This window comes from Kribbella sp. NPDC051587, assembly GCF_044453945.1.
Classification (GTDB): Bacteria; Actinomycetota; Actinomycetes; order Propionibacteriales; family Kribbellaceae; genus Kribbella.
This window is the reverse complement of record NZ_JBITDE010000018.1, coordinates 55,183-110,938: the sequence shown is the minus strand read 5'-3', so window position 1 is coordinate 110,938 and position 55,756 is coordinate 55,183. Positions and strand designations below refer to the sequence as shown.

At 66.7% G+C, this 55,756-nt stretch carries 60 protein-coding genes (2 of these 60 running past the window's edge); 34 read left to right on the top strand and 26 right to left on the bottom strand.

Translation table 11 applies throughout. The features are described 5' to 3' along the window. From ACIA49_RS39090 to ACIA49_RS39065, 6 genes are all read right to left on the bottom strand, one after another. Positions 1-361: the 5' portion of a ParA family protein gene (locus ACIA49_RS39090; protein ID WP_396383350.1), read on the bottom strand. The gene continues 539 nt to the left of window position 1, outside the view; 361 of the gene's 900 nt are visible here — the first part of the coding sequence; it begins with the start codon at positions 359-361; the stop codon falls past the left edge of the window. 136 nt (positions 362-497) lie between these two features. Beyond that, a complete protein-coding gene (locus ACIA49_RS39085) occupies positions 498-2,063 on the bottom strand; it encodes a ParB/RepB/Spo0J family partition protein (protein WP_396383349.1) in 1,566 nt (521 codons plus the stop codon). A gap of 156 nt (positions 2,064-2,219) precedes the next feature. Then, positions 2,220-4,139, bottom strand: a complete 1,920-nt coding sequence (locus ACIA49_RS39080) for a hypothetical protein (RefSeq protein ID WP_396383348.1) — start codon at positions 4,137-4,139, stop codon at positions 2,220-2,222. Between the two features lie 282 nt (positions 4,140-4,421). Next, positions 4,422-4,619 carry a hypothetical protein gene (locus ACIA49_RS39075; protein WP_396383347.1) on the bottom strand — a complete coding sequence of 66 codons (198 nt, stop codon included), beginning with the start codon at positions 4,617-4,619 and terminating at the stop codon, positions 4,422-4,424. Positions 4,620-4,758: 139 nt separating this feature from the next. Next, positions 4,759-5,454, bottom strand: coding sequence for a hypothetical protein (locus ACIA49_RS39070; protein WP_396383346.1), 696 nt, complete (start codon positions 5,452-5,454; stop codon positions 4,759-4,761). Beyond that, positions 5,451-6,845: a peptidoglycan DD-metalloendopeptidase family protein gene (locus ACIA49_RS39065; RefSeq protein ID WP_396383345.1), complete on the bottom strand. Its 1,395-nt coding sequence runs from the start codon at positions 6,843-6,845 to the stop codon at positions 5,451-5,453. Before ACIA49_RS39065 ends, ACIA49_RS39070 begins: the two co-directional genes overlap by 4 nt. Before the next feature lie 266 nt (positions 6,846-7,111). On the opposite strand from ACIA49_RS39065, the gene ACIA49_RS39060 reads away from it, so the two are divergent. After that, entirely contained in the window at positions 7,112-7,351 is a 240-nt protein-coding gene (locus tag ACIA49_RS39060) for a hypothetical protein (RefSeq protein WP_396383344.1), read from the top strand. 175 nt (positions 7,352-7,526) lie between these two features. Beyond that, positions 7,527-8,003 (top strand): hypothetical protein, encoded by a 477-nt coding sequence (locus ACIA49_RS39055; protein ID WP_396383343.1) that lies wholly within the window; start codon positions 7,527-7,529, stop codon positions 8,001-8,003. Between the two features lie 217 nt (positions 8,004-8,220). Here ACIA49_RS39055 and ACIA49_RS39050 read toward each other — a convergent pair whose 3' ends face one another. Then, the gene (locus tag ACIA49_RS39050) at positions 8,221-8,400 is read right to left on the bottom strand and encodes a hypothetical protein (protein WP_396383342.1); all 180 of its coding nucleotides are present in this window, start codon (positions 8,398-8,400) and stop codon (positions 8,221-8,223) included. Positions 8,401-8,755: 355 nt separating this feature from the next. Here ACIA49_RS39050 and ACIA49_RS39045 point away from each other — a divergent pair, with 355 nt between their 5' ends. The 11 genes from ACIA49_RS39045 to ACIA49_RS38995 all read left to right on the top strand — a co-directional run bounded on the left by ACIA49_RS39045 (position 8,756) and on the right by ACIA49_RS38995 (position 19,318). Further along, on the top strand, positions 8,756-9,604 hold the full coding sequence (locus ACIA49_RS39045) for a division plane positioning ATPase MipZ (protein ID WP_396383341.1): 849 nt from the start codon (positions 8,756-8,758) through the stop codon (positions 9,602-9,604). Continuing rightward, positions 9,601-9,945 carry a hypothetical protein gene (locus ACIA49_RS39040; RefSeq protein WP_396383340.1) on the top strand — a complete coding sequence of 115 codons (345 nt, stop codon included), beginning with the start codon at positions 9,601-9,603 and terminating at the stop codon, positions 9,943-9,945. Before ACIA49_RS39045 ends, ACIA49_RS39040 begins: the two co-directional genes overlap by 4 nt. 2 nt (positions 9,946-9,947) lie before the next feature. After that, a complete protein-coding gene (locus ACIA49_RS39035; protein WP_396383339.1) occupies positions 9,948-10,691 on the top strand; it encodes a hypothetical protein in 744 nt (247 codons plus the stop codon). Continuing rightward, positions 10,678-12,396 carry a hypothetical protein gene (locus tag ACIA49_RS39030; RefSeq protein ID WP_396383338.1) on the top strand — a complete coding sequence of 573 codons (1,719 nt, stop codon included), beginning with the start codon at positions 10,678-10,680 and terminating at the stop codon, positions 12,394-12,396. The genes ACIA49_RS39035 and ACIA49_RS39030 overlap by 14 nt, the downstream gene beginning before the upstream one ends. Then, complete coding sequence (locus tag ACIA49_RS39025; protein WP_396383337.1) at positions 12,393-13,967, top strand: SCO6880 family protein; 1,575 nt, start codon at positions 12,393-12,395, stop codon at positions 13,965-13,967. The genes ACIA49_RS39030 and ACIA49_RS39025 overlap by 4 nt, the downstream gene beginning before the upstream one ends. A gap of 57 nt (positions 13,968-14,024) precedes the next feature. Further along, a complete protein-coding gene (locus tag ACIA49_RS39020) occupies positions 14,025-15,458 on the top strand; it encodes a hypothetical protein (protein WP_396383336.1) in 1,434 nt (477 codons plus the stop codon). Between the two features lie 35 nt (positions 15,459-15,493). Next, a complete protein-coding gene (locus tag ACIA49_RS39015; RefSeq protein WP_396383334.1) occupies positions 15,494-16,987 on the top strand; it encodes a type IV secretory system conjugative DNA transfer family protein in 1,494 nt (497 codons plus the stop codon). After that, on the top strand, positions 16,984-17,478 hold the full coding sequence (locus ACIA49_RS39010; protein ID WP_396383333.1) for a hypothetical protein: 495 nt from the start codon (positions 16,984-16,986) through the stop codon (positions 17,476-17,478). Before ACIA49_RS39015 ends, ACIA49_RS39010 begins: the two co-directional genes overlap by 4 nt. Further along, positions 17,475-18,077, top strand: coding sequence for a hypothetical protein (locus ACIA49_RS39005; RefSeq protein WP_396383332.1), 603 nt, complete (start codon positions 17,475-17,477; stop codon positions 18,075-18,077). The genes ACIA49_RS39010 and ACIA49_RS39005 overlap by 4 nt, the downstream gene beginning before the upstream one ends. Then, on the top strand, positions 18,077-18,376 hold the full coding sequence (locus tag ACIA49_RS39000) for a hypothetical protein (protein ID WP_396383330.1): 300 nt from the start codon (positions 18,077-18,079) through the stop codon (positions 18,374-18,376). Before ACIA49_RS39005 ends, ACIA49_RS39000 begins: the two co-directional genes overlap by 1 nt. Positions 18,377-18,550: 174 nt before the next feature. Continuing rightward, complete coding sequence (locus tag ACIA49_RS38995) at positions 18,551-19,318, top strand: hypothetical protein (RefSeq protein WP_396383329.1); 768 nt, start codon at positions 18,551-18,553, stop codon at positions 19,316-19,318. A gap of 24 nt (positions 19,319-19,342) precedes the next feature. On the opposite strand, the gene ACIA49_RS38990 is transcribed toward ACIA49_RS38995, so the two are convergent. From ACIA49_RS38990 to ACIA49_RS38960, 7 genes are all read right to left on the bottom strand, one after another. Next, complete coding sequence (locus ACIA49_RS38990) at positions 19,343-19,681, bottom strand: hypothetical protein (RefSeq protein ID WP_396383328.1); 339 nt, start codon at positions 19,679-19,681, stop codon at positions 19,343-19,345. 91 nt (positions 19,682-19,772) lie between these two features. Next, on the bottom strand, positions 19,773-20,567 hold the full coding sequence (locus ACIA49_RS38985) for a Fic/DOC family protein (RefSeq protein WP_396383327.1): 795 nt from the start codon (positions 20,565-20,567) through the stop codon (positions 19,773-19,775). Between the two features lie 67 nt (positions 20,568-20,634). After that, positions 20,635-20,838 carry an antitoxin VbhA family protein gene (locus ACIA49_RS38980; RefSeq protein WP_396383325.1) on the bottom strand — a complete coding sequence of 68 codons (204 nt, stop codon included), beginning with the start codon at positions 20,836-20,838 and terminating at the stop codon, positions 20,635-20,637. Positions 20,839-20,999: 161 nt separating this feature from the next. Continuing rightward, on the bottom strand, positions 21,000-21,212 hold the full coding sequence (locus ACIA49_RS38975) for a hypothetical protein (RefSeq protein WP_396383324.1): 213 nt from the start codon (positions 21,210-21,212) through the stop codon (positions 21,000-21,002). 4 nt (positions 21,213-21,216) lie between these two features. Further along, complete coding sequence (locus ACIA49_RS38970; protein WP_396383322.1) at positions 21,217-21,603, bottom strand: hypothetical protein; 387 nt, start codon at positions 21,601-21,603, stop codon at positions 21,217-21,219. A gap of 247 nt (positions 21,604-21,850) precedes the next feature. Then, complete coding sequence (locus ACIA49_RS38965; RefSeq protein WP_396383321.1) at positions 21,851-22,699, bottom strand: SAM-dependent methyltransferase; 849 nt, start codon at positions 22,697-22,699, stop codon at positions 21,851-21,853. Between the two features lie 56 nt (positions 22,700-22,755). Continuing rightward, a complete protein-coding gene (locus tag ACIA49_RS38960) occupies positions 22,756-23,631 on the bottom strand; it encodes an SAM-dependent methyltransferase (RefSeq protein ID WP_396383320.1) in 876 nt (291 codons plus the stop codon). A 591-nt stretch (positions 23,632-24,222) separates the two neighbouring features. On the opposite strand from ACIA49_RS38960, the gene ACIA49_RS38955 reads away from it, so the two are divergent. Together ACIA49_RS38955 and ACIA49_RS38950 are read left to right on the top strand one after the other, a co-directional pair. After that, positions 24,223-25,527: a multiprotein-bridging factor 1 family protein gene (locus tag ACIA49_RS38955; protein WP_396383319.1), complete on the top strand. Its 1,305-nt coding sequence runs from the start codon at positions 24,223-24,225 to the stop codon at positions 25,525-25,527. Then, positions 25,524-26,402: a phosphotransferase family protein gene (locus ACIA49_RS38950; RefSeq protein WP_396383318.1), complete on the top strand. Its 879-nt coding sequence runs from the start codon at positions 25,524-25,526 to the stop codon at positions 26,400-26,402. The genes ACIA49_RS38955 and ACIA49_RS38950 overlap by 4 nt, the downstream gene beginning before the upstream one ends. Positions 26,403-26,481: 79 nt before the next feature. On the opposite strand, the gene ACIA49_RS38945 is transcribed toward ACIA49_RS38950, so the two are convergent. Together ACIA49_RS38945 and ACIA49_RS38940 are read right to left on the bottom strand one after the other, a co-directional pair. Beyond that, the gene (locus tag ACIA49_RS38945; protein ID WP_396383317.1) at positions 26,482-27,381 is read right to left on the bottom strand and encodes a phosphotransferase enzyme family protein; all 900 of its coding nucleotides are present in this window, start codon (positions 27,379-27,381) and stop codon (positions 26,482-26,484) included. Further along, complete coding sequence (locus ACIA49_RS38940; RefSeq protein ID WP_396383316.1) at positions 27,381-28,898, bottom strand: hypothetical protein; 1,518 nt, start codon at positions 28,896-28,898, stop codon at positions 27,381-27,383. The genes ACIA49_RS38945 and ACIA49_RS38940 overlap by 1 nt, the downstream gene beginning before the upstream one ends. Before the next feature lie 435 nt (positions 28,899-29,333). Between ACIA49_RS38940 and ACIA49_RS38935 the strand changes: the two genes are divergently transcribed. The 8 genes from ACIA49_RS38935 (at position 29,334) to ACIA49_RS38900 (ending at position 36,304) form a co-directional block, all read left to right on the top strand. Beyond that, the gene (locus ACIA49_RS38935) at positions 29,334-29,540 is read left to right on the top strand and encodes a hypothetical protein (RefSeq protein ID WP_396383315.1); all 207 of its coding nucleotides are present in this window, start codon (positions 29,334-29,336) and stop codon (positions 29,538-29,540) included. Position 29,541: 1 nt separating this feature from the next. Then, positions 29,542-29,850, top strand: coding sequence for a hypothetical protein (locus ACIA49_RS38930; RefSeq protein WP_396383314.1), 309 nt, complete (start codon positions 29,542-29,544; stop codon positions 29,848-29,850). 641 nt (positions 29,851-30,491) lie between these two features. Then, positions 30,492-31,793 carry a UDP-N-acetylglucosamine 1-carboxyvinyltransferase gene (locus tag ACIA49_RS38925; RefSeq protein ID WP_396383313.1) on the top strand — a complete coding sequence of 434 codons (1,302 nt, stop codon included), beginning with the start codon at positions 30,492-30,494 and terminating at the stop codon, positions 31,791-31,793. Beyond that, on the top strand, positions 31,790-33,013 hold the full coding sequence (locus ACIA49_RS38920) for a metallophosphoesterase (RefSeq protein ID WP_396383312.1): 1,224 nt from the start codon (positions 31,790-31,792) through the stop codon (positions 33,011-33,013). The genes ACIA49_RS38925 and ACIA49_RS38920 overlap by 4 nt, the downstream gene beginning before the upstream one ends. Beyond that, the gene (dcd, locus tag ACIA49_RS38915) at positions 33,010-33,543 is read left to right on the top strand and encodes a dCTP deaminase (RefSeq protein ID WP_396383311.1); all 534 of its coding nucleotides are present in this window, start codon (positions 33,010-33,012) and stop codon (positions 33,541-33,543) included. Before ACIA49_RS38920 ends, dcd begins: the two co-directional genes overlap by 4 nt. Next, the gene (locus tag ACIA49_RS38910) at positions 33,540-34,076 is read left to right on the top strand and encodes a dCTP deaminase domain-containing protein (RefSeq protein WP_396383310.1); all 537 of its coding nucleotides are present in this window, start codon (positions 33,540-33,542) and stop codon (positions 34,074-34,076) included. The genes dcd and ACIA49_RS38910 overlap by 4 nt, the downstream gene beginning before the upstream one ends. Beyond that, a complete protein-coding gene (locus tag ACIA49_RS38905) occupies positions 34,073-35,230 on the top strand; it encodes a glycosyltransferase family 4 protein (protein ID WP_396383309.1) in 1,158 nt (385 codons plus the stop codon). The genes ACIA49_RS38910 and ACIA49_RS38905 overlap by 4 nt, the downstream gene beginning before the upstream one ends. 36 nt (positions 35,231-35,266) lie before the next feature. Then, positions 35,267-36,304 (top strand): serine hydrolase domain-containing protein, encoded by a 1,038-nt coding sequence (locus tag ACIA49_RS38900; RefSeq protein ID WP_396383308.1) that lies wholly within the window; start codon positions 35,267-35,269, stop codon positions 36,302-36,304. Positions 36,305-36,352: 48 nt separating this feature from the next. Here the strand turns inward: ACIA49_RS38900 and ACIA49_RS38895 are convergent, their stop codons facing one another. Further along, positions 36,353-37,345, bottom strand: a complete 993-nt coding sequence (locus tag ACIA49_RS38895; protein WP_396383307.1) for an ATP-dependent DNA ligase — start codon at positions 37,343-37,345, stop codon at positions 36,353-36,355. Positions 37,346-37,597: 252 nt separating this feature from the next. Between ACIA49_RS38895 and ACIA49_RS38890 the strand changes: the two genes are divergently transcribed. From ACIA49_RS38890 to ACIA49_RS38875, 4 genes are all read left to right on the top strand, one after another. Then, on the top strand, positions 37,598-39,019 hold the full coding sequence (locus ACIA49_RS38890; protein WP_396383306.1) for an alpha/beta fold hydrolase: 1,422 nt from the start codon (positions 37,598-37,600) through the stop codon (positions 39,017-39,019). A 218-nt stretch (positions 39,020-39,237) separates the two neighbouring features. Further along, the gene (locus ACIA49_RS38885; RefSeq protein WP_396383305.1) at positions 39,238-40,497 is read left to right on the top strand and encodes an MFS transporter; all 1,260 of its coding nucleotides are present in this window, start codon (positions 39,238-39,240) and stop codon (positions 40,495-40,497) included. Between the two features lie 229 nt (positions 40,498-40,726). Next, a complete protein-coding gene (locus ACIA49_RS38880; RefSeq protein ID WP_396383304.1) occupies positions 40,727-42,013 on the top strand; it encodes a diguanylate cyclase in 1,287 nt (428 codons plus the stop codon). 154 nt (positions 42,014-42,167) lie between these two features. Further along, positions 42,168-42,983 carry a hypothetical protein gene (locus ACIA49_RS38875; protein ID WP_396383303.1) on the top strand — a complete coding sequence of 272 codons (816 nt, stop codon included), beginning with the start codon at positions 42,168-42,170 and terminating at the stop codon, positions 42,981-42,983. Positions 42,984-43,005: 22 nt separating this feature from the next. On the opposite strand, the gene ACIA49_RS38870 is transcribed toward ACIA49_RS38875, so the two are convergent. Then, positions 43,006-43,713: a hypothetical protein gene (locus ACIA49_RS38870; RefSeq protein WP_396383302.1), complete on the bottom strand. Its 708-nt coding sequence runs from the start codon at positions 43,711-43,713 to the stop codon at positions 43,006-43,008. A 128-nt stretch (positions 43,714-43,841) separates the two neighbouring features. Next, positions 43,842-44,189, bottom strand: a complete 348-nt coding sequence (locus ACIA49_RS38865; RefSeq protein ID WP_396383301.1) for a hypothetical protein — start codon at positions 44,187-44,189, stop codon at positions 43,842-43,844. Between the two features lie 574 nt (positions 44,190-44,763). Between ACIA49_RS38865 and ACIA49_RS38860 the strand changes: the two genes are divergently transcribed. The 3 genes from ACIA49_RS38860 (at position 44,764) to ACIA49_RS38850 (ending at position 46,268) form a co-directional block, all read left to right on the top strand. Next, the gene (locus ACIA49_RS38860; protein WP_396383300.1) at positions 44,764-44,970 is read left to right on the top strand and encodes a hypothetical protein; all 207 of its coding nucleotides are present in this window, start codon (positions 44,764-44,766) and stop codon (positions 44,968-44,970) included. Positions 44,971-45,130: 160 nt separating this feature from the next. After that, the gene (locus ACIA49_RS38855; protein ID WP_396383299.1) at positions 45,131-45,763 is read left to right on the top strand and encodes a hypothetical protein; all 633 of its coding nucleotides are present in this window, start codon (positions 45,131-45,133) and stop codon (positions 45,761-45,763) included. A gap of 49 nt (positions 45,764-45,812) precedes the next feature. Further along, positions 45,813-46,268, top strand: coding sequence for a hypothetical protein (locus ACIA49_RS38850; RefSeq protein ID WP_396383298.1), 456 nt, complete (start codon positions 45,813-45,815; stop codon positions 46,266-46,268). A 7-nt stretch (positions 46,269-46,275) separates the two neighbouring features. Here the strand turns inward: ACIA49_RS38850 and ACIA49_RS38845 are convergent, their stop codons facing one another. Continuing rightward, positions 46,276-46,752 (bottom strand): hypothetical protein, encoded by a 477-nt coding sequence (locus tag ACIA49_RS38845; protein ID WP_396383297.1) that lies wholly within the window; start codon positions 46,750-46,752, stop codon positions 46,276-46,278. Then, a complete protein-coding gene (locus ACIA49_RS38840) occupies positions 46,749-47,222 on the bottom strand; it encodes a hypothetical protein (protein WP_396383296.1) in 474 nt (157 codons plus the stop codon). The genes ACIA49_RS38845 and ACIA49_RS38840 overlap by 4 nt, the downstream gene beginning before the upstream one ends. 172 nt (positions 47,223-47,394) lie before the next feature. Between ACIA49_RS38840 and ACIA49_RS38835 the strand changes: the two genes are divergently transcribed. The 4 genes from ACIA49_RS38835 (at position 47,395) to ACIA49_RS38820 (ending at position 52,111) form a co-directional block, all read left to right on the top strand. Next, entirely contained in the window at positions 47,395-49,197 is a 1,803-nt protein-coding gene (locus tag ACIA49_RS38835) for a helix-turn-helix transcriptional regulator (protein ID WP_396383295.1), read from the top strand. Continuing rightward, positions 49,194-49,445, top strand: a complete 252-nt coding sequence (locus ACIA49_RS38830; protein ID WP_396383294.1) for a hypothetical protein — start codon at positions 49,194-49,196, stop codon at positions 49,443-49,445. Before ACIA49_RS38835 ends, ACIA49_RS38830 begins: the two co-directional genes overlap by 4 nt. A gap of 309 nt (positions 49,446-49,754) precedes the next feature. Then, positions 49,755-51,473 (top strand): hypothetical protein, encoded by a 1,719-nt coding sequence (locus ACIA49_RS38825; RefSeq protein WP_396383293.1) that lies wholly within the window; start codon positions 49,755-49,757, stop codon positions 51,471-51,473. Between the two features lie 239 nt (positions 51,474-51,712). Further along, entirely contained in the window at positions 51,713-52,111 is a 399-nt protein-coding gene (locus ACIA49_RS38820; protein WP_396383292.1) for a hypothetical protein, read from the top strand. Between the two features lie 71 nt (positions 52,112-52,182). Here ACIA49_RS38820 and ACIA49_RS38815 read toward each other — a convergent pair whose 3' ends face one another. The 5 genes from ACIA49_RS38815 to ACIA49_RS38795 all read right to left on the bottom strand — a co-directional run. Further along, a complete protein-coding gene (locus ACIA49_RS38815) occupies positions 52,183-52,668 on the bottom strand; it encodes a hypothetical protein (protein ID WP_396383291.1) in 486 nt (161 codons plus the stop codon). Continuing rightward, positions 52,665-53,546 carry a hypothetical protein gene (locus ACIA49_RS38810; protein WP_396383290.1) on the bottom strand — a complete coding sequence of 294 codons (882 nt, stop codon included), beginning with the start codon at positions 53,544-53,546 and terminating at the stop codon, positions 52,665-52,667. Before ACIA49_RS38810 ends, ACIA49_RS38815 begins: the two co-directional genes overlap by 4 nt. Then, positions 53,533-54,402 (bottom strand): hypothetical protein, encoded by an 870-nt coding sequence (locus tag ACIA49_RS38805; RefSeq protein WP_396383289.1) that lies wholly within the window; start codon positions 54,400-54,402, stop codon positions 53,533-53,535. The genes ACIA49_RS38810 and ACIA49_RS38805 overlap by 14 nt, the downstream gene beginning before the upstream one ends. Continuing rightward, on the bottom strand, positions 54,380-55,471 hold the full coding sequence (locus ACIA49_RS38800; RefSeq protein ID WP_396383288.1) for a hypothetical protein: 1,092 nt from the start codon (positions 55,469-55,471) through the stop codon (positions 54,380-54,382). The genes ACIA49_RS38805 and ACIA49_RS38800 overlap by 23 nt, the downstream gene beginning before the upstream one ends. Positions 55,472-55,689: 218 nt before the next feature. Next, positions 55,690-55,756, bottom strand: the 3' end of a protein-coding gene (locus ACIA49_RS38795; RefSeq protein WP_396383287.1) for a hypothetical protein. 239 nt of this gene lie beyond the right edge of the window; the window shows 67 of its 306 coding nt (coding positions 240-306); the start codon falls outside the window, past its right edge — the gene reads right to left on this strand; its stop codon occupies positions 55,690-55,692.

Sequence of the window (55,756 nt, the reverse complement as noted above, 5' to 3'; positions counted from 1 at the left end):
GGAACACTCCCCCGGTGATTCCCGGCAACTCGACAACCAACTGGTCGAGCGTGCCTCGGTTCGCCGGGACGATGGACAAGTTCGGGATCGGCTCGTAGAGCTGCTCACCGCTGTCGGTTTCACCGGCTGGGTAGCGCGCGGGAAGCTCGACGTCGGCGATGGTGGCGTTCTGCCTGAGTACGTCGACGATGGTCTTGTCCCGGTGTGACGGGTATCCGAGCCAAGTGCTTGCATTGGCCTGAGCGTCCATGTCGTATACGCGTACCCGATGGCCTGCTTGCGCCAGGAGTACCGCGTACGTCGTTACGCTCGTGGTCTTGCCTGCGCTCCCCGACAGCGTCACTACTGCGTACCTGTCCACGATGGGTACTGCTCCTTCTTGCGAGAGAGGCGATTCGGCCGGCGAGCGGTCGGGTGGGGTGATGCAGGCTGCATCACCCCGCCGAGTCTCGGGTGATGCAGGCTGCATCACCGAAACCGCGAATCTGGGTTGTCGGTTACTCGGTTAATGCCGCCTGGGCAAGTTGCTTCTGCTCCCAGGCTGTGGGGGAGTAATCCCCTCGGGTACGGAGAAGGTTGCAGTAGCCGATTTCGGTCGGGCCCCACTCCGTACTACCAGCTGCGGAGATCTCGTAGCGAGCCAATGCCAGCAACCATGCCAGATGCTGCCTCGTAGCGGGTTTTGACTCGGCGCTCGCAGTTGTCCTCAGACGGTCGCTGGCCGTTGGGACCTGGAGGTCTGCCGCTTGCGCCCACTGGGCTGCCAGGCGCCAGACCTCGGCCGACTGTCCATCTTGACCCTCGAGCCGCTGAGCGACGAGAATCTCCAGCAACGCATCTTTGCCGGGGGGTGCCGACGCGAGGCGTGCACAAACGCTTCTACGCGCCGCGGTCGCCTCCTTTCGCTGCCGGAGCACGTCTTCCTCGGGATCATCTGCACCAGCTGGCGCGGCTTCGGAGTAGTACTCCAGCGTTCCCTGCTCAGGTGCAATCGCGGCCACAAGTCGGTCCTCGCGGCGTGCCGCCTCGACCGCTTCGTCGCTGTACAGCCTGTGAACGGCCTGCTGCTTGCCGAAGGTGCTTGTCGGATCGACGAGCCGCAATCCAGCAGCAGCAGCTTCTTCACGGCTCTTGCGCTCCGCGAGCACCCGTTCTGCGGCACGTGGGGGCGTGATGTTGGTTCGGGTGATGAGCTCGAGAGCTGCGATCTGGTCTGCCCTACGGGCCGCAGATGTCTGATCCGGGTCCGGGGCCTTCTGCCACTTCCGCGCCGGCCCGTAGGGGAGGGCTCCGGCGAGGGCTGCAGCGGCAGCACTTGGAATCTGCTTCAGTTCGATCGCCCCTTGTACCTCAGGGCAGAGCAGTAGAAGAGCTAGTCTCCGGGAGACAACGCTCTGATCTACCCCGAGTCGTTCTGCGATCGCACGCTGCCCCAGCCCTGCCTGCTCGGAGTATCGCGCGTACATGCGAGCTTCAGCGAGGTCTCCCAGATCTTCGCGGCCAAGGTTCTCCAGAGCCATGGCATCAAGGTCGCCGTCGTTTTCCATCGTCGTGTCGTCGACGACGGCCTTCATCGTCTCCCGCGTTGCTTCCCTTGCTGCCGCGAGACGCCGGTGTCCGTAGATGGCCACGTACTCCGCGTCGCCGATCTGCTCAGCCAGTTGCGGACGGCGGGCCAGGAAGGCGGTGCGGGTGACGAAGAGCCCGGGGATCTTCACGCCATTGGCGCGGACTCCATTAACCAGTTCCTCCCACTTCGCGTTGCCCGGCTGCGGCACTGACCTTTGGGGGTCATTGAAGGGGTGTGGAGCAACGTCGTCGACGCGGATGTCGACCACAGCGTGCCCATCGATTGTCTGGACTCGCTTGGGCTGACGCGAGGCAATTCCGGCAAGGATGCCGCCATCAGCAGGCGACTCATCCGGCTCTCCGTCGTACAGGTCATCCTCATCAGAGTTGCCTGCGAGTGCACCGAAGCGACTCTTCGTTTTTCGGCCACCAGCCTGTTTGCTGCTCGACTTCGTTCGTGTGGTGCTTCCTGCTGCGGTGACCTCTGCCGCCATCTCTCTCCCTCTTCACATGCATTACCGGCATTACCAGTGCGCTAGAGACGCTACCGGGCGGAGCAACGCGGGAGCCAGCCGACTCACCGACGATACGAACGCGGCTGCCCGTTCGAGGGTGATGCAGGCTGCATCACCCTCGAACCTCTCGGTGGATTACGCCCTGCTGGCATCCGTGACACGTAGAACCTCAGCCCCAAGCGTTTGCTCGAGCAGACGCAGAAGGGTCAGGTGAGGGTCTACATCTGGCACAGCTGACTGTTCCTGGGCGATCCAGAGCTCCGGAGGCGGGACCTGATCGAGAAGGCGTAACCGTCTGAGTCCTGGGTCTTCCGGCGGGGCCGGTGGCGTTGGCCGGTCCGCCCAGCCGTCGATCAGGTGTTCTGGGATCTCGATAGGTAAGTCGTGCTCGTTGGGTGGTGGTTGCTGGACCCGGCCGGCAGCGCCGATACGCCGTACGCCGAGCCACTTCCACCAGTCCTGTCGTTCTTGGCGGATCCTTTGTAACTGCAGGGTGATCTCGTCAGTGATTCCAAGGAGCTCGGCGACCATGTTCAGGTCGGCTCGCGGAGACAGGCGCCAGTGGCCGTCGACCTTCTCTGCCAGGTCCCAGGCCGCCAGCACGAGGAGCGCGGTGGCCACGGCGTCGGGGGAGCGGCGCATGGTCTTCGCAATGCCTCGCCCGGTTGTCGGTTCGGCCATGTTTTCAAGGGTTTCGTAGGTCAGAGCGGCCATGGTTCCGAGCTCTCTGAAGGCTGCTCGAATGCCGTAGATCTTGCCTTTGCGCCAGGGCCGGCCAGCGAAGGAGCGGGTGTCGTACCGCTCGGGCAGGCGGAGCCGGTAGCGGTCGGCGACCGTGCCTTGGTGTTCTTCAACGAGTTCGATGAACGGGTCGTCTTGTTCCCTTAACAGGACTAGGTGTTTCGCGAGAGCCTGGTGTGTTTGTTTGCCAGCGGCAACCGACAGGCTGCGCACTCCGAATTCGATGTCCAGGCTGCCCCTCTTCTGTGCGGCCTCAGCCAGCGTCCGCAGGACCATGTGCTGGTCAGGGGTGAGGTTGTCTGGCGCGAAGTCGTCGACGGCCGCAGTCCACAGGCGCAGCGCTTGGTAATCATTCAGCGCGCCCCCCTTCCTACCCCCCTGTGATACCTGCCCCCTAGTGTCGCTTTGACGGACAGTGCTCTCCTGGTCTGAGGGGCTGCGTCTCATTCCTCGCAGCAGAAGGTCGGCGTTCTTCCAGTCCCTGAGGAGGGCCTTCCTCCGGTCTTTGGCGTGATAGCGCTGGTAGAAGCTGTTCAGCCCGGCCCAGTGGCCGGACTCCATCCGGCGGGCGACGTCTTCGAGTCGCATACCGGCGGCCATTGCTGAGCAGAGGACGGCTTGCCGGGCGTCCGAGGGGGTCTTGTATCGGGCGGTGTCGTAGACGCCTTGTTCAGCGATGCAGCGAAAGGCCGCCGTGAGTGGGCGCGGACCGCCAGTCCTTGCGTGCCATGGCTGGTCGGCCAGGTCGTCGCTGAGCGTTCCGAGTCCCTCGAAGACCTGGCGGCGGGCCTGGATTTCGGAGGCGAGCTCAAGGCGGAGGTTGGTGATGGTGTCCGCTCCGGCTGGACGCTGCAGGATGTCGTAGGCGACAGCCAGCGGAGTGATGAGCTGCTGGTAGCCCTTACCCATCTTGTAGAGGCTCCCGGGCGGCCTGATGACCCCGAACTTGGCGTTGAGCATGGGCTGGGGGTCGAGGGAGGGCAGGCGTGCCTGCAGAGCACGGACGAGGGTTGTGGCTTCGCCGAGCGAGATGGCTTCGGCCAGCGGTAGGTAGAGGTGGCGTCCGCCGCTGGGAGACTGGTCGACGATCACGCGTCCGCCGGCAGCTTCGAGGACTCGCTGGGCGGTCGTTGCGTCGCGGAGCACTTGGAGCTCGTCGGTCTTCTTGACGTCAAGGTCGAGTGCGAGGAGACGGGTCATGCCCGTGCCGTCGTAGATCGGAATGGCGGCCGGCTGGTTGGGCAGCTTTTTTGTCATCGGCCGACGGCCCCAGCCGCCGAGGTAGGTCCTACCGCCGTCCTTGGAGACGAGCATCCAGGACTGCCCGCTGAGGAGAGGAACGAGCGCTTTCCAGGCCTCGGCGGCGGCTTTTGCTGCTTGATCAGGGACGACACGCCGATGCACAGAGGGGTGCGGACTGGCGCTGTCGCCGGAAACGGCTACAGTAGGCATAGCAAAAGAGCCCCCTTGAGGGGTGTGGTGATCCGGCCCTCGCGCGACGCCAGCCAAGCAGGCGCGAAGGTTCTGGGCTTACGGCCCGCCCCTTAGGGGGCGGGCCGCCGTACTTTATGAGGTTGTTCTCGAATACTTAGCTGGCTAGCCGGTCAACGGCAGCTCCTGCGGTGGCTCAGGCTGGCGGAGGTGGACGGGGAACCAGGTGGGGTAGCCGTCCTCATCGACTTCCGCTTGGGCATGCTCGAGCAGCAAGTCCACGTAGACACCGCGCGAGATTCCTGCACGGGTTGCGAACTTGTCCGCCTTCTCAACCTCGTCCGGATGGACCCAGGCACGCATGTTTGCGGTACGCCCTGGGCGCCCAATCCCGTGCCTTCTACCTGCAACTGCAGCCATGGGCTCGATCCTGGCGAACAAATGAGCACAAAGTGGCGCGACGCGCCGAGGATTGAGCACAAAGTCTCGGCGCGTTTTGGCACTACTGGACGTCGTACGACGCAATGAACCACTGTTTGTTGACCTTGCTGAGGGTCAGGTAGAGGACCTGGGTCGGGTTGTCGGCGCTCCAGTTGTTGTCGCCGGTGCTGCGGCATGTGGTTTGGATGGCGCGGCTGGCTTGGGTTGGGGTGTCGGTGGGTGCGCCTGCTTCGGTGGCGTCGGTTGCTGTGCATTGGGTGTAGCCGTTGTGGGATTTGAGTTCGCGCCAGGCTGCGCCGGGGTTGCCGCCAGGTGGGGGTTGGCGTAGTTCGGTGGCCAGGGCGGGGATGGCGAACGTGGCTGCGCGGCGGCCGGCGTCGGCTGGCTGGTTGTCGAGTCGGGTGTCGTAGCTGGTGAGGGTGAGGGAGAACGCGGCCGCAACGGCGTTGGGGTCGCTGCGGTCGGGGTTGGCCGCGGCTGGGCTTAGTCCGCGAGGCGTCCCGGTACGGCCCGGCGTGCCGGGACGGTCGGTCGGCCGACCGGTTGCCGGGGGCAAGGGGATTGAGGGGGTGATGTAGGGGGTCTGGCTCGGCGCTGGTGGGGTGACCGAGCCGTTGTAGTCGAGCGGGCTCGAGGTGGTGGGCGGTGGCTCGGTCGGTTCGCTGTCGGGGTTGCTGCGGCCGCAGGCCGCGGTGGTGGCGAGCAGTACGGCGGTCAACGTTGCAGCGATGGCGCGGCGGCGGGGGCTGTTGGTCATGGGGTCACTCGCCGGGTTTCGTGGGTGGTCTTCTTGTAGTAGCCGGTGTCGACGGGCACGATTTCGACCTTCTTGCGGGGGTTCGGGGCGTGGATCATTTGGCCGTTGCCGATGTAGATGCCGACGTGGTCCCAGCGGCCGCTGAGGCGGCCGGTCTTGAAGAAGATGAGGTCGCCGGGTTGTGGTGCGCCGGTGATGGGCTGGGTGGCGCCGTACTGGTCGTGGGCGACGCGGGGGAGTTTGGTCTTGCCGCCGGTGGCTGTGTACCAGGCGTAGCGGGTGAGGGAGCTGCAGTCGAAGCCGGACTTGCCGCCGCCTGGGGCGGGGGAGGGGCCGGTGAGGCTTCCGCCGCCGAAGACGTACGGGACGCCGAGCTGTCGCCGGGCTGCGGCGATGACGGCGGCCGCGCCGCCTTCGGGGTTGGTCGGTCCGGCGTGGTCCTTGAGCCAGGCAACGGGGTCGACGAAGGATCCCTTCACCTTGATCTCGAAGTGGAGGTGTGGGCCGGTGGTGTTGCCGGTGTTGCCGGAACGACCGAGTCGCTGTCCGGTGTGGACCTGGTCCCCGGTGTGGACACCGAGCTGGGACAGGTGGCTGTAGGTGCTCAGGACGCCGGCGCCGTGGTCGACGACGATGTGCCAGCCGTAGGCGCCACCCCAGCCTGCGGATTTGACGGTGCCGTTGTAGGTGGCCAGCACGTCTGTGCCGGTCGGTACGACGTAGTCGTAACCGGTGTGCCAGCCGAGTGACCACAGAGGTCCGGCTTGGTGGAAGACCGCGCCGACGCCGTACTTGCGGGCAACGGGCTTGATCCATCCGCCGCTGGCCGCGTCGACATCCTCGGTCGGCGTGAACTTGGCCATGGCCGCGCGGATCTTCGGGACATAGAACTCGGTCTGGCCGTTGCGGGGAATGCACTTGCAGCCGAGGATCCGGCCTTCGCCCGCGTTGTAGGAGGCGAGGGCGAAGTCGACAGTGTTGCCGCCGAGCGGGCGGACGATCTCGATGAGACGGCACATGTAGCGGGCTTGGGCGGCCGTCGCATCCCAGGGGTCGTACACGTCTTTCTTGCCGTCGTCGTTCGCGTCGACGCCATACATGGCCCATGTGCCGGGGACGAACTGTGACGGGCCTTCGGCGGGCGGGTCGGAGTCGGAGACGGAGTTGACCTTGAAGCTGGATTCGGCCTCGATCTGGGCGGCCAGGAGGGGAGCGGTGATCTCGGGGCAGGTCCGGGCCGCGGCGAGGATGGGTCCGACGAACTCAGCAGGTACCGAGCCTTCTCGCAGGCCTTCGCCGTAGCTGGCCTGGGCAGGCTCGTCGTCGTGGACGCCGAGGATGATGGCGGCGAAAGCGACGATGAGGGCGAAGATCGCGGCGATCTTTTTCAACTCGAGTCCCCGTTCTCGTGAGTCGACAGCTTAGACACGGCCGGTGTCGGTTCGGCGAACCAATTCGATTGGGTTGCACGAAGTTGCAATGCCTTGGGCAACTAACTTCCCTCGGATGGGTGCTTGGGATCAGGGCGACCGCCGAGCGTGCTGTCTTCGACCGAAGCAGCCGGGCGGTCACCTCCAGACGACTTGAGTATACAGGTCTAAAACTGTATCCTTGTAGCGCCAGGGAGGACTGCGCACTGTTGAGAGATGAGGTTCGGATGCCGAGGATTGCCGCGGGACAGCTCCGGTCACGCCATCTGGTCCGGCTGGGAGCAGGCCCCAACTACGTACTGGTCTCGGAGGCACATCTGCGCGACGGCAAGGTCGCGGTCACGCTCTACAACGGCGACCAGCCGGGCAGCAAGCCGCACCTGTTCTTCGCGCCGACCGACCCCGTGCACCTGAGCCTGTGTCCCGATTCGGCCGACGGCAGGTGGCCGGTCGGCCGGGAGCGGTGAGTCACGGCGCTTGCCAGCAGGCACACCAGATCAGACCGACATCTCGCACGGGTCTGCAGGCAATGCCGACCGGCACGGTCCCGCGGCACCCCTCGGACAAGAGCTTCGCCACGACGTGGTCCACGTGGCTGGTCAGCACGACATCACGGGCCCACTGCCTGCAGAGGAGACGAGCATGACCTTGATTGCGACGCGTCGCTATGTCCAGCAGAACGCCCAGAGCTGCATGGAGCGGGCGCGGGTTGTGCGAACCGTCCGGCGGCCTGTGCTCAAGCCTGGGCGGCGATCGCGCCGGCCCCGAGCATTCCTGATCACTGTCATGGGGAAGCAGGAGCCCACGACCAGTCCCACGCCATCGGCGGCCGCGCCGGGCGCGTCTTCTGAGAGCACAACAGCGGCCGAGTTCCCGGAAGGACCGGCGACCAATCCGGCTGACGGCAACCAAGGCCCGAGCTGGAAACCGGCGCCGGTCCGGCCGCTGGCCGAGGCCCAGGCGCAGGCCTACTCCTCCACTCGCCTCTTCCGTATCTGCCGAACGTGCGGACGCGTCGCGCCGCGCGAACTCCTGGTGGGGGCCGACGGTCCGCAACCGCGCCACCCGGCCTGCACCCCAACCGCACCCATGTCAGGAGCTGAGGACGTAGATGCCTGAGGCAACCGTTGCCGTCCGCCCGCAATTGCACGTTGCTGCAATCTCGTTGGAAAACCTCGACTCTGGCGGTGACTCTGGCTACCGTCGCAAGCTGGTGAACGTCTGCGAGCAGCCGACCGACCCGTCAAGTGAACATCACGCAACGAGCCGAGGTGCATCCGCAATTTCTGACGCAGTGCGGGTTACGGTGACCCGATCGAGCTGCGAAGATCACCACTCATCGGTGGCGCAGCTGCTCCAAACCGAGTTCGGTGATGTACCAGCGGAAGCCGACGCGGTCCCCGTCGAGCTCTTTGTTGCGCAGCAGCTGGCGGATCGTCTGCACATCCCAGCCGGTCAGCTGGGCCGCCTGGGCGGGTGTGTAGCGGCGCGCGGCGTTGTTCAGGGGATCTGCCATCCCGCGATCATCTCAAACTATCAATACTTACAACGCAAAGTCGTTGTAAGTATTGATAGTTTTATGGAAGACTGAGGCTATGTCTGGATGGGTGCCGTCTGAGCCGGGGGAGCGGCCCGTGAGGCCGATCGAGGACGCAGGAATCGAGATCGTGGGGGTTGAACACCAAGAAGCCGAAGCACCACCTGCTCCAGAGACGCCTCCGGCGCCGATTCGTGACGCGCCAGCACCAGCGGCGGGTCAGCCGCCCGCAGGAGATACCAGGTGGGCTGGCTACAACTCAGCGGAACTGCTCAACTCACTCCCGGCGCCACGAGAAGCGCCAGCGCAGCATGGCGTCCGCCGAGCACTCGGCTTGGCCCCGAGCGAGAGTGAGCGGGCGGAACGCCACGCCCGGGCTCTGGCGGCTACGCCGTTCCCGCGGCCGGTGACCATCGTCGTCGCGAACCCCAAGGGCGGCGCGGGCAAGACACCTACCACCTTGCTGCTGGCTGGCGCGCTCGGCCAGGCGCGAGGAGGTGGCGTCGTTGCCTGGGACAACAACGAACTGCGCGGCAACCTGCACCTGCGGACGAACCACCTGGGCAACACCAACACGGTCGTCGACCTGTTGCGAGCGATGCCGCAGCTCACGCTGCCTGACGCACGAGTCGGCGACGTCGCCAGTTACCTGCGGCCGCAGCTATCGGGTCAGTACGACGCCCTGGTATCCGCGACGACCACCTACACCCCGATCGAGGCCGCACACTTCGCGCAGGTCCACCAGCTGCTGTACCGCTTCTACCGGGTCGTGGTCATCGACACCGGGAACAACGAGGCCTCGAGTAACTGGCGAGAAGCCATGCGGGCGGCCGACGTTCTGGTCGTCCCGATCAAGTGGAAGGCCTCGGCCTGCAACGCCGCTGTGCAGATGTTCGAAGATCTCCAGAACCAGGGCCCAGCCGCGCGCGACCTCGTACGGCGGACCGTGATCGCGGCCAGCAACGGGCCAGGTGACATCGACAAGGAGTTCGAGGACAAGCTGCGGCCCTACTTCACCGACCGCGCCGGCGCGGTCGTCGACATCCCCACCGACATGCACATCGCCGAGGAAGGTCCGCTCGACCACGCGGCGCTGCAACCCTCGACCCGGCGCGCAGCGCTCGAACTCGCGGCCAAGGTCGCCGAACAGATCAGCAACTCACTGAAAGGACAATACGCGTGAACCCCATGCTCCTCCCTCTGGCGGCGGCGGCCGACAAATGTGACAAGGACAGCTCCGTCTGGAATCCCCTGTGCGGAATCACGCCGAACCTCGGGGCATGGGGTGGTGACCTCTCCTCAAAGGTCAACGTATTCCTCAGCGGCTTTTGGGCGCTTGTACTCGTGGCCTGCGCGGTTTCCGTGCTGGGCTCCTTGGCCCAGTGGGCATGGGCCAAGAACGTCTCCCACAACGAGTCCGACATGGCCGCCGGCACCAAGCACCTGAAACGTTCCGGTGCGGCACTGGGCGCCGCTGTGTTCGCCAGCGGCATCATCACCGCCATCATCAACATCGCTCAGTAGCCATGAACCGGATCGCCGCTGCGGCCATCGCAGTCGCCGTCGTGGCCGGTGCCGTCGCCGCAGGAGCGGCTATCGGTATCGGCCGCAACGACAACAAGTCGTCGCCACCGCCCACCCCCTCCCCGACAACGACACCGACCACCGGCGGCCTCGTCGCCGGCAGCGGCGGATCCGGCAAAGCCGCCGACGGCAAGACCCCCATTCGCTTCCCCTCGACCTGTGACGGCGCAGCCCAGGCAGCAGCTGCCTACAGCATCAGCCTGACCGACGAAACCGGGTACGCAAAGCCCGGCGTCGCCGGCACCAAGCGGCCAGGTCTCAAAGCCACACTCGACTACATCTTCAACACCGGCGGACAGCTCGACCCCACAGCAGCCGAACACAAGGAGACCGCCCTCATCCCCAACCAGACACTGCCCGGACTCACCGCCCACCCCGAATGGGGTGGCTACAAGGTCGTCAACTGCGTCACCAAGTTCTCGTCGACCATCAACTTGTTCTCGTGTCTCACGGGCTATCCGGACTCCGACGGGGGTGCACTCTGTACCTCCACCGTGTGGGAGCTGGTCTGGAACGGCGATGACTGGCATGTCGCCCGCATCCCTGCAACAGCGGTTGCGCCGGATCCCGCAGCGTCGCTCCCCGACGCGCTGAAAGCACCGAATCCGTTGCCGGCAGCAGTCCGCCGTCAAGCCCTTGCGGCAGGCGGCGCGGGATGGACGGAGTGGGCCAATGCACCGAAGTAGCTTCCCAAAGCGCCTCGTGATCGGCCTGTCGGCCACACTGCTGTTCGTCTTGGCCGGTACCACCGTGGCGGCAGCCGACCAGCCGGATCCGGCCAAGCAGAAGGCAGCTACGGCGGTCGCCAACAAGATCTGCGCCGGGAAACTGGCAGCAATCCTGAAGCCCGTTCACCTCGACGACGACTGCATCAAGAAGATCGAGACGATCTACGCCGACGGGACGGACGGCATCACGGCCAAGCGCGTCTGCGAGAGCGTCCTGCCGGGGAAGATCCTTGCCATTCCCCGCGCGCAGTGCCAGCTCTCGCTGGGACCAGTCATTCCCTTGATGGTTCAGCAGTGGAAGACCGCGTACGACGCAGCCAAGGCCGTGAAGACGGGAATCGAGATCGCGAAGTTCGTCGCGAACCCGTCGGACGGCATCGACGACCTGGCCAACCAGACCAAGCAGGCTGGGGTGTCACTGGCACAGGTGATGGCCACTGACCTGGTGCAGTCGACGCCGTCGTTCGACGCCACGCAAGGCTGGTGGGGTGCAAAGTATCGGCAAGCCCTCGTGCTTGGCTTCGCGCTGCTGGCGGGCATGACGCTGCTGGCGATCCGGGACGCGGCGAAACGTCAGGGCGACGAGGAGCTGGTGTCCACGATCTTCCTTCGGCTACCCGTTGCTGTGCTGGCGATGTGTTTCGCGCCGGCCATTGGGCTGGCGATCACGAAGGCCTCGAACGGGATCGCGCTGGCCGCTGTACCGACCTTCAATGGTGATCTGGACAAGTTCCTGACCCGGATCACCGACATGAGCGCCACCTCGTCGGCAGCTGGTTCCCCGCTCCTCGGCATCTTACTGTTCGGATTGCTATTCTGCGGCGTCGCGTTGACCATCTGCGCTCTGTTGCTGCACACGCTGGCGCTGTACTTGACGGGTGTGGCGATGGCCATCGTGTGGGGCATGTATGTGAACCCGCGCTGGAGGCCGCAGGTGAATCGCACAGTCGCGTTCTGGATCTCGACCGCTTTCGCGAAACCCTTGCTGGTCTTCATGCTCGGTGTCGCGTTCGCGGTCGCCGGTAACCTTCAGGCCGGAGTCGGAAGCCTGCAGGAGATCTTGAACATCGCGCTCGTGGGGTTGACGATCCTGCTCGTCGGGCTGACGCCGATGGCGTTGCTGAAGTTCATTCCGATGCTGCCCGCGTCGACGGAGTCGATGCGCCCGGCCACGGGCGGCAGCATTCTCGGGGCCGGTACGTCGGCCGCGGCGTCGGTCGCGATGTCTCGTGGCAGTTGGGGTGCGCAGCGCGAAAAGTCGATGAGTACGTCGAAGCAGACCTCGACGCAGACAACCTCGAACTCCAGTACGTCAGGTGGCCAGAGCGGGCCCGGGCAGATGGGTGGCCGCGGCGCGGCCGGCCAGAACCGACCAGATGGGCAAACGCCGCAGCAGGGCAGCACGGGTCCGAACACGTCAGGCACCGGCGGACCGAATCCGCCTACCGATCCCGGCCAGGCCACCAAGCCTGCAACCCAGGCGGGCGGAAAAATCGCCAGCGGAGGCGCGGTCGCCGCCGGTACCGCCGTGGGCGGCCCGGTGGGTGCTGCTGCTGCGGCGGCGCTGGCCGCAGCGGCCAAGGCCACCGGTGAGAAGGCTCGCCAGACCGCAGCCGGTGCCGCACCGGACATCCACCGTCAGGACGGAGGCGAAAGATCATGACCACGACCGAGCCGACGTATCAGCGCGAAGCAGTACAGCTCGGCGGTCACTCGCGCCGCCGGGGTCTGCTTGCCGGGCGCAACATGTTCGAGATCGCCGGCTGCGTGGCCGGGGTCTTGGTGGCGTTCATCGCGGTGGTGGGCACCGGCGGGCTCAGCGGTCTGCTCACAGCCGTTGTCGTCCTGCTGATCTCGTGGCTCATGTTCACTCCGTCGCGGCTCCTGCGGGGAAGCTCTCCGGCGGCACGCATCGCGCACGAGATGCGGTGGCGCCGGCGGGTTCGCCGGGGCCTGACGACCTTTGTGCCTGGGCAGCCCGCGGTGCGGCCGAAGACCGCACCGGGCAAGCCGGTCAAGCCGACCTCGACCCAGCGCGATGTCCCCGACGCAGTAGGGACTTTCTACGCCTCGACAACCAGGGTGCTATCCAGCGGCGATGAGGTCCTCGTGCTGCGTCACGAGAACCCCGGTCAGCTGACGTTCTCCACGGTGGTCATTGAGGTGACGCCCGCGACGCACGGCCTGGTTTCTGCGATGACCGAGGACATGGCTTACGTGAACTGGGGCCGGTTCAAGGCCGCGCTGGCCGACGACACCTCCTACGTGCGGGGACTGCAGCAGATCGCCCGTGTGCAGCCGGTCTCGCTGACTGCACATGAGGAGTGGCTCAAGGAACGCGTACCGGTGGACACTCCTGAGATCTTGATCGAGTCCTACCGGGGACTGCTGAACGAGATGAACTTCCGGTCGGAGTCGCACCGCACCGCGGTGGTGCTGCGGATCCCGCACACCACCCGGTGGGACCTGTTCGTGCGCGAGCAGTACCCCGAGGAAGGCAGCAACGGCCACGCGCTCGCGGCGGTCGCGGAAGCACAGCGGGTTCTTCAGCAGGCAGAGGCCTCCGGTCTCGGCCGCTGCCGGCTGATGGGTGAGCAGGACGTCGCCAAGGCGATCCGCTCCTGCCTTGATGCGCACTACTCGTGGGACGACCCGCGCCCCGCGATCTTGCAGAACTGCTGGGCCGCCTGGGAGACAAGCCGCCGTCACCTGACCGTGCACGGCCTCAGAAACGACTGGTATCTGCGGACCGCGACGCTGCGTGGTGCCGATCTGCCGAACCACTCGGTCGCGATCACCTGGCTGCGGCCGTTGCTGGCCGGGGTCTGGCCTGCGGTGATCCGAACCATCTCGATCACCGAGGAGATCACCCCTGCTGGCTCGGCTCGGTCAGCAGCCCGAGCCGCGGCCACTGAGGATGCGTCAGCGGCCCGGAACCAGCAGTCCGTCAACGACGGTTCCGCCCTGGTCCAGGCGTCGGCCTCGCAGCAGCTCCTGGCCGACCTGCGGCCTGGGTCCGGTCACCACCGTGACGGCTGGGCGCTGCATGTGACGGTCGCGGCCGAGAGCCCGCAGCAGCTGCGCACCGCGTGCCAGCAGTTGGATTCGGTGGCCTCGAACATGCTTGGCGCGAAGTGGACCTGGGCCGACGGAACCCACGACACCGCGATCGTGGCCACACTTCCCTTGGGTCGTGGGTTGCGGACCCGGGCGCGGAAGATCGTCGGCCAGTGATGCCCACCGCCCCCATGAACTGTGTTGTGAGCTTCGACGAGAGGAGCGTGGCCACCGATGGCGCGTAGGTCGACCACCCCCAAGCCCGCCCCAGAGACGCCGGTACGGCGGATCGTCCAAGTCGCGGCCGCCACGCTGCGCCGGCGGCCGCTGCTCGACCGCGCGGGCTGGTACGAACCGCTGCCCGAACCCGTCGAATCGTCCACCCGCCAGGCAGCTGCTTTGCGGGTGGCCGTCGGCTCGAGCGGCGCCAACACGGCAGCACTCGCGATCGGCGAGGACCTGGAAACAGGTGAACCGTGTTTCTCCGATCCGTTCAGCGACTACCCGGCGATCAAGTCACCGACTCGCTGTGTGATCGGCGACGTCGGGTCCGGCAAGAGCGCCAACGAGAAGACCTGCGGCGTCATGCGGCCGCTGCTGCTTGGGCGCCGGGTCGCGGTCGTCGACAAGAAAGATCAGGGCGGCCAGGGCGAGTACACCCCGTTGGCCCACGCACTGAACATCGAACCGATCCGGTTCGCGCTCGACGGCACCGGCACCAAGATCAACATCCTCGACCCAGAGATCGGCACCACGAGCTCACAAGCCGCCGCGACACAGAACCAGCTGCTGCGCGCGGTAGCCGCGCAGGCGCTCGGCCGCGAACTCCGCCAGCGTGAAGGCAAGGCGCTCGAGGTCGCCCGCCGCCAAGCCGTCCATGAGGCGAAGATCGACAAGAAGGTCGCCGACATCCGCAGCCTGGTCCCGGCCATGCTGAACCCGACCAGGGAGTCGGCCGAGCAGGCAGTGACGTCGGTCGACCAGCTCCGCGAGTTTGGCCGCGATGTCGCCTACGCCCTCAACATCATGATCGACGATCACCTCACCGGACTTGTCGACGGACCCACCGATCCGCGGATCCAGCTCAACAACTCCCTGACCGTCTTCGACATATCGGCGCTTCCTGACTCCGGGCCGGCCGTGCCGATCGCCATGGCGATCATCAACACCTGGCTCAGCAACGTGCTCGCCGCGCAGGCTATGCCCGTGCCGACGCACTTCGTGGTCGAAGAGGGCTGGCACCTCGTCTCCGGCGCGTTCGCGGAAGTTGCCCGCAGCAACTCCAAGCTCGCCCGAGGCAAGGGCCTGGCACCCGAGTACGCGATCCACCACCTGTCCGACATCGACAAGGCCTCAGCGGCCATGGCCATGATCCGCGAGGCCGGGCACGTGCTGCTGTATCGCCAGTCGCGTGCCGACGACGCCGAGGCCTGTGTCGAGACGTTCAACCTGCCCCGCGAGTCAAAGCAGACCCTGATGACGCTCGCTGACGGCACCTTCATCTTCGTGCAGACAGGCCGGCCGCCGCGGCTGATCCAGCACCTGCGCTCGCAGATCGAACGCGAACTCACCAACACCGACGCCGTCATGACCTCGACAGCGACCATGTCCCTGACCACGCAAGAGCCGGTGCCAGTGACACCGCAGCTGGTAGGGGCTGTCCAGTGAGCTCACCGGCAATCAGTGTGGGAATCCTCAGCAGCGTGCCGCTGCTCGCGCTCGCGCTGGCCCTGGCCGTAGGTGCCATCTGGTTCGCGCGGTATCAGGAGAAGGCAAGCCAGACGGGCAAGGGCGGTTTGGCGACGTGGCGCGACCTCAAACCCGCACTGTCAGCCAAAAGCGCGGCCGAGGCGGCCCGTCAGCGGATCCCGCAACTGTCCGGCGTCACAGACATCAGTGTCTGCTGCGTGACGTTCGCCGACTACGGCAACGTCGCCCTGTACATCCAGCACGAGGACGGTGTGCTGGTCATCGGCCCGCCGCGATCGGGCAAGACCTTGTTCTTCGCCAACCCAATGACCGAGTCCGCGATCGGACCGGTCGTGGTCACCTCGACCAAGTCCGACGTCCTCAAGGCGACGGCACGATCACGGCTGCCGAAGGGCACGGTGTGGCTGTTCGACCTCGACGGCATCGCAGGCTCCGCCGCAGAAGGCACCCGTCCACTGCGCTGGAACCCGATCATCGGATGTGAAGACCCCGAGGTCGCATCCCGGCGCGGCGCAGCATGGGCTGCAGCGCAGCCGATGGGCAACGTGAAGAACGGCGACTGGTTCAACCGCAAAGCAGGAGGCGTGCTGAGCCGGCTGCTGTGTGCCGCGGCACTGGGCAATCGGCCCGTGACCGACCTGCTGATGTGGACCAACCAGCTGGGCAGCACCGAACCGGTCGCGATCCTGCAGCGTCACGGCCGCCACGAGTGGGCCACCGCGCTGAAGTCGGTCGGTACCTCCCGGGCGGGGGAGTCGGTGGACTCGATCAAACTGACCCTGGAAGATCTCCTCGAACCGCTGAACTCGCCACGGGTCGTCGAAGCAATGACGGCCACCGCGGAGGAAAGCTTCGACCCGGCCCAGTTCCTCGACACCGCGAACAGCCTGTACCTGATCGCAGCCGAGGGCGCGGAGGCGACCGCGGCACCGCTGTTCACGATGCTGGTCCAGGAAGTCATGGTCGCGGCCCGGATGCGGTCGCAGCAACCAGCTACCCACCCAGGTGGCAGCGGCGGCGGGTTCTTGTGGCCACCACTGCGGTGCGTCCTGGACGAGGTAGCGAACATCGCACCGCTCCCGAGCCTGCCGCAGCACATGGCCGACTCCGGCGGCCGCGGCATCCAGCTGGCCGTGATCACGCAGACCTTCTCGCAGCTCAAGCAGCGCTGGGGGCAAGAGGCGGCCGAGGCGATCCGGACCACGGCGACCACGCGGGTCTACCTGCCCGGGATCGACGAGCAAGAGATCTGGAACTACCTCGAGGCCCGCGCCGGCCGCAAGCAAGTCACCCAGACCTCCACCAGCCAATCCCAGCAGGGCACGTCGACGTCGACCTCGAAGACCTGGGAGCCGGTCCTTCCTGCCAGCGACGTGCCCCAGATTCCGGTCGGCACCGCCTGGATGCTGTACCGGAACCTGCCGGTGACCAAGGTCAAGCTCCGCCTTCACCATGACGATCAGATCGCGCAGGGGACTCGCCGATGAGCGACGAACGTACGACCGAGGCGCGCCTCGCTGACATCGAGGAAGCGCTCGACGTCCTGCTCGAACCCAACACGATGACGCAGAAGCCGTCGGCCTGGACTGCGCTGCATGAGGATCCTGATCAGCGCGCCAGCTACCTCGCCTACGTTGCCGACCGCTGGGACTGGATCCGCGCGACCTACGTGGGCCCGCTGGCTGATAGTGACTCAGGCGGCCAGGCACACACCTACATGACGGTCGCTGACGCCGTCTGCTGGAGACATCACCCGGCGGTTGTTGAAGAGATCTCAGCTCTGGTCGCTGCCTGGACCGAGGCCTACCATCGCAACAGCAAACCCACCAGCGACCCGATCAACTGGCATGACCGCTGGCTGCCGAACTGCATAGACCGCATTTCCAAGTACGGGATCGCAAAGTGCGTGATGGAACAGGTGTGTACGAAGACAGGGGCGGCGTACGTCGACCCCGAGGTCACGCAGGTCCCGGCATGATCGCCGGCCTGGATGCCGCGCCGATTGGGCGGGTGACGAGCGTGCAGTCCATCAACCGGTCGATCGCACGCATCCTCAGCCAGTGGCGCGACGACACTGCCACCGGGCCCCTGTGGTTCGGGCGCAACCGCCGACCCGAGGCAGTCATTTTCCCCGGTGACCTCGGCAAGGAGCTCGCCGACGCGGCCGTGGGAAGTATCGATCTCGATCTCGCGGCCGAGCTGCAGTTGCGGAACGCATCCCCGCGGCTCAAGAGAGCAGAACTGAGTACCCTCGAAGACGACCAGCTCCGCACGGCGCTTGCCCTGAAGATCTGCCGCGCAGGCGTCCACGATCTCATCCGGCTTCGCGACCACGCGCCGGAGCACCTGGAAGGGCTGCTCGAGCACCTTAAACGCGGTCCGGCCGACGCGGCCGCCACTCGCGTTCCGGAGGTTACCCGCCGGATCGCCCACCGCGACACGGCCACCTGGATCAGCTACTGGAGCAGCCGCGACGACGCCCTGCTGGCACTGATACCCGCTCCTCACTGGCTCTGCCGCCTTGTTGCCTCCGGCCCACAGGAGCCGGACGCCCAGGCCGGAGAGCAGGAGAACTGATGACCCAGTACGAGAGCTTCGAGCACGAGCCATTCGGGCCGCCGCAGACGGTACGCGACCTCGTCCGCGCCCTGGGCGTTCCCGACGAAGTCGCGCTGACGGTGCCTGACGACCGGCTGGTCGTGATCGCCACACAGGACAGGCCCGGCGGCAGCATGAACGGCGAGCAGATCGTGGCTGCCATCGACATCGCCGCCGACGTCCGCCTCCCCGCCGGTGACGACATCAGCGCCCTCTACCTGGAAGGCGACTTCCCCGCCGGGACCTACGAGCGCGTCGCCGATAGCGATCGATGGTGATACCGCTGACGGCGCGGGACACGACTCTGTCATCTCGCGACGACCTGTAGATCCACGCCAGATCCGAAAGATGCCGCCGGCGGAGTACTCGCGAACTTCGCAGCGAAGTCGGTGCCGCACGCAACCAACTGCGACTACAGCCGCCGAGGAACCCAGCACAGGACGGGAGGCCATATGATCGCCGAGGAATTCGAGCCGCAGGTCCAGCAGCGATACGACTGGCTCAACGAGCAGGCAGCAACAAGCGACGCCGACCGCGCCGCGATCTATCTGGCAGTTCGTGAACGCCTCGAAGGCGAGATCGAGCGCGCCAGAAACCCTCCCACGTGGGTCCTAAAGTCAGAGCGCGCCCTCAAGGAGTGGGGCATCACGTCGGCGAGCGACTTCAAAAGATGGTGCCTCAATGGTTCGCACCTTGCAGCCTCCTACGGGCTGCGGCTGCCGACCGAGTTCTTCCCTACCGCCGAACCGTCACCCTTTGGCGACTACGACTTTGACCATTTGGCCCCAGCCGACATGGTCAACGCCCACCGCGACATCAACCGGCGCAACCGGGCCATCGAAGACGACTATTTCAAGTCGGAACCACTGACAGAAGAGCAGCGCTGGTCGCACACTGCCCCCGGCGACATCTCTTTCGAAGAAGCAGGCGAGTTCGTCTTCTCCGGAGTCGTCTACAGCAGTGACGAATGGGCCATCGACCCCATCGACGGGGACCTGGTCCGCGTGACCGAGACCCAGCCAGGAGCCGACACCCCGAGCGACCGGGTACAGAACCTGTCTGCGCACCAGGACGAGCCTCCCGTCGGCGCGCAGCTAGATCCGGCGGCAATGTCTTTGCGCGATCGGGCCCAGGCCTACGTCGACGCCGAACACCCAGCCACCCAGGATCTCGGCGTCACACTTGCCCCCTCGCCGCCCAGCCGCGAACTGGGACTGTAGCTCGCGGCCGGGTGCGTCCACACGTCAAGCGGGTACGCGCCGGCGGCTCAAGTAGGTGCCGAGTCCAACGACCAGCGAGATGCCGGTGACCACCAGGGTGAGTCCAGGACGGGTCAGGGCGCCGACGGTGACGAGTCCAGCCGCTACCGCGGCCCAGACAGCGACCCCGATGCCGTGTGGCCGGCGCTGAACGGCGGCCGCCCGGATCAAAACGCCGAGCACGGCACCGACCAGGACAACCGCAGTGGCAATCACGGCCAGCTGGAAGATTGCGGCGTACCGGGTCGAGGTCAGGATGCCGCCGAAGGCCACAAAGACCATGGCAAGCAGGAACCCGCCCCGCACTACCCGGAAAGTGTCCATAGCACCATTGTGACTGCCAGCGCCGACATCCGCATCCACGGCAGCGCGGTCGTCACAAGCCGAGTCGCCGAAATCCCCTTACCTGGAAGGGCTACTGCTGGCGCTCGGGTCCACCCAAGGTCGCGGGCCGGTCGACGGCGGGCAGCCGCTTCGTGGCGGCGCTTCGTTCTTGCGCCGTCCGGTCCTGCTGGTCGACGTAGGCACGTGCGCGATCGGCGAGCCTGGCCTTCGGTGCAGCCGACTGGTCCTCGGGCTGCGGATCGTTCGTGGGGCTGGCCTGCCGGTTTCGCTCCAGCAACCGGTGCCGCTGCGCATTTCGCGCCGGGCGTTGCACTCGCGGCGCCGGTTGCACCACGGTTTCGAGCATGGCCTTCATGGGTTGGCGATCGCCGTGACCGGCCGCGCGGCAGACCGCGTCGTTCTGCTCGGCGGTCACGGCGTTCCAGTCGATCGCATAGCCGGAGCGGGCAGCGAGCTGGTTCAGGAAAATTCGCTGGGTGCGGCCGTTGCCCTCGCGGAACAGATGAAGGTGGTTGAGTTCGTCATAGGTGCGGGTCAGCTTGTTGACGAACTCGTCTTGCGGCATGTCTGGACGGAAGTTGCGCTCGGCGATCTGCCCAAAGACTGCCGGTACGCCGGTGTCGAACAGCTGGCGCGGGAAGAACGCCGCCGGATCGTCAGGCTTGCTGGTGTTGACCGTACGGGGCTCACCGGCCCATTCGTACACGTCCTGAAACAGGTACCGATGGATCGCGCGCAGATGGTCCTCGTCGAACGACGGCCGGATCGGCTTGGCAAGCAATTCGAGGGCACGGAACTCAGCGAAGTCGTGCTCGGCAGCATCAAGATCGTGCTGGGTGCGTGCCCCGAGCTTGTTGGCGAGCACGCCCCAGCGTTCGTCCAGATACGGGTCGTCGGCAGCTTGCAGCTGCCGCTGCAGTTCGTCGGCGGAATCAGGCAACGCCGTACAGCGCCTTGAGGCGTTCGCCGTACTGATCGAGGGTCAGCTCGCCGGCGGCCCAGGCATCCTGCAGAGCTCGGCCAGCGTCCGTGCTACGGCCGTGCTCAAGCTCGGTGCTGTGACGGACGGACTCGACCGCGGCGGCGCGCTGAGCGGTCTCGGCGTCGCTGATGCGGCCGTCGGTCTGGATCGCCATGCGGTCTACTCCTCTCGTCTGTGACCATTCTACCGTGTGAGCGGTCCGCTGCCCCGTGACGGTGCCGGCTTTACACCGTCGGGCTTGCGGCGGGACGAAGGCTGCCGAGGCAGGGCGGCCGCAGCCATTCCGGAAGGGATCCGGTCTGTACCGGTCGCGGGTCATTTGCCGAGCAAGTCGTGCGCGATCGCGAGGTTGATCACAAGACCCATGCACACCAGTGCGAGATGCCCAATCTTGCAGTCCACCTCATGTTCGGATCCCAGCCCCGTAAAGAGACGCCATGCTGCGTGCATCGTCCCGATCAACGCTACGAAGGCTGCGCAGCCGAAGACCGCCAGGTTGACCCAGACGAACCAGCGCATCGCCTCCACGGCTCTACTGGCCTTCCTCGTCGGCACACGGTTCGTCGCACAGGTCGTCCCACTCGATCCGCGTCCACACGTAGTCCAGCGGCGCAAGATCGAAGGTGCCGTCGGCTCCAGGACTGATCCAGATATCGGCGCCAGGGTCGCCTTCTCGACGCGCACACACCTGGTCGCCGACCCACACGAGTTGGTCGGATTCCGGCACCAGATGGTTACGGTGGTTTTCCCGCAGGGCGATCGTCTCCAGGACGTCTCGGGTCACGACCGGGGTTGCTCCAGAGCGTCCGGGCGGCCCAAAACGGACGGCACCGTACATGACGGCGTACTGCCCACGGCTGGCATCCCAGTCCCAATCGGCGGCGAAGTAGTGCGTCGCGAGCGGCTCAATCTCTGTCATTCGTGGCCCTCCTCTGTAGGACTCCGATCAGTATTAGTATACAGCTTTAGTGCTGTACATTAAAGGCTTGCGGGGGAGGTCGTGGCATCGGTGCGGGAGTGCTCAGCGGTCGGCCGACGGACGAAGCAGTCTCATCAGGTCGGCAGCCAGGTTGTCGGCCGGTCTCTCGATCGCGGGTTCTGCTGCCGGTTGTCTTTCCGGGTTGGCAAGGCCTGATCTCGCTGTTGCTCCTCGGCCGTACCGTTGCTCACGTGTGCCCACTGGGGTCGAGGACTCGGCCGACTCCGCCAGCGATGCCTATCCAGTCCTGCCCGGCGAGCAGCTCGTTGTAATCCGGGTTGCGCCATTGACGGCAGCGGACCACACCTGGGTCGAGAAGTTCCTGTTGAGGGAAGAGGCTGACGATCTCGGCGAGGGTGCGGAACCTGCAACGGCCGGTCGTACCCTGAAGGATCTGCTGCAGGGGCTCAACAATGTCCTTGGTGTGTTTGTCTTCGGTGTCGAGCAGGTGCGAGATGACCGTGAACGATCCACCCGGAAGCCAGTCAGCGTAGGTGGCCATGACTTCGGCGACCTCGGCGACAGCACCGGAGTGTTCGTGCAGAACTCCGGTGCAGATCAGCCCGATCGGCTTGTCCCGGTCGATGAACTGCTCGAGGTCGGCGTGATCCAGGACCTGTTTGGGCTCGAAGATGTCACCCTCGATCACCAGGACCTGCCCGGCGACGTCGCGTAGCGCGCGAGCGTGCGTGAGGACGAGCGGGTCGTGGTCGACGTAAACGACTCGTGCATCATCGTGGTCGCGAAGAACTGTCCCGTACAGGCTCTTGGGATGGGTGGGCAGCTCCTCACGAGCATTCGCGGGGATCCCCGGTCCCAGGTCGATGAACTGTTTGACTCCCTGGTCATGAAGTTCACTGACCGCCCGGAACACGAACGCCGCGTTCGCTGCAACAATCTGGCTGAACACCATGCCGGGACCAACCCGGTTGAGCTCGTCTCCCAGCATGCGCTCGGTCGGGAAGTTGTTCCTGCCCCAACCTGCGGCGTAGTTCCACAGCCAGGCACTATGCGGATATTGAAGGGTGTCTTCCATCCCGGGTGGCCACCCGTTGCGGTCTCTCGCTGGTTCGGTTTCTCGCTGGATTCTGGTCATCGGCGGCCGCTTCTCTTCCGGCCGATCCCGCCGCCGATATAGTCCTGGATCCAGCTGTCGGTGACAGCTGGCTTGAGCTCGGGCCACCACTCGTGGCACGGCTGGACTCCGGCGCCAACCAGTTCCTGATCTGGAAACATCGCCTCGAGGTCGGTCTTCGTGCGGAACCACCCGGCGCCGATGGCACTGGACGTCAGCACTTTCTCGACCTGCCGTACGGCGGCGTCGTACTGCGGATCTTCTTGGTCGAGGAAGTGCGTGATGACCGTGCAGGATCTGGCCGGGAGGGCGTCGAGGTAGGTCTGCATCGTTGCTGTGACGTCGGCCGCGGTGCCGGGGTGGTAGTGCAGGACGGCGGTGCAGAAGAGCGCGATGGGCTTGTCCCAGTCCAGGAATGCCGTCTGCTTGAGCTGGGGTAGCAGCTCGGCTGGCTCGAAGATGTCGCCATCAGCGACGAGGACCCGATCGTTCTCGGCCAGCAGCCCGCGGGCATTGGCGAGGACGATCGGGTCCTGGTCGACGTACACGACCTTCGCGCTCGGCGTTAGCGACTGGACGATTTTGTGCAGGTTGCCGGGGCTGCTGTAGAAGCTGGAGGCGTCGAGCGGAAGACCGACGCCGAGGTCGATGTACTGCGTGATGCCGAGCTTGGCGACTAGGTGCTCGGCTGCACCTACGACGAAGCGCCGGCTCGAGGCCACCAGATGGGGGAAGACCGCAGTCACCTTGGTGATCTCGTCGTACAAGCCCCGGTCCCCGCCGTAGTGGCCCTTGCCGCCACCGGCGAGGTTCCACAGTCGAGCGGTCGCAGGCTGGTCGAGGCGCACACCACCCACGCGCAGCGCTCCTTGCGGGATGGATTCGTCCGGCATCGTGCGGGACCTTTCGCCATTTTCGGGTCGGGGGTTGGTGGGGGAGGAGCCCCCGGCTTGCCCGCTGAGGGAATGGGCGCAATCCACTCCACAGGGGGAGAGCAGATGGTCTGCCGGGGGCTCCAAAGGTGGTGGCGCTGACAGGTTCCAGTCCGTCAGACCTGATCCCTGCTGGATCGGCGCCGCCACCGGCTCAGGGGTCTTCGTCGCCCAGGCGGCGGAACGTGTCGTTGAGCCGCTTCCACCACCTGGCCTTACGGCGGTTCAGCGATCTCAGGAGGGCGTCCCACACTCGCGCATGTCTCATACCGAGCGGGCGGGCGGCGTTCGGCTGGTTCGAACCTTCATCTGACCTCCTCAGGAGCCGGGTGCTGGGTGCGCGAGCGGGCCGGACAGCGGCGAGGCCACCCGGATGTAGCAAAGCGACTTCACATCGTGATCAGCCTCGCGGCCGTCAGAGCGCGCCGGGAGGGAGGATTACTGGGAGATTTACTGGGAGGATTACTGGGAGGATTCGCACGGCCACGCGTTGGTTCCAGCACCGGCATCTGCCTATGGTGGAAAAGCGTGGCGTACGGGGAAGGTCAAGAAGTGGCCGCACAGAGCGAACGCAACCTCAAGCTGAGGGATGCCCGCCGCGCGATGGGCCTGACGCAGGCCGAGCTCGCGGAGCGGGTATCGCGGCGTCTTAGGTTGGATCCGCCGCTCGACGGGAACTACATCTCGAAGCTCGAGCGCGGAACCATTACCTGGCCCGCGGAGGCATACCGCCAGGCGATGGGGGCAGAACTGGGGGCTGGCTCCGATGCCGAACTCGGCTTCTACAGCAGCCGCTCTGCCCCGGAACAGGACACCGCCCCCGTGGATCGCCGTAGCTTCTTCTCCCTCGGCCCAGCCGTCGCCGGCGGCCTGATCGGAGGCTCCTCAGCCGCCGACTTCCTGGCCAGCATTGACCTTCCGGATCAGGCGCCCGCGCTAGTCGGCCGGTCGGATGTCGACCACATCGCCCAGAGCATTCGCGCATTCAAGGCGTGGGACCGCAGTGTCGGCGGCGAGTTGTCGATTCACGCCGTCGCCGGGCAGCTGCAATGGGCCGCACGGCTGCTGGATGCTCGGGCTACCCAGCCGGGGGTCCGCGACGACCTTCACAGCGCCGTAGGACACCTGGCTCAGGTGCTCGCGTGGATGGTCGTTGACTGCGGGGCCCACGAGGTCGCCCAGCGCTACTTCCGGTTCGCCGTCCACTGCGCTGAGCAGGCCCAGAACCACAGCCTCCGAGCGGTCGTCTTGTCGACCATGTCGCGGCACCAGTTCCTCCTCGGCCACTACGACGACGCCCTCAGCACGATCGAGCTCGCCCAGGTCCGTGCCGATCGGCTGCCAGAGGCCGAGCAGTCGATGCTCAACGTCGTGAGGTCCCGGCCACTGGCCAAGCTCGGCCGACGATCAGACACCCTGAGGGCGATCGGTGACGCTGAGGATCTGTTCGCTGCCTACGACCCGCGTCAGCGCCCCCAGGTCGCCTGGATGGAGTTCTTCGACCGCGCCGAGCTCGCCGGCGACGCCGGCCACAGCCTGGCGGACCTGGCCTTGGCCGGAGCGGCGCCGGAGCCCGCACTGGATCAGCTGGGCTACGCGGTGGCCAGTCACTCGGCCGGCTACAACCGAGCTCGCGCGTTCTGCCACCTGAAGAGCGCTGCACTGTGGATGCAGGTGGATCCGGCGGAGGGCGTGCAGCAGGGAATTGAGGCGGTCAGCGCTGCTGAATCACTGCGCTCTGGCCGGGTCCGCAGTTACATGCGTGAGCTCCACACCGCGGCAAAGCCGCATCAGAAGCACAGCGACGTCGCCGGTCTGCGCCGAGACATTGCCCGACTTACTCAGGTCCCGGCGTGACCGGTCAGATCCCGCAGGCCGAGCTTTCTCGGCTCGAGTCCGCTGCCGATCGCGCGGGAGTCGAGCTGTGCGCTCCACGGCTGCTGAGCCTCGGCGATAGCGCCACGATCGCAGTCAACGACCAGGTGATTGCGAAGGTCTCTCGCTTCCCCAGACAGCAGCCAGTTGCCCACCGGTCAGTGGCAGTCTCCCGATGGCTGGCATCCACGGATATTCCCTCGGTCTCCGCGATTGGTGACGCCGTCGACGAGGGGCCGTATGCGGTGACGTTTTGGGAGCGGGTCCCTCAGCATCGCTCGGCGACTGCCGCGGAGGTTGCTGAGGTCTTGGTGCGGTTGCATGCGATTCCGGTCGACTCGGCACCGGAGCTGGAGGAGGTTCAGCCGTTCGTGCAGGTTGCGGAACGGATTGACGCGGCTCCGCTGGAGTCTGCAGATAAAAAGTTCCTGCTCGAACGGTTGGATGAGCTGCGGCAGCAGTGGCCGCCGGAGGTCGGGCTCGGCACAGCGGTTCTACACGGTGACCCGAACAGCGGCAACATCGTCGCCACCCCGAGTGGTGTGGTTTTGGTGTGGGATCTGGAGCGGTTCTCGATCGGTCCGCGTGAGTGGGATCTGACGTTGCAGGCAGTGAGCTACAACACCTGTGGCTGGCTTGGCGATCAGGAGTACGGCGAGTTCGTCGCCGCGTACGGCCACGACGTGATCGCGGGAGAGAACTACCCGATCTTTCGCGACGTCCGCGAGCTCAGGATGACCAGCTGGCTGGCGAACAAGGCCGACCAAGATCCGGGCATCCGGCACGAGGTGGTTCGGAGGATTGAGTGCCTGCGTGGTCTGCATGGCGATCGTCCGTGGAATTGGACCGCAGGCTGACGGGTTGGGAATTTCGGTAGCTGGTGCTGGCCGCCCCCGGTTTGACGAGATGGGGCGGCCGGCGTACTGGGTTGGTGTGTCAGAGCCGGTTCCAGTGGAGCTCGCGCTCTCCGCGTTGCAACTGTTTGATGCGGTTGTGTACCTCGGCGGCTGATGGAGTGTCGGGTGCCGATTTGCGTGCGTTGGTGGTGATCATGCGGAGTTCGCGAAGATCGCGCAGGGTCTGATAGCCCTGCCAGGATCGGATGTCGATTCCGTAGGCCTCGACGAATCGGCTGTACTCGTGTGGATCGGGGAAGAATCGCCTGCAGTGAATCTCGATGGTGACCAGGTCCCACTCACGTGGACCTATGCACGCGCCGTCCCAGTCGATCAGGGCAGTGCCTTGCCGCATCCGGAGTGCATTGTGGTGCTGAGGATCTTCGTGGATCAGACCGGGCGGCAGTTCGTAGTGGAGTGAATCTGCTGCGGCGGCAACATGGTCGCTGTAGGTTGTCAGGAACTGGCGGTCTAGGTCAGTGAGGATGCGACTGGTCGCGATCGAGGTCCGTATGCCGTCGATGAGGTCGATCGGTGGAAGGTCCATCGGCGGAGTCAGGGCGTGCAGGGCACGTAACGGGCGGCCGAGATCACCGGCGGTGATCGGGGGCTGGTCTTGCTGGGTGACATAAGGCCAGAAGGTTGCCAGGCAGCCCGCGCTTTCCAGCGGCTGCTGGTGAGGTGTCGGTGGCACGGTGAGGATGCCTTGGCTCACCATCCAGCGCACCAGTGCGAGGGTGCGGTTCAGGTTCTCGAGCTGTTCGTCGGGGCGTGCAATCTTGACGACGATCTCGCTGCGGGGGAGCAAGTAGACCGCGTTGGTCTGGTGACGGAGCATGACTGCATCGGTCGTGTCGATGGCCGCTTGGCGGCACACGTCGGTGAGGACGTGCCAGGTGGTCTCGGGGGTGAAGGTGGTTTCGGTGATCAGCGAGGTCATTACGGGGCCGCGGTGAGCGCGAGCATTTCACGCAGGTCGGCGGCTGCTGGCAGGGCCCGTGCGTTGCGGGGGAGGGCTGAGAGCACGTCGGTTCCTCGGGTGAGAACGATCTGGGTCCGGTGCCCGGCGGGCACCGCCTCCAGTGTCTCCTGAGTCAGCTCGCAGGCAGCGATCGCGTCGCTGGTTGCCAGGCCGGCCGCACGGTCGAGCTGTATGAGGGTGGGGTCGAGGGTGAAGCCGGCTCCTTGCCGGGAGTACAGCTGAAGGGCTCGATCTTGGATCGGCTCGGCCCGATCCGGCTCGCCGAGGTAGGTCAACGCTCCCGACAGGTAGAGCAGCAGGCGCCGTTCCGGGAAGGTGAATGCATCGGTGCTGTCGGGGTCCGGTATTTGGCTGAAGATGTCTTGGGCGCGGCCCATTGCTTGCTCGGCCTGATCGTGGTCGCCGAGCCGCGCCCAGGCGCGGCCTTCGGCGGCGGCCGCCAGGCAGGCTGCGGCGCAGGCGAGATCGCCTGCGATGCCCTGTGCTTCCTGCGCTAAGCGGATCGTGCGCGGGAGATCGCCGTAGTAGTAGGGGAGCATGGCTTCTTGGGCGCGGATCTGCGCTCGCAGCGCGACGTCATGTGTGTCGTCGCCGGCAAGGCGGGCCGTGCGGTACCAGCGATGGCTGTCGTGGGTCTCGCCGAGTTTCATGAGGCTGTCGGCGGTCAGGGTGGCGAGTTGTGCGGCAGCGCCTGCGAGGCGCAGCCGGATATGTGCGGTCTGGTTCTTTTTGGTGAGGTCGACAACGCCCAGGAATTCGGTGAGGAGCGCGGCCAGCATCTTGTTCGGGGCATGGTGGATGTGGTCGCGGCGGAGCTGTTCGACGGCGTCTTCGATGAGTTCCATTCTGGAACCGTTGACCGTTCCAGCCGCCAGGAGGTCATCGGTGCTACGGCGAACCCGGTCGATCGATTCCAGGAGGTGCGGCGGCAGTGGACCAAGATCTTGGCCAGGTAGCTGACGCAGGAGATGCCGGATGTCGTGCTCGAGAGGCGGCAACAAGTCGCCGTCGCCGATGGAACGGACAACGTCCTGCCTGGCGGGCGGCAGTGCGGCGACCGGTTCGGTGGTTTGTGCGCGCATCGCGGTGAGGACGATCCGGTCTCGCGCCGGCAGCTGGTCCAGTTCGGTCGCGGTCAGCAGCCGGTGTGGCTCGACGTTGTAGACCTGTGCCAGGAGTACGAGGTTGTAGATCGTCGGGGGTTTGACGCCCGGCCCCGGCATTGGCCATCGCTCGAGCTTGGAGATCGCGGTGTAGTCAGAGGCTGGAAGGGATTCGTCCGCCGCGCTGTACCGCGCCGCGACTTCACCCTGGGAGAGGCCGCAGGCGTGCCGGTACGACGCGAGCGTTCCGAATCCCCAGCGGCTACGGAACTCGGCAGCGATGTCGTCGACTGTCATGCCCTGGTTCATGAGCTTGTGGCGCAGAGTCGTCCGCGCGGCCTTGTCGCTGCCTTGTCCCTGCGCTGTGCTCATCCCCGCCTACTCTCCGTCAACCTGACCAGGTTGGGGTGTGCCAGCGGCAAAAGCAAGGTGAATCGCACCAGGTTTTTGGGTGCAGCTGGCACATTTCTAGTCGCTCACTCCTGGATTCACGCCTGAAGCGTGTCCGTTGCCGTCCTCAACAAATAGGTGTTCCGGCCCCAGGTAATCGTCTGCCGAGCTCTGTTTACTCGTAGTCACTGCAAGAACACGAGTTGCGTGATAAGGTCGAGACCGGTCGATCTCAGGGCCGGCCCTGGATCGCGCTGAGTGGCCAGCAGCGCGCGTCTGTCGTGATCGCTGGCCCGGACTGAACGGCAGGGGAGAAGACATGCACTTGTACGAAGTCGTATGCGGTGTGATGTACGTGCTCGGCCTGGCGGGGATGCGCGGCTTCTGCCGCGACGTGGCCGAGGACGTGAACGGCCAGTGACCCCGGCAGCGGTCGATGCCGACCGGCACGAGAGGCGCCGGGTCAGGGTCTGGTTCGGTGAGCACGTCATTGCCCAGTACGTCGCCGAGCCGGCGCTGGCCGCCCGGTACGAGCAGGCCATGCGTCGGCGGTTCGCGGGGCTGAAGGTCACCAACGATCGCGTGGGTATCTCTGCGGATCCCTTGGCGGCAGGAGACAACTGAGGTGACCGATCGCACCCGCCCGCTGCTGATCGGCTACTACAAGGAGACGTTCCTCATGACGGCGACCGAGAAAGACGCCGTCAGCCGCAGGTTCGCTGAGTTCGCGGCGCGTGAGGGCTATGCGCTGGGCCCGATCGTGCGCCAGGAACTCGATGGGAAACCATCGAGATTCAAGCATCTGGTCAGCCTGGCTGAGCGCCTGGAGGCGGCAGCAGTTGTGGTCTCGAGCGAAGCAGACCTCAGCACGGCGCAACGCCTTGAACTGACCGCGGCCAAAGTCCAGATCCTGAATACCTCGACACCACCATGATCCGACGGGGCCGAGAGCGCCTGTCCATCCCCACGCGTGGCTTCCTCAATCTGCGCTGGAGATCGGCTCGGCCCCGTCGCCTGCGGAGTCCCCAGTCCTGCCCCGAGAACCCCTGGTAGCTCACCGGGACTGGGGACTCCCCGCCAGCCGGCTGGTGCACCCGTACCCACTCGAGCTCGGGCGCCAGCCGTTCCACCCCTGGGGCGGGCGGCCCCAGCGTGGCCCAGCCGTCCCCTGCGGAATCAGTTCTTCACAGGGGACGGCTTCGGGCATCGACACCACCAACCAACAGAAATACCGACCAAGAGGACCAGATGATCACGCCAACAGGCAGCGTCGCTTCACGCGGTGCCGGCGACTGCCCGGACCTACCGCGGGCGGCCAGGTAGTGATCCACGATCACCTGCCACCCGGTGACCTGTGGACGCTGGACCTGATCATCGTCGTTGCCTCGGCCCTGTTCGGTCTTGCAGCTGCCCAGACAGTCACGCGCGATCGCGACTGCGACCTGGATCCGACACCACCCCCTCACCCGGCGGGCTCTTCCAGCACCGTGCAGGCTCCCGCGTCCAGCCACCCTGATCGGCCATGACCGGTCGGTGCCCTTCCAGACCTTCGACCCAGCCCACCGTGGAGGCTTTGTGACACTCGATCTCCGGACTCATCCCCGCACGACCTTGACCGTGAGGTCCGGTCGTCCGCTGTCGGGCACCGTGCGCGTAGATGGCTCCAAGAACGCCGCATTGCCGCTGCTGGCCGCGGCTGCGGCGGTAGGCCGGCCGGTCAAGCTGGCCAATGTGCCACGCAGCACAGACGTACAGCTGATGGCGGCCTTGCTGAAGCAGAGCGGCTTCGCGGTGGCACGGCGCAAAGGCCACCTCGAGATCAAGCCGAACCTCCTGTCCGTGCTGGTCCCGGATTTGCCGGAGGCTGCACGCATCCGCGCCTCGTACTACCTCGTCCCAGCGTTGCTGGCCTGGTACGGCACTGCCCAGCTGCCGTTGCCAGGTGGCTGCCGTATCGGCGATCGCGGGATGGATCTGCACTTCGACGTCTACCGGGCCTTCGGCGACCAGGTCGACAGCGACATCGCGGGGTACCGGGTTCGGAAGTCGGCATCCACCGAGCCGCTGACGGTGCGGCTGCCCTTTCGATCCCGCGGCGCCAGTGTCTGCGCTGTGTTGCGTGCGGTGGTCGGGCGGCAGCGGCTGCGGCTGGAGAATCCGAATCTGTCACCTGAGTTCACCGGCATGCTGGCCGCGCTTCGAACGGCCGACTACAGGATCGAGGTCAGCCCGGAGGCTGTCACAGTGGTCCCACCGGTGTATGGCTCGACCACGGAGCTGACGTGGGATGTCCCGGGCGACAAGATCGAGGCTGGCACGATCGCGGCCGCGATCGCTGCGACCGGGGGCACCGGCCGCATCGAAGGCGTCGACAGCGAGGGCCTTATGCCGATGGTCGCGGCCCTGAACTGCCTGGGGATTCCCGCTGCAGCCGTCAACGACGCTCTCGTGATCGCCGACACGGCGAGGCCTGAGCGATCTTTGCTGGAGGCGGTGGCCACGCTCGACCCTGATGGCCTGGATGCCGATTTCGAGCCAGCGCTCATGGCGCTGGCGCTCAGCGTTCCCGGTACCCATGTCTTCGCCGACGAGATCAACCCGGGCCGGCACGGCAACCTGCTGCCACAGCTGGCCCGGCTCGGCGCGACCATCGAGGAGTTGTCACCGACCAGATGCCGCCTGACCGGTCCTCAACAGCTGACCGGCACCCGCGTAGAAGCAACCGACATCCGTACCGGCTCCGCACTCCTGATCGCCGGCCTCACCGCGGCCGGTACGACGACCATCACCGGCCTGGACCAGCTTCGCCGAGGGCACCCCGATCTGCCGGGCAAGCTGCGCTGGCTGGGCGCCGAGATCGCCGGAGATGAGCAGTGACGACCCGGGTTCTCGATCAGGTCGTCGCGACGACCGACTTCCACTCCAGCCTCGACCGAGCCGGGCAGTTGATGGGTCACCTTCACGCTCAACGACCGCGCTCGCTGGTGGTCGACTGCGGTGACTTCTTCGAAGGCACCGGCTACTACTCGCTCGGCCGCGGCGACGTCGAGCGCCGGCTGCTGCTGTCGGCCTACGACGTGATCGCGCCCGGGAACCACGGCTGGAGCCACCATTTCGAGCCGAAGCTGCGCGAGCTGACGGTGTGCGCGAACGCCGTGGACACCGATGGGAGGTGGCTGTTCCGCCAGTTCCACAAGGCCCGGATCGGGAACCGCACGGTGGGTGTCACCGCGGTCATCAGCCCGCAGGCGTTCAGCGCGATCCCGCTGGCGGAAAGAGCCTCGCATCGGGTGTTCGATCCTGCGGCGGCGCTGTGGGAGCTTCGGGGCCGCAACCTCGATGTCCAGGACTGGATCGTGCTGTCGCACAGCGGTTTCACCGCCGACCAGCTGCTCGCCGCCAAATGCCCGTTCGTCTCGGTCGTGTTCTCAGGACACTGCCACAGCCCGAAGTACGGCCCACTGCGGGTGGGGCGAACGTTGGTCGTCAAAGGCCCGGAGCTCGGCCGCGGTTACGCCGCGGCCGAGCCCACCCCAGCCGGCTGGACCGCGCGCAGTCTGCTGGCCGACTCGCCAGCACCGGTCCCGCGACGATTCGCGCCGATCGCCGACCAGATCACCAACCTGCACAGCCGGTTGACCGCTCCTATGGGCACCATCCTCGAGCCCTGGCGCAATCGGACGGTCGAACCACGCGAACTCCTGACCGCGGTGGTCGCCTGGCTGCATGAGCGGCGCAGCGATCTACCGGTGATCCTCAACGAGCCCGCCCTGCGCACGGTCCAACTGGGCGAAGTCCTGACGCTGGCCGATCTGCTGGCCGTCGAGCCGTTCGCGAACGAACTCGTCCACACGCCGTTGCCGTACCGCAACGGCGGCGTGCAGACGGTCTTGCAGCAACTCACCGACCGTGCCGGGCCTCTCCTGACAGCGCCCGCCGAACTGCCCTCTCCTGTCCATACCGCGCTGATGACCGGCTATCTGGCCGAAACCTTCCAGGTCCACTGTCACGGGCCTGCGGGACTGACGCTGGGCGGCGCTGTGTGTCACGTGTTGACCGGGGCCGGCCCCGCCATCCCGGAAGGAGGCGCCCTGTGATCCTCACCGGTCCTGAGATCACCGCCGCGGCCAAGGACCACCGTCTGCAGATCACGCCGTTCGACCTCAATCAGGTCAACCCGAACAGCTACAACGTGCGCCTCGGGCCTACTCTGCTGACCTACACCAACGAGGTCCTGGACGCCTGCACTCGCAATCCGACGACCTCGATCGAGATCGACGAGTCCGGGTTCGTCCTGCAGCCCGGCGAGCTGTATCTGGGTCACACCATCGAGCAGGTCGGATCGGACCAGTTTGTGCCGTTGTTGTTCGGCCGTTCGTCGGTCGGGCGGCTCGGGTTGTTCGTCGAGATCACCGCGCCGATCGGCGACCTGGGCTTTCACGGTCAGTGGACCTTGATGTTGAGCCCGGTGCGTCCGGTGCGGGTCTATCCGGGGATGAAGATCGCGCAGATCATGTTCTTCGTCGCTGCCGGCGCGGTGGACCTGTACACCGGCAAGTACCAAGCCGCCACCGGACCACAGGCTTCACGGTCGTGGTGGGACTCCCGCCCGGTGGGGGTGTCATGATCCTCACCGGGGCGGCGATCGCCGAAGCCGCCGCCGCTGGGGAGATCGTGATCGATCCGTTCGACCCGGCCAGGTTGTCGTCGAACGCCTACGACTGGCGCCTCGGGGACACGCTGTGGATCTGCAGCGGCGACCTCGACGCGGCCACACCGACCGACGTATCCCAGAAGATCACCGTCCCCGCCGACGGCTATCTCCTGGAACCCGGTGTGCTGTACCTCGGCCACACCCTGGAGAAAACCAGCTCCGAGCACTACGCCCAGCTCATCAACGGCGACCGCACGATCGGTGCCCTCGGCATCTGGGTCCACGTCTCCGCGCCACTGGGCCACGTTGGCCACGGGATCCAATGGACGCTCGAGATCCGTGTGGCGAAACGAGTCCGGGTGTACGCGGGCATGACGTTCGGCAAGCTCGTGTTCCTGCGAGCCTTCGGACCTGCCGCCAGCTACCAGCGCCACGGCCTGAAGTACGCCGCGACCAGCGGTATCGACATCTCCCGGCTCTACGAGGAGATCGGCTCCTCACAATGACGTCTGCAGCAGCGAGGATCCGCGCCGCGACGTGTCTTGATCTGCCCGTGGGCAGTCCCGGCGGCAGTGTCGAGCTCTTCCTCGACCTGTACGCCGGTACGGCGCCGCTGATCGACGCCACTGCATTCATGCTGCAGCCCATCGCCGCCCAGTCGCCTGCGCCACCCGGGGTCGGCCTGCTGCCGGTCGACGGCAAATGCATCGAAGGACGCCGGTTCTGGCAGTACGTCGACCGGCTGACGCACGCCTTGACCGGACACCTCGCCCCGGACGCGGTCGACGTCGTTCATCTGCAGCACCTGGCCTTCGGTGGCACCCCGGCACTGCGCGCAGCCCTTCCGCACCATCCACAGATCGCCTTGGTGCACGGCACCGATCTGTTGTTCGCCGAGACCCACCCCGACCAGCTGCAGGTCCTGCGGGATACCGCCGCCCGTGCGGATGCGATCGTCGTGCCGACCGGCGCGATGGCCGATCGGCTCAGGCGTCTGGCTCCCGGGGTCGACAGTGCCAGGATCCACCACATCGCCTGGGGCATTCCCGATCACCTGCACACCGCGACGCCGGCAACAACTCCATCTCCCGATCGAGTCCTGCGACTTCTGTACGCCGGACGGCTGAGCGCCGAGAAGGGTGGCAGCCGACTGGTCAGCTCGCTGAGCGGCGTCCGCGATGTCCACCTGAGTATCGCGGCGCCAGAAGGCGAATTCGACAACCTGGCACCGGAGCTCGACCGCTCCGGCATCGCGTTCAGCTATCTCGGATGGCTCAGCCGCCCGCAGCTGTGGGAGACATTCGCCGGCCACGACGTCCTTGTCATGCCGTCGACGACGATCGAGGCCATGGGGCTGGTCGCACTCGAGGCCCAGGCCTGCGGCCTGCCCGTGATCTACCAGCCCGTTCCCGGGCTGCGCGACGCGCTGGGGGACTCAGCCCTTCCCACCGACTTCACCAGCCCCGCAGCCGTCGCGAAGACGCTCGAGACCTTCAGAAGTTCAGCGGACCTGCGAGCAGAGCTGCGGGCCGGCGGCCGAGCCAACGCCGCCAACTACTCGCTCGCCCGGACCGCAGAGCAACTGACCCAGCTCGGCCGCGAGCTCGTAGCCTCCCGGCCATGCCATTCGGGGGCAGCCCGGGTTCGATCACTAGGGTGATCGGCAATCACTCATCCACGAGACAGGGCACTTTGCATGATCAGCGCTGACGACGTCGTAGAGCTCCTCGATGCTGGCTGCCGCGACCGGGTCTTCCCCGGAGCCGTCTGGCGCATCGGCGACGTGGACGGTGCCAGCGTCGGCGGCGCGGTGGGTGTCTTGGATCCCGAGCGGCCCGATCAGCCGATGAGAGACGACACGGTCTTCGACGTTGCCAGCCTCACGAAGGTGCTGGCCGTCTGGGCATCCATCGGGGTCCTGACCGCGGCCGAGCAGCTGGTCCTCGATCGGCGTCTGGACTCGTTCTGGCCCGACGTCGCAGGGTACGAACTGGGACAGGTGACAGCGCACCAGCTCCTGACCCATACCGCGGGCTTGCCGCTGCGGGCGAACTTGAAGAACCTGTACGGCACTGATCGCGCGGCGATCAGGACTGGTGTGCTGGCGGAGGCGTTGCACCGGCCGCCGGGCCAGGCCGTCGAGTACACCGACCGCGCGGCCTTGATCCTCGGCTACCTCGCCGAGTATTTATCCGGTGAGCCGCTGGACCAGTTCGTGACGCGCCGGGTCTGGGCGCCGCTCGGCATGGTCTCCACCCAGTTCGGTCCGCTTCCCGCCGGCGTCGTCGAGCGCTGTGCACCGACGGAGTTCGACCCGGAGGCGGGTGCCCGGATCAAGGGGACGCCGCACGACTACTCTGCTCGCCTGCTCGGCGTCTGCGGTATCGCCGGTGCCTTCTCGATCGCAGCAGATCTCGGGGCGTTTCTGCAGCACATGCTGCAGGCCAGCAACGAGACGACGGCGGGCTTCGGGTCAGACTGGGTGAGCGAGTCGCTCACAGTCCAGACAGGCAACCTCGACGCGGAACGGGGCTACTTCTGGCAGCCAGCTCCCGTGACCGCTCCGGCCGACGATGTCTGGGTGCACTACGGCTTCACCGGCACGGCGATGTGGATCTGTCCCACGGCGGGCAGATGGGCGACCCTGCTGACAAACAAGCTCTACTACACGCGCGAACGCGAACCGCTCATGGCGATTCGCGACCAGTTCAGGTCCCTCATCTTCGGCAGATAGAGCCGACAGCAGCCGCGCTGTCGGACATTGCTGAGGCGGCAGCGCGGTTCAGTCGGTGGGCAGCTTCTCGACGTCAGCCGGCGTGAGGTCGGTGCGGTGGCGAAGGAACCGCAGCGGGTGCCGGTAATGACCGGCCTGCATCGCCGTGTCGGCCAAGACCTCGACCACGACGTTCGGCCGGACCTTCACGATCGCGGTCTTGCCCTGGCCCCAGCGGGTGCTGAGCTGGTCCGGCCACGGATGCCGTGCCCCGGCCTGCTTAAGCAGTGCCGCGACGGCGGCGGCCTGGGCGGGCTTCAGCCTGGTCGTGCGACCAACGACCTCAAGGACCTTGCCTCGAAACCGGCCCACGATCAGCGTCTCCGGGTGCTGCAGCGACCCGGTGACGGCTCCCAGAACGGCTTCGGTCGTGTCCCTCGTCTTCCACTTGGACCAGGCCCGCTGCCCCGGTTGATACCTGGTCGACGCTCCCTTGACGACCAGCCCCTCGACCCCGCTGGCCTTGAACGCGTCCAGCCATTCCCGCGCCTCGGCGGCATCTGCCGTGACCGGCGACAGCTGCAGCGGCGGACGCCAGTTCGCGCCCAGTGCTTCCAGCCGCCTGCGGCGCGTCGACCACCGCATGGAGCGAATGTCGGTGCCGTCGACCGCGAGGACATCAAACACGACGAACGAGGCCGGACGGGCTGGCGCAAGCTCGGTACGCACGCTGGCGGCCGAGCTGACGTTGCGCAGCTGAAGCGCGTCGAAGTCCATACGCTCACCGGTCCACACCACCAGCTCGCCGTCCAGGACGCAGTCGACGCCGACCTGGCGAGCCAGCGCCTGGGCGACGTCGGGGAACTTCGCCGTGAAGTCCTTGCCATTTCGCGACCACAACCGGGCCCGCCCGCCGGCCATGACCGCACCGGCGCGAAACCCGTCCCACTTCAACTCGAACTGCGAACCGCCGGGCATCGCGTGCTCACCGGGCAGCTGCTCGACCGCCTTGGCGAGCTCGAACGCGACCGGCCCGGCCAGTCCGGGCGATAAGTTGCCCACAGCCCCAGTGTCACTCCCGCGGCCGCGCGAGGACACCTGTTGACGACTCCGGTTTCACGGCGAGCTCGGCTCGGTTGCGTCACGCCCAGCCATCTTGTCTGTGCGGCCAGCGTGTGTGTCAGACCCGAGCGCGTCGCAGTACCCGCAGGGCGACGGGTGGGCGCCGACAGACGCTCGGCGCGCAGGACTGGCCGGGTCGTGCCAGGCTCACTTCGTGCAATTTCACGCGTTCAGCAGCGAGAAGGGCTTCAGATGGGCGACCTAGGACAGACCTGCGTTGTCGATGGCATCGAGCTGGCGTACCGGTACGTCGACGGTGATGCACCGTGCATCGTGTTCGTGTCGGGGCTCGGCGGCTCAGGAACCGGATGGGACGAGGTGATCGGCCGCCTGCCCGCTGGGTCGTCGACGTTCATCTACGACCGGGCCGGCTGCGGCAGCAGCGGGGCGGTCGACGAGGCGACCGCCGCAGGGGATCCGCAGCCGGTCAGCTGGAGCGCGAAGCAGCTGCTCAACCTCCTGCAGCTGGCTGGCGTGGACGGTCCGCTGGTGCTTGTAGGGCATTCCATCGGCGGGCTCATCGTGGATGCGTTCGCGCGATTGTGGCCCGACGACGTCAGGGGCCTGGTGCTGGTGGATGCCAGTGACCCGACCCTGCATACGGCACTGGACAAGGACAAGCTCGTGCTGATCGACGGGCGAGACGGCGAGGCATCCCGGATCTCGTACCCGGCGACGCTGAGCGAGTTCGAGCACGGTCCGACCGAACCGGTCCCGACCGTGGTGATCAGCTCGGCGATCTGGCGCTGGCTGCCCGTCAAGGACGTCGACGACTACCGCCCGCTCACCATGGTGGACATGGACCATTGGTGGCAGCGTCACCAACTGAATCTCGCGAGCCGGTGGTCAGGCCATTTGGTGGTCCCGCACTTTGCCGGCCACCTCGTCCACAAGGACTCCCCGGGCCTCGTTGCACATGTCGTCGAGCAGGTGGCCGCGGCGCAAGGCGGTTCGATCGAGCTGGACCAGGCAGCGCTCATCCGCAGCGGCGGCACTGCCCGAATCACCGCGACAGCAGACGGGTTCGTGGAATGGGGCCCGGAAGGTCCGCGGGTGCCGATGACACCTGAGCGACTCCGCAGCGAGCTCGAGCGCCGGGCAGCCCGCGATCAGGAGGCACGCAGCGCGGTGGAGGGCTGGTCGGAGAATCCGAGGAAAGAGGAATGGGACGCGGTGCGGGCGGTGGATGCCGACAACACCCGCTGGCTCGCCGAGCTCGTCGATGAGGACGGGTGGCCGAAGCGGTCCGAGATCGGTGAGGAGGCGGCGACCAACGCGTGGTTGCTAGCGCAGCACGCCGACGCCGATCCGGAGACCCAGCTTCTGTTTCACCGGCTGATGGGCGAGGCCGTTGAGGCTGGTGAGGCCTCGCCGAAGTACCTCGGCTACTTGGAGGACCGCGTCAGGGTCCGGGCGAGCCGGCCGCAGCTGTACGGGACACAGTTCACGTCGACCGATGACGGGCGCGCGCTCGTTCCAGAGCCCATAGAAGATCCGGAGGGTCTGGCGGCGCGCCGGGCCGCGGTGGGGATGGAGCCGTTCGAGGTGAACGAGGCCAGGCTGCTGCAGGAGTGGGGCGGTCCGAGCGACGCCGCCAGTCGTCCCGCCGAGTGATCTACTGGCAGCTCAATGGGCGCGGCCTCGAAGGCGGCCGGTGGGACGAGAGGGCTGGAGGTGTGACGTGAGCAGCGCAGATGTCGAGGTCCATCCCGAGGTTCTGCAGGCTATTTCGGCGTTTCGCGCCCGGTGCACTGTCCGGCGAGATTCCCGCGCCACCGATGCTCGTTAGCCGGTACGCGCCGACGCGACGGATTGTTGGATACCGTGAGGTGGTGACTCGCCGGCCCGCCCCGCAGCCCGGTCAGGATCCAGCAGAACCGAAGACGACCTACCGCGATGTGTTCGCGGTGGCGGAGTTTCGTGCGTTGTGGTTCGCGCAGCTGGCGTCCGTGGCCGGCGACCAGCTCGCCCGGGTGGCGCTGGCTGTGCTGGTGTTCGACCGAACGGGATCCGCGGGGTTGTCGGCGTTGACGTACGCGTTGACGTTTCTGCCCGACCTGGTGGCGGGGCCGTTGCTGTCGGGTCTGGCGGACCGGTTCTCGCGGCGCCGGGTGATGATCGTGTGCGACCTGGCGCGGATGGTGTTGGTCGCGGTGATGGCTGTTCCTGGTGCGCCGTTGTGGGTGCTGTGCGGGTTGCTGGTCGTGGTGCAGTTGTTCGCCTCGCCGTTCCAGGCAGCGCGGGCGGCGTTGCTGCCGTCGATCCTGACCGATGAGCCGTACGTGAAGGCGAGCGCGATCTCGAACATGACGTCGCAGTTCGCGCAGGTGGCCGGGTTCGTTGCCGGCGGCAACCTCGTGGCTGCCCTCGGTGCACGCGACACGTTGCTGGTCGACGCGGGGACCTTTGCGGTGTCGGCCGCGCTGATCGGGTTCGGGATCCGTGACTACCCCGTGGACAGCCGTACGGCGGGGCGTCCGGCCTGGATGGCGCAGATCGCCGCGGGCGCGCGGCTGGTGTGGGGCGATCGGCGGCTGCGGTATCTGGTGATGCTGGCGTCGCTGATGGGGTTCTACATCACCGTCGAAGGCCTCGCCGTCCCCTATGCAGCGGCGCTGCCTGCCGGGCCCGTCACCGGGCCGGTGGCTGCCGGGCTGCTTCTGGCGGCGAATCCGGCCGGGACGGTGACGGGGATGCTGCTGCTGACCCGGCAGGACCCGGCGGTGCGGGTCCGGCTGATCCGGCCGTTGGCGATCGGGTCGTGTGCCCCGCTGATCGGCTGTGTCGTCGAGCCGGGCCTGGTCGTGACGGTGGCGCTGTGGTTCGTGTCGGGGTTGTTCTCGGCCTACCAGCTGCAGGCGAACGTGATGTTCGTGCAGGCGGTCCCGGACGGGCAGCGGGGCCAGGCGTTCGGCCTGGCCCGCACCGTGATGATCGTTGCGCAGGGGATCGGGATCTTGCTGGCCGGGCTGGCGGCGGACCGTTGGCGGCCCGCTGCGGTGGTGGCGGCGGCCGGCGTGCTCGGGGTGATCGCGGCCACGGCTGCGGCCACGGGGTTCACCCGGGCACAGCGTGCGCACACGCCGGCCTGACCCTCGACGGTCAACGGATGGGGAATGGGGGTGTGGATGTCAGTGCCACTCGCCGTTGCGCATAGCAGGCACCTCCTCCCAAGGGGGCTCTCCCGCAACACCAGGCGGTGACATTCGGTGACATGCCGATTACCCTGGCGGTGGGGACCTACGTGAGGCGGGGGTTGTTCCAATGTTGAGTATCCGGCATCGGTGGCCCGGCCGCCGCCGCCCGGACAGGTCGCGCGCGGTGCGCAGCTGGGAGCTGTGGTCGATCCCGCCTGTCCTGCTCAGCTACGTCCTGGCCGTCGACGGCCTGGCTCTCGCGGCGCCGCTGCTCGCGTACGGCGTGGACCCGATTGGGTCGGTCGATCTGGTCCGGTTCGCGGTCCTGGCTGTGGGTTCTGCGATCCACATCGAGGCGGCACGGGGGATCGAGAAGCTGCGAGAGCTCGCGGCCGAAGGCCTCCCGTACGTCAACCTCAAAGGCATGTGGACCTTCGCGGGAGTTCTCCTGCTCCCGCCGCCACTGGCATTCGCACTGATCGTGACGACCTACCTGCACTCGTGGCTGCGCCTGAACCGCGTCCGCGCCTACCGCCTGATCTTCACCACCGCGACCATCGTCCTCGGTTCGGCCGCCGCAGCCCTCGTTCTGCAGGCACTGTTGCCTGGCGGCTACCTGGGGGAGCCGTACGGCCCGGTCGGCCTGGCTGTGCTCGTACTTGCCGGCCTGGCGTACTGGTTCGTCAACTACGGTCTCGTCATCGGCGCCGTACTGCTGTCCAGCCCGGAAACCACCGCCCGTGAGATGGTCGGCCGGCTCACCGACCACTTCATCGGCCTAGGCTCCCTCGGCCTGGGAGCAGTGACCGCGATCTTGCTGATAGCTCAGCCGTGGATGAGCCCACTCCTGCTTGTTCCGGTTCTCGGTCTGCAGTACGGGTTGCTGGCCGGGCAGTTCCAGACAGCGGCCCGCACCGATACCAAGACCGGGCTCGTCAACGCAGCCTTCTGGCACGAGATGGCCAGCAAGGAGCTTGAGCGCGCCACGAGCACCAACTCACCGGTGAGCGTGCTGTACGTGGACCTGGATTTTTTCAAGCCCATCAACGACACCCATGGGCACGACGCCGGCGACAAAGTCCTGCAAACCGTCGCCGCCGAACTCCAGCAGGTGCTCCAGGCCGTGGCCGCCGAACTCCAGCGAGCCACCCGCTCCGACGACCTCGTCGGCCGGCTCGGCGGCGAGGAGTTCGCCGTGCTGCTTCCCAGCACCAGCCCCGCCGATGCGGCCGAGATCGCCGAGCGCATCCGCCGACGGGTCGAGGGCCTGAGCGTGCGGGTGAACAGCAAAGCAGGACAGAGCGCGGTCATCGACAACCTGACCTGCTCTGTCGGGGTTGCCACCTTCCCCGATGCCGCGAGCACCCTGGAACTGCTGGTCCAGGCCGCTGACGAAGCCCAGTACGCCGCCAAGGATGCCGGGCGGAACCGCATCGTTGTCGCGCCGACGGCTGCACCGCAAGAAGGCTGAACTCGCCGGCCCGGTGAGTCCACCGGCGGAGCTGCCCAGGGCGGGGGAGACGCTGAGGGCTGAGGCAACGATCTGGCGCACTGCAACCGCGGCACGGACATGGGGGCACAATCGACGGCATGAACGAAGTGAGGGCACGCCTGTGCAGCAACTGATGTTTGACTCACCACTTGGCACCTACAGCGTCGCCGTTGCCCCGGAGTCCATCTGGATTCACCAGGGCATGGGGACGCACTATCTGCAGCTCCAGCTCGACATCGGTGTTCCCGAGGTGGGCACTGAGGCTGGTCGCCTGTTGTGCCTGGAGACAACCCTGTCGGCGCCGCGTGGTAGCAGCGGCTCGACTGTTCCGCTGGCCCAGGTGAACGTCTCGGTGCCTTTCTCGCCCGACGGCGGGCTCCAGCGGGTCAGTCCGCAGTACTTCCTCACGAATGCCCAGCTGCTGGCCGTCGAGCAGCACCGCACTGATGACCTGCGCCTGGAGCTGCGCATCCGGGCCTATCTGCCGCAGGCGGCCGGGTACCCGGGATGCGCCGAGGTTGTCGAACCGGTCGTGGTTGCCGACAGCAGGTGGCGCAAACAGCTCAAAGGGCTTGGACGGACGCTCGGCGTCGACATGGTCATCCCGTTCCCGGCCGGTGACGGACCCCGCCAGGCGGTTGCCGATCTGCTTCGCGATGCTCAGCGGATGCTCGGCGGCAATGACGTCGACGGCGCGATGCTCCGGATCCGGCGGGCGCTGGAGGAAATCAAACAGATCGCCGGCTGGACTCCACCTCCCGGCAGTTCGAATCGCAATGACCGCGCGGCCACCGCCGAGCAGCGATGGGCCGGTATCCGAGCGGCGCTGGAGCATCAGGCCAGCGGAGCGATGCACGGCGACGGCGGTACGAAGGGCTACGTCTACAGCCGGGCTGAGGCCGAGGCGCTGATCGGACTCACCGCGGCGCTGCTGACGATCGTGCCCTGACGTCGCCAGCGAGGACTGGCAGTTACTGGAGTCCTGCCCGGTCGATTCGGACGTAGGCCATGACGGTCCGGTCGCCGCGCAGCACCGGTCCCAGCTGAACGGGATCGGTCAGTTCGTGCGGGTCGATCGCGTGCGTGATCACGACCGTCGCTCCGCGGTCGGCCTCGACCAGCTCCCGTGCGCGGTCGGACAGCGTCACGGCGAAGGGGCCGAGTGCGCCTCCCGCGAGACTGATGGTGAGCTCGGTGGCTTGCAGGGTCGCGGTGGCACCGGCCGCCGGGGTAGTGGAGGTGAAGGGCGGGGGTGCGAATCCGGTGCCTTCGAGTGCGAAGTGGGGTTCCACTCTCCACTGCCCGAGTGGGCTGCGGGTCAGGTAGATGAGCTCGAGCGTGGGGTTGATCAGCACGTAGGGCTTGATCTGTTCCTGGCCGTCGTCGCCGGTCACGACGGGGACGAGCGCACACCAGGTGTGATTGGTGACCATCGCAGCCGTGCCGATCGGGATGGGCCGGTCGGTGTTCCAGTCGGACGGGCGGCAGTTGTCATGGTGCAGGGTTGCCATGGCGAAGTCGCTGATCTCGTCGATGCTGAGCGCTGGCCGCCGGCCGGGCATCGGCTGGTTGCAGGTCTGGCAGTCGCCCGGCCACAAGCTGGCGAGCACCTGCTCCAGGCTCGGTCCGAGGTGGTCTCGGACCTGGGGTGATACGGCGACGCCTTCGCGAACTGTCATGGGCGCTCCGATCGCTGATGAGGTCTGGTCCACGACGAACCGTAGCGCCCGCAGCGGACGTTGGGCTCGAGGCACCGGCGGGGCGGCGTCTGTTGACGAGGGCAACCACGTCAAGCGACACAGTGGGTTTACGAGGTTTCCGGACGTAGCTGGTCACCCGGGACGTAGGTCATCCGGCCGTCGTCATCGTCACAGACGAGCCCGTACCACTCTCGGTCGGTCAGCACCCACGCGTAGAGCTTTCCGGCCGGCACCCACTCGACCCGCTGCACCTGCCGAGGGGCATCTTGGCGGCGGACTGTATCCGGGTTGCGCGGCCCATGGGCGTCGTACTGGAGCTCAAGCTCGGCGGCGGCACGGCTGGCTGCTGCCTCGTCGGAGAAGTTCTTCGATCTCCAGCCGTTGACGCTGCCGTCCCACACAGCAAACGGACCGGCGTCGCCGTCGTCCGATCTCACCGTGAATCGCACCCGCATACAACCCACGATAGCCTACAGTCGAACGTCTGTTCGAGATTGCGCAGAGATCGTCACTCGGTAGAGCTCAGGCTTCCGCCGACCTGGATCGCTGCGCGGTGACCGGTGGATGGGAAAGCGTGAGAGCGCTCGCCAAACCATGCATCGATCACCGCGTCTGTCCCGAGCTCCCCGAACATCGTTTCTGGTCTCTCGACCAGCTGCAGAAGAGCCAGCATCCTTCTGCAGGTTTCGCATCTCCCCACGGCCCCTCCCCTTGGACGTTGTATCGGGCAACGACCCCGGAACGTTTCACACAGCCGGCCCCGCGATCGAGGAGCTGCCGGAAATCCGGCAACACCACCGCAAGAAATCACCCCATTACGCCGCAGAATTCGTGGTAAGCCTCTGTTGTAACCCCCGGTGATCGCCTCTGCTTCGGCAAGCTGCCCGGGGGATTGCTATTTCTACAGGCGGATCGACTGTTGCCGACGAACACGGGCGTTCGCGACCTCCACGTTGAGCTGGCACGATCCCTCGGGTTCGCTCGGGCCCTCGCCAACTAGTCGCTAGGTATGGAAGGTGCGCGTCGATCGTGAGTGGAGCTGACCTTCGAGCACAGTTCGTAGCCCAGCTGGCCGGAGGGCTTCGAGCGGTGGCCGCCGGCATGAGTACGACGACCACCGTGATCGCGTGGGTGCTGGTGATCTCCGGATTCCTGACCGGGTTGTGGCTGGTGGTGTCGTGGGCACGTCAGCCCGATGACGTTTCGCCGCCGAACGGTGACCACGACCGGCTCTAGCCCGCTGATGTCCGCGCGGCTTTGGTGGCTCGGATCGCGAGCCAGGTCGTGACGGCACTGGCGGCAACGCCGATCAGCCGATGGGCCGCCTGGTCAGTTAACTGCACTAACGATCTCTCCAGGTTGGTCGGTCGGGTGGGGGTTGGTGATGATCTGCGGCGTGGTTGCTGGGGAGTTTCGTTCGTACGGTGAGCTGCTGGAGGGCCGGGTAGCTCTGCCGCGGGTTGGTGCTGTGGTCGCGAGTGGGTTGGCGTCGCTGCCGTGGGTCGTGGTCGACGCGGCCGGCCGGGAGGTTGATCCGGCGAGCCGGTTCCTGCGGGATCTCGCGCTGGGGGATGCGAGCCCGTCGACGGGGCGCAGCTACGCGCACGATCTGCTGCGCTGGTTCCGGCTGTTGTGGCTGGTCGACGTCGGGTGGGAGCAGGCGACGGAGGCGGAGGCGGCCGCGATGGTGGGGTGGCTGCGGTCGGCGCCGAACCCGCAGCGCCGGCGGGCCGATGCCGGGGTGATGAATGCCCGGACGGGGAAGCCGACGCTGTCGGCGGGGTACGCGCCGTCGACGATCGCGCACGCGCTCACGGTGGTACACGGCTTCTACGACTACCACCGCCACTACGGGCGGGGGCCGCTGGTGAACCCGGTGCCGCAGAGCCCGGAGCGCCGGGCGCGACTGGCGCACCGTTCCCCGCTGGAGGAACCGATCCTGGTCCGGCGGAGCCGGCGCTTCCTAGTCATGCAGACCCCCTGCCCGCTCCCGGGTGACATCACGGCGGGCGCGTCGTTGACGATGTGAGGCCCTCCCCACGGGCCGCATGTCAGCGTCCTTGGTTGAGAGGTACTGAATGGATTCCATTGGCACCCACGACGCCCTCCTGGCCGCGCAAGGGATGCACGACCACGGCGCGCTGCTCGGAGATCAGGAAGGTCCCGGCAACCGAGGCGTCGACAGCCGATTGATCGCAGAGTTCATCGGCGCGGCTGTTGACCTCTGCATGGTCTGCCACGATCTTCAGCTGTCATTGCTCGCCGAAGACCCGGTGTCGGCAGCACGCACCGTCGAACAAGCGTGCGTCGCCGTCAACGCCGTCTGGGGCTGTCTCCCCGAGTCACTCGTCAACGAAGAGGTCCCGGGCAAGACCACGCTGCAATTCAGACGACTCGCCGCGGCCGGCTGCGGCGGGAACAACGAAACGATGTTCGCGCTGGCCAGGGCAATGACCTCGGCAGATCGCCGGGCCGCTCTCACATCAGCTGGCGAGATTCTCTCCGTCGTACTGCGCGACGACTTGATGCCCTGACCCGCAGTCATAGACGGGTGATCACCAGAGCCGACACCAGCAGAGCGGTCTGATGCAGGGCTTGATCGGCTAGATACATGCCGTTCAAGCCACCCTCCCGCAGCTCCGCGAAGTTCCGCTTGCCGGTGTGCTGCAGCAGCCAGCGGACCGGCCACCTGCGATCGAGAAAGGCGTGCGTCACCGCAGATACGACCAGCCCCCCGAGCAGGCCAGGCCAGGAGAGCTCGAGCGGGAGAACAACCCCCACCAAGGTCAGCACTACGCCCATGACCACGTGGTACTGCGCGACGTGACCCATGCACGCACCCCACCCCCTCCGCGGGTTCACTCCACCGGCGACGTCGACCGCCGTCGGTGCGCCCTTGTTCAACGCCTGCCTGTCGTTCTGGCCCAGCACGTGGTCCGCGAGGTTGTGGCTGACGGCGAGTACTGCCCATACAGATCCGAACGTTGCCAACGTCGCGACCTGCTCGATCGAGGTCACCGGACACCCGCAACCGACGCGCTAGTGCAGAGAAGGTCGATCTCGAAAAGCGCGGTGCCCGGTCCGGCTGCATCGACGACTCCGGGACGGCGCTGGACCGTCGCGTGGTCGATGTAGCCGCCCTTGTCGAGCAGCCTCGTACGCATGAGCCGGATCAGCGGCTGGCGACGGTCGATGACGTAGTGCGTTGCAGCGTTGATCAGGTGACCAGTCAGCATCGCGCGGCCCGGGACGCGGTAGCCGAGGCCACGCGTCACGAGCTCGGCGACCAAGATCTGCCCGACGGTGTAGCTGGCAACATGCCGGGCCGCGGCGGCCCGGCCGGCCGGTCCTGGTTCACCTTTCCGGATGGCGTCCCGGCCACGTTGGACGACCTGGTCGCAGACCGGGTGCACATCGGACCAGACGGCGTGCAAGGTACCGAAGAGCGCCAGGGCACGGACGGGGGAGTGAGATCGGTCGGGTCGCATATTCGGCCTCCGGAACTGGACGATGGGGTCTGCACCGACCGTCTCGCGGACCGGCCCCGGCGACCGTCCGAAACTGGACGCTGAGGGTATGACCTGCGCCACCACATTCACTCGCGCGATAACGCTAGCCATTCGCTTGCGTTAGCGAAAATGTTTGGTCTATGGTCGCGCTGTGAAGGACAACGATGACGGCCTGGTGACCGTTGCCCAGTTCGCCGCCCGCCTGGGAAAGACCCCGGCCCGGGTACGGCAACTGGTCGACGAAGGAAAGCTGCCACAGCCGAAGCGGCCCGGGACGAAAGCCGCCGTGTGGCCAGAGCCGGTCGTCAGGGCCGTACTGGCAGCGCAGGACGGTGGCGTGTCCGTGCACTCGGCCCTGGCGCCGACGGCGCCGCGGCCGCTGCGCCGGGTCTTCGATGGGGTGATCGAGTTCGAGCCCTACCCGCAGCGGCAGGCCAGCTCGGCGCACGTCCGGATCTGGGAACCGGCCGAACCTGACGGCGTGACCGTTGTGGTGCTCGGTGCGCTGACTGGCACCGGTGGGGTGTCGACCCGGGCCGAGGCCATCGCGGAGACGGTCCGCGACCAGCTGCTCGGCCCGGACACCGATCCGGAGCGGGTTGCCTGGCTCGAGTACTGGCCGGCGGGCTCGGGCCATGGCGTTCAGGACGAGGTCATCAGCGTGACCTTCAGGCTGGGCAAGCCGGAACGCCGCAGGTTCGGGCTGTTCAGGGCGCCGCGGACCGAAGCTGTTGTACCTCTGCGCGGCCCGAGCTGGTATCCATGTGGCGTGCCGGAGCTTGAGCGGATCGTTGGCGGACCGGTGGAGTGCTATCCGAAGCCGGCCTACATCCCGTCGGTGATCGAGGCCTGGCAGCGATCAGGACAGATAGTCGACTACGAGCACGACCGGTACGGCGTGCACGCCATGCTGTCCAAGGCCCGCGTACTGGACGCGACCCCGCCGCCCGCCGAGGCGAGCAGCCTGGCCGATGCGCTGTGCCATGTACTGGTGACTGAAGCCGAGGAGTTTCTCGGAGACCTGCCCATCGGGCCGCTCGACGAGGATGTCGCAGCCGGGCAGGTGTGGGCAGCCCGGATTGTTCCCACCCGGCTGACAGTTCCCGAACAGGAACTGGTCGGCCGGCACCGCCAGCACGACGTCCCGGGCTACCTCCCGGCTGACTCCGCTGACGTCGTCGGCCTCGAACCACTCCTTGCCGCCGCGCGGAACTGGATGGACCAGGCAGGACCTGACGGCGACAACCACACTCCGGAGCTCCACGAGGCTCTTGAAGGTGCGGTGGGGATCTTGGCACTTCGCATGCGGCACGCCGATCCGGACTTTGAGGTGCGCGACCTTCCGGAGGTGCAGCCGCGTCTCTTCGACGTGATCGGCCCTCGGGACAAGGCGTATCTGGAACAGGTCCGCTGGAACGCGCAGGCCGGATCAACGCTTCGCCGCAACCGGATCCGCCGGAAAGTGGCCAGCGACAAGTCGCTGCCGGTGCGGTACGGCCTCGACCCCAGCGGTCACCTGGTCGCCTACCTGGAAGACCACCCGTACTACAACCATCCCCAGCTCGCAGTGGAATGGCCCACGCTCAAGCCCCCAATCGAGCGGCTCGACGACGACGTGGTCCTGGTCGCCGACGGCGACCTCAACGACCGCCCGGTGTACCTGCTGCACGGCACCGGCCAACTCCAGCCGCTACCGGAAACGCCCACGCCCTTCGCCGGCGGCTGGAACTTCGGCTACGGCGGCTCCGGCCCTGGACTCCTTATCCGCGCGATCAGCGAGCTGGTCAAAGCCAGCGACCACCTCACCGACGACCAAGTCCCCCGGGACTGGATCACCGACCAGGTCCACCATTCGAGCAAGGAGTCACTCGCCATCAGCCTCGCTGACCTGCGACGCCGGATCCGGAAGGCGACCGAGCTGGCCGGTGAACATGGGCAAGGGGCTCCACGATGAGGCTCGGGAGCGGCCGGCACCTCCGGTTGGTGCCTGTCGTCGACCGCCGCACCTTCCGGAAGGCCGCACGCCGAGTCGACGCCAACCTCGACGCCGGCGACTTCATCGCCGCCTGGACTCAGACCGTGGCGATCACCACGTGGCTCACGTCAGAACGTCACTACGGCCGCAAACGGCGCCGCGAATGGATGCAACAGCAGCTTGCGACCTGGCAAGCACGGCGTGAGGAGTACAGGCCCGCGAGTTGACCGTCCAGAAGCACCAGGGCGGAAGCAACACGCCCACCCCGTGCGGTTCCGCACGGGGCACGTTAGGGTGGAGATACCCCGTGCGGAACCGCACGGCCCTTCTGGAGGTGGAGCGTGGCGGAGTTGTTGGGGCGGCAGTCACCTTTGACGATGGCGCAGCTGGCCCGGCGGGTGAAGATCGCCGAGGGCCGTGCACGGTCGCTGGCCACGGAGTCGAAGCTTCCCCGCCCCGATCAGTACGACGTCGACGGGCGGCCGCTGTGGTGGCCTGCCACGGTCGACCAGTGGTGCGCGCGGACAGGGCGGCATGTGAGCGAGGATGCGCTCTGGTTGTTCGGCGCCGGGGCCGCAACCGAGCCGGCGGTAGAGCTGCAGCGGGGAATTGAGCAGCTGACGGAGTGGGGCAGGACCCGCCAGTCGGTGTCGGTGTACACGATCGTCTGGGACACCCCAAACGGGCATGTGATCTATCTGCAGCCGCTCGAGCCGCTGGACTACGGGCCTGATCGTTTGGCTCAGCTTGCTCCGGCGCTGCTACTCCCGAGGTGGTGGTCGACGGCGGCGGTCATCATTCCGGAGACGGTCAATCTGGGCACCCTCCTGTACATGGAGCCGGACGGCGTCGAACCGTTGGCCAACGTCTACCGGATCACGCCGCAGGCGGCACCAAGTACCGGTGGGGTCATGCGCAGCGTCAGGCGGTGGGCCGAGACGCTGGGCGACGGGCACCGCTCCGATGGCGTCGAGGTCGACCAGCCACCGGCGATCCCGTTTCAGGGTCAGATGTCTCTGGACGCCGTTGCCAAGGTGCTGGGTCATCGCATCCCGATCTGGGTCGAGGGGACTTTGACCGAGGCCAACGTCAAACGATCACTCGCCTACAACCAGACTTTTCCCGTCCCGGACGCGGTCACAGGTTGGCCGGACGCCCGCAGCAACCTCATGTTCGCGATGGCCGACGTCGACCCTCTCCGTCGGCAGAATCACAAAGAGACCTTCATCGAGAGGTTCCCGCTGGGTTTCACCGCGCTCTATCTGGAAGGCCGCAACCGGTTCGCGGAGCTGCATGCAGCCCATGACCGGCTTGCTGACTCAGGGCCAGGGTGGTATCTGGCGTGCCGTCCGCTCCGACCTGAAGGTCTTCCGGTCGAGGAGGGCAGTCTTGCCGGCAAGCTGGCCGAAACGGAGATGCTCGGCACGAAACAGGGAGCCAACGAACTAGGTTGGCTGACGCGCGAGGAGGGCAACGCTCAGGCGGGCAGCTCCATGGCGCGATGCTGCGCTGCAGCCGCGGTCGCGCTGTTGACCCATGTCAGCCGCGCCGCGGTGCGGTACGAACCAGACGTTTTGCTTGAGGCGCCCTGGCAGGGACCGGTTGCCGAGGCGTGGGCTCCGGTTCTTCGTAAGGCCGACTTTGCCGAAGCTCGAAAGCTCAGCAGGATCCAGCGCATGCTGAGCGGCCGTACCGACGACGAGGTCGTCGGGCTGTACTCCTTTGACACCGCCAGCTCGTTCAGTTCCAGTCGTTCGCTGCTTGTTGTTCGGCAGCCGAACAGCGCGGACGAGTCCGCGTTGCTGATGATCGCCGAGTGGCCGACCGAGCGGATCACGAACTCCGGCTGGAACATTTTGGAGGCCTGGAACGACAAGACGATCATCGCCGGCGACGGCACCGATCAGCAGACGCTGCTGGTTGCGCTGACCCCTAACGACCGAGGGGACATGCGCGTTCAGCCGGTTCCGATCGTGCCTGGTAGCAACGCTTTTGCCTACGGCTACTCCGGCGGCACGCCGACAACCACCTACCAGTCGCTGCTGCGTTGTGTGCTTGGCGACGAGGACGCGGTTCGTGCGATGAGCCACGACCGGATGCAGTCTGGTGACAGTCAGCTCTGGAACGCGATCTCGACCACCAAGGGCCCGCTGCGTCTACCGTGGCCGCAGATCCAGAAGTGGGCCCGAGAAGATCTCCAGCACGCCCGCGAGACCGTGGCAGCCTTGGCGCGGCGGGCGGGGGATCTGGCCTGAGCAGCCTCGGCCCCGGGGGACCAGACGATCTCCGGCATGACGTTCGCCGGGGGACTTCACGCGCGGATCGGCGTGTCCATGCGCGCATTGCTGCGCGGGCGTTCGGCGTACAACTTCTGACCCGGCCATGGACCAGTTCGATGGTATGGGTGATTCCGCTCGGGTGGGTCATCGTCGGTGCCCTGTGGTGGCGACCGCTGGCCGATCTCGCGCTACCGCGAGCGGCGAGCGCCGGCGTCGTGCTGATCACGATCAGCACCGTGCTGACCGTTGCCCTGATCCCTGCTGCTTTCGGACTGAGCCTTCTGCTCGGCCGAGAACCGGCGGGCCGAACGACGTACCTGCTCCAGGATGACCGGCGGCGCGCGGGCGTTGTCGTGGACGGCATGGGCACAGCGCGCTGGGAGGTGAAAACGCTGGCGGCATGGCCACGTGGCATGGGAGCCGGTACGGCGCTACTCGTGGAACTCCTGAACGAAGCCGACCGGGAAGGAGCAGACATGGAGCTGTGGTGTACCAGGTTCCTTGAGGACTGGTACCGGAAATTCGGGTTCGTGCTGGTCAGCCAGCGGCTGGGGATGCGACGCATGCACCGGCCCTCGCCGACAAAGGCAGGCAGGCCAGACGTGGGAGTTTGACGGCGGCCCGCTGCCGTCCAGTGGGCCATTGCGAGACCATCGGCCGCGGGTTGCCGTAGCGCTTCAGGTGGCTAGGCGCCGGGCGGAGCCTCGGTCATCGTGGCCAGGCCCGCGGTGAGCTGCCGGGATTGGACCAGGTCGGCCAGCTGCAACGTGGTGGCGACCGCAGTGGCTGACTGCACGGGTTGCGAAGCAGCGGATCTCTGCGAGCCGGCGGAGGTGGGCGGTATCACCACGAAGAGCGCCTGACCACGGCTCGCAGCGGCTCCGATCCACTCGTCCCCGGCCGTGCAGCCGATGTGGAGGGCGGGTCCAGGCGTGACGAGGCTCGTGAGACTGCCGCCGACGTGGTGAAGCTGAAGGCGGCCGCCATCTGGCCAGGTCCCATGCCGCCAGTCAGCGGCGCTGACGCGGCCGATGCAGCCACTCAGGGTGAGCTGGGTACGGATCGCGCGGTATGAATCGAGGCGTACGGCATCGAGAATGAGCGCGGCCAGCGCACCGGTCGCGGTTTCGATGATGGCCGGCGTCCATCGAGGTGGATGTGGAAGGGTCACGATCCCTCGCTCTGCGATCCGGTGACGGTGGAGGTTGGCGGCCGCTTGGCGGCGAGGTCATCGAGCGAGGCCCGTAGGACCTGGCGCGCCAGGAGCGCGGTGATCCGCCGCGGCCGGAAGTTGTCGCTGACCTGCTGCAGGGGGTGGATGTAGTTGCGGAAGTCGCGGACAGCGGTGGCGAACTTGGCGACGTCCTCGCCCAGGATGGCGAGTTCGCGAGCTGTCACGATCAGCTGGCTGAGCGTCCAGTCGGGCAGACGCTGGACTTTGCCGTCACGGCGAGGTGCTGTTGCTGCCTGGTTGAAGGCAGCCGGCTGGTTCTTCGCCACCTCGTACAGCAGTCCTTCGAGGGTGCTGCCACACAGCAGAACAACCGCGAGCGGCGCCGAGTTGGACAGGCAGATCTCGATTTCCTTCAGCCGGTCGGAGATCACCGTCTGGAAGTCGACCGGTACGTCGACTCGCGACAGGTCGAGTGTGCCGAAGTCCTTGTCCAGGAACGCGGCTTCGTCGCGTGACCATGGGTCGTTCGCTTCCAGCATGGGGCGCAGCCGGGCAATGACTTCCTCGACGCGGCGCCGGTCTGCCGCGGCCCGATCGGGGTCGGAGGACGGCGAGATGCGGCCCAGGTCCTCGGCCGTTTGCCGGTACTCGAGCATGTCGATGGTCAGCTTTGCGAACAGGTAGTCGGTCTGGTCAGCCCACAGTTGCCGCAGGATGCGGGCCTTCGAGCCCTCGTACTCGGTGTAGGGATCGACCCCGGTGCTGTTCTCGACAAAGTCGGCGAAGGTCGCGTTGGTGAAGTCCAGGACGAACCCGCCGCCCATGTTCAGCAGGTGTTCGAGGGTGAGTTTCAGGCGGTGATCAACGACGGCCACCGTTGTGCTCCTGTGCTGTCTGGAGAGCCTCGGACAGGTCTTCGGCCAGGGCCGAGACCGATGCGGCGACGAGGTCCGGATCGCCGATGCCGGACTCCGCGCGGCCAGCCATCTGTGCGCCGAGTGCATTCGGGCCAGCAGCGAAGAGTTGCTGCAGATAGCTGATCGCGGTCTCGGTTGCCGCGCCGCTCAGTTCGTCGGCGCGCAGCTGCACGAACGTACCGGCAAGCTCGGTGGTCTCAGTGTCGATGAGGATCCGGTAGATGTCGTGGGCGTCTTTGTCCTGCAGCCGGGTGGGGTTCGGGTCGCCGACGCGTTCACCGATCTTGTGGAGCTTGGCCACCAGAAGCGCGGCACACCCGGCGACCTTGACGGTGTAGCGGCGGATGTCGGCGGGGTCGAGCGCGGCAACCTCCACCGGTGAGTTGTCGATCAGGGCCGCTTCGAGCCCGTCGGCGCGCCGAGTGGCGCTCTTGCTGTGCGGCGGGATCCGGCCGCCGCGAGTCTGCTTGCCGCCTGCGGTGAGCGATGCGGGCACCATCAGGTCGACGGGGATCCCGGTCGAGCTCAGCCACGCACCAGGCTGACGGCTGTCAGGGTTGGGGTGAAAGCCTGCCCGCGTCATCGCGTCCTCGAGCCGGGGATCCTCGCCCAGTTCGCGGGGATCGACCGCGAGGTCACTGTCCTTGGTGGCCTCAGCCAGGGCGACCGGAGCCGCGGCCGTCCGCAGATAGACGGCCTGGGCTCCGATGACGATCACGGAGTCGCGGTGAGCTTCGAGCGCCAGGAGCGCGTCGAGCAGCGCGGCGCGCGACTGGACCAGCAGGTCGGGCCTACTGGCGCCAGGTTCGTTCATTGCGGGTCATCCATTCGATGAGTTCTTCGCCTTCGGACGGGTTGCGTCCGGGGCCGGTCAGTAGGTCGACGGCGACCTGGGCCGGGGCAGCGATCTGGTAGCCACCATCGGTGCGGACCCGAGTCCGGGCGAACACGGCAGCGGACTGGGGTTCGACCAGTACGACGTTCGCGCTGGCATCTGTTGAGCGCAGATCCCAATCGGCGGCCGCGGCCGCCGCGTCCGGGGTGTAGATCATCGCCGAGCGCGCCGGCGCATAGGCCGCCCACTCGGCGGCAGCCAGCGTCCCAGTGACGGCATACTCGCGGGCCGTGTTGCTCAACTGGTTCAGGAGCCGGTCCAGGCCGCGGGGCGCGAGCCAGGTGGTGGTCCGGTTGCTCGCGACCATCTCGTAGTCCCGGCTCCATCGGCGCAGCAGCGGTTGCCACGCCGGAACGAGGACCCGCTTTCCGTCCCGCTCGATCAGGTCCTCCTCTTCAAGGAACTGCACGACCCGGTAGACAGCACCGGTCGATGTCCCTGAGGTTTCGACCAGACTTCGGATCGGCCAGGTCCGGTCGTAGTCCAGCAACGCACGAACGACCTGGGCCGCCGGTGCACCCTTCAGACTTCCGCGCGGCCGGCCCGGGCCGCGCCATGGATCGCGATCCGCGCCGCGATCGGACACGAACAGGCCTGGACTCGAGAAGGTAACCCGGACGTTGCCGGTGGCATCGACGAATGACAGCCCGGCATCGAGCAGCTTCTGCCGCACCGGCGCAGACAGGTAACGCGCCACGACCACACCCGTGACTGCTGGGCTGCTCGGGCCGTCGGCGATGTACTTGTTCAGCTGGTTGTAGAGCGCCGGGACATCGCGGCTTTCCACCGTGCGTTTCGCCTCGAACAACAGTCGGCGCCGAGCTCCGTCAGGCGCAACGAGATCGGCCAGGGCATCGATCGCTCCCCGATCAGACGCTGAGCTGACCGGACGAACCTCCCACCCAGCGGGCAACCGCTCCGCGAGGATCTCTTGCCCCCGTGTGAGCACGTCAGCCTCAGTGAGCGGCCCGAGCGCAGCAACCACCATCCCCACCTCCTCATGTTCGGGAAATAGCCTAGCTCCGCTGTCAGCGGAGTTCAATAATTTCCCGAACAGATTGCTTGTACAGCCTGAACGCCCCAGGCCTCCGCACGCTCACCGAAGACGGGTTTCCTGTCGCCGGTCGCCCACCGGCCGATCGGGCGTTTCCGCAGGTCACACCGGAGACGGGTTTTCGGCCGCCGGTCAGCGACCGCGGACCACGCTCACGTGTTCGGCCCGGTCCAGGTGATGTGCTGGATGGCCTCGTGCAGCTGGGCGTCGACCAGGAGG

Excerpts from the sequence above, each read along its gene's own strand:
- ACIA49_RS39085 (WP_396383349.1), bottom strand. The coding sequence starts at position 2,063 with ATGGCGGCAGAGGTCACCGCAGCAGGAAGCACCACACGAACGAAGTCG.
- ACIA49_RS39080 (WP_396383348.1), bottom strand. The coding sequence starts at position 4,139 with ATGCTCGTCTCCAAGGACGGCGGTAGGACCTACCTCGGCGGCTGGGGC.
- ACIA49_RS39075 (WP_396383347.1), bottom strand. The coding sequence starts at position 4,619 with ATGCGTGCCTGGGTCCATCCGGACGAGGTTGAGAAGGCGGACAAGTTC.
- ACIA49_RS39070 (WP_396383346.1), bottom strand. The coding sequence starts at position 5,454 with ATGACCAACAGCCCCCGCCGCCGCGCCATCGCTGCAACGTTGACCGCC.
- ACIA49_RS39060 (WP_396383344.1), top strand. The coding sequence starts at position 7,112 with ATGCCGAGGATTGCCGCGGGACAGCTCCGGTCACGCCATCTGGTCCGG.
- ACIA49_RS39055 (WP_396383343.1), top strand. The coding sequence starts at position 7,527 with ATGACCTTGATTGCGACGCGTCGCTATGTCCAGCAGAACGCCCAGAGC.
- ACIA49_RS39050 (WP_396383342.1), bottom strand. The coding sequence starts at position 8,400 with ATGGCAGATCCCCTGAACAACGCCGCGCGCCGCTACACACCCGCCCAG.
- ACIA49_RS39035 (WP_396383339.1), top strand. The coding sequence starts at position 9,948 with ATGAACCGGATCGCCGCTGCGGCCATCGCAGTCGCCGTCGTGGCCGGT.
- ACIA49_RS39030 (WP_396383338.1), top strand. The coding sequence starts at position 10,678 with ATGCACCGAAGTAGCTTCCCAAAGCGCCTCGTGATCGGCCTGTCGGCC.
- ACIA49_RS39025 (WP_396383337.1), top strand. The coding sequence starts at position 12,393 with ATGACCACGACCGAGCCGACGTATCAGCGCGAAGCAGTACAGCTCGGC.
- ACIA49_RS39020 (WP_396383336.1), top strand. The coding sequence starts at position 14,025 with ATGGCGCGTAGGTCGACCACCCCCAAGCCCGCCCCAGAGACGCCGGTA.
- ACIA49_RS39010 (WP_396383333.1), top strand. The coding sequence starts at position 16,984 with ATGAGCGACGAACGTACGACCGAGGCGCGCCTCGCTGACATCGAGGAA.
- ACIA49_RS39005 (WP_396383332.1), top strand. The coding sequence starts at position 17,475 with ATGATCGCCGGCCTGGATGCCGCGCCGATTGGGCGGGTGACGAGCGTG.
- ACIA49_RS39000 (WP_396383330.1), top strand. The coding sequence starts at position 18,077 with ATGACCCAGTACGAGAGCTTCGAGCACGAGCCATTCGGGCCGCCGCAG.
- ACIA49_RS38995 (WP_396383329.1), top strand. The coding sequence starts at position 18,551 with ATGATCGCCGAGGAATTCGAGCCGCAGGTCCAGCAGCGATACGACTGG.
- ACIA49_RS38990 (WP_396383328.1), bottom strand. The coding sequence starts at position 19,681 with ATGGACACTTTCCGGGTAGTGCGGGGCGGGTTCCTGCTTGCCATGGTC.
- ACIA49_RS38980 (WP_396383325.1), bottom strand. The coding sequence starts at position 20,838 with ATGGCGATCCAGACCGACGGCCGCATCAGCGACGCCGAGACCGCTCAG.
- ACIA49_RS38970 (WP_396383322.1), bottom strand. The coding sequence starts at position 21,603 with ATGACAGAGATTGAGCCGCTCGCGACGCACTACTTCGCCGCCGATTGG.
- ACIA49_RS38965 (WP_396383321.1), bottom strand. The coding sequence starts at position 22,699 with ATGGAAGACACCCTTCAATATCCGCATAGTGCCTGGCTGTGGAACTAC.
- ACIA49_RS38960 (WP_396383320.1), bottom strand. The coding sequence starts at position 23,631 with ATGCCGGACGAATCCATCCCGCAAGGAGCGCTGCGCGTGGGTGGTGTG.
- ACIA49_RS38945 (WP_396383317.1), bottom strand. The coding sequence starts at position 27,381 with ATGACCTCGCTGATCACCGAAACCACCTTCACCCCCGAGACCACCTGG.
- ACIA49_RS38940 (WP_396383316.1), bottom strand. The coding sequence starts at position 28,898 with ATGAGCACAGCGCAGGGACAAGGCAGCGACAAGGCCGCGCGGACGACT.
- ACIA49_RS38910 (WP_396383310.1), top strand. The coding sequence starts at position 33,540 with ATGATCCTCACCGGGGCGGCGATCGCCGAAGCCGCCGCCGCTGGGGAG.
- ACIA49_RS38905 (WP_396383309.1), top strand. The coding sequence starts at position 34,073 with ATGACGTCTGCAGCAGCGAGGATCCGCGCCGCGACGTGTCTTGATCTG.
- ACIA49_RS38900 (WP_396383308.1), top strand. The coding sequence starts at position 35,267 with ATGATCAGCGCTGACGACGTCGTAGAGCTCCTCGATGCTGGCTGCCGC.
- ACIA49_RS38890 (WP_396383306.1), top strand. The coding sequence starts at position 37,598 with ATGGGCGACCTAGGACAGACCTGCGTTGTCGATGGCATCGAGCTGGCG.
- ACIA49_RS38875 (WP_396383303.1), top strand. The coding sequence starts at position 42,168 with ATGTTTGACTCACCACTTGGCACCTACAGCGTCGCCGTTGCCCCGGAG.
- ACIA49_RS38870 (WP_396383302.1), bottom strand. The coding sequence starts at position 43,713 with ATGACAGTTCGCGAAGGCGTCGCCGTATCACCCCAGGTCCGAGACCAC.
- ACIA49_RS38865 (WP_396383301.1), bottom strand. The coding sequence starts at position 44,189 with ATGCGGGTGCGATTCACGGTGAGATCGGACGACGGCGACGCCGGTCCG.
- ACIA49_RS38850 (WP_396383298.1), top strand. The coding sequence starts at position 45,813 with ATGGATTCCATTGGCACCCACGACGCCCTCCTGGCCGCGCAAGGGATG.
- ACIA49_RS38840 (WP_396383296.1), bottom strand. The coding sequence starts at position 47,222 with ATGCGACCCGACCGATCTCACTCCCCCGTCCGTGCCCTGGCGCTCTTC.
- ACIA49_RS38830 (WP_396383294.1), top strand. The coding sequence starts at position 49,194 with ATGAGGCTCGGGAGCGGCCGGCACCTCCGGTTGGTGCCTGTCGTCGAC.
- ACIA49_RS38805 (WP_396383289.1), bottom strand. The coding sequence starts at position 54,402 with ATGAACGAACCTGGCGCCAGTAGGCCCGACCTGCTGGTCCAGTCGCGC.
- ACIA49_RS38800 (WP_396383288.1), bottom strand. The coding sequence starts at position 55,471 with ATGGTGGTTGCTGCGCTCGGGCCGCTCACTGAGGCTGACGTGCTCACA.